The sequence below is a fragment of the Cylindrospermopsis curvispora GIHE-G1 genome, from assembly GCF_014489415.1.
In the GTDB taxonomy this organism is placed as follows: Bacteria; Cyanobacteriota; Cyanobacteriia; order Cyanobacteriales; family Nostocaceae; genus Raphidiopsis; species Raphidiopsis curvispora_A.
Window position 1 is genome coordinate 3,003,257 of record NZ_CP060822.1, and the last position, 56,669, is coordinate 3,059,925.

General features: G+C 41.3%; 60 protein-coding genes, 2 tRNA genes and 3 pseudogenes (1 of these 65 cut by a window edge). 29 read left to right on the plus strand and 36 right to left on the minus strand.

The window, feature by feature from the left end; genetic code table 11:
- The 4 genes from IAR63_RS13350 to psaA form a co-directional block, all read right to left on the minus strand.
- On the minus strand, positions 1-567 hold the 5' portion of the coding sequence (locus IAR63_RS13350; protein ID WP_187705600.1) for a Tab2/Atab2 family RNA-binding protein. The gene continues 303 nt to the left of window position 1, outside the view; 567 of the gene's 870 nt are visible here — the first part of the coding sequence; the start codon lies at positions 565-567; its stop codon lies beyond the left edge, outside the window.
- 59 nt (positions 568-626) lie between these two features.
- Positions 627-1,652, minus strand: coding sequence for an S-methyl-5-thioribose-1-phosphate isomerase (mtnA, locus tag IAR63_RS13355; RefSeq protein WP_187705601.1), 1,026 nt, complete (start codon positions 1,650-1,652; stop codon positions 627-629).
- A gap of 93 nt (positions 1,653-1,745) precedes the next feature.
- Positions 1,746-3,977: a photosystem I core protein PsaB gene (gene psaB, locus IAR63_RS13360; protein ID WP_187705602.1), complete on the minus strand. Its 2,232-nt coding sequence runs from the start codon at positions 3,975-3,977 to the stop codon at positions 1,746-1,748.
- Positions 3,978-4,080: 103 nt separating this feature from the next.
- Positions 4,081-6,336 (minus strand): photosystem I core protein PsaA, encoded by a 2,256-nt coding sequence (gene psaA / locus IAR63_RS13365; protein WP_096545508.1) that lies wholly within the window; start codon positions 6,334-6,336, stop codon positions 4,081-4,083.
- A 532-nt stretch (positions 6,337-6,868) separates the two neighbouring features.
- On the opposite strand from psaA, the gene IAR63_RS18500 reads away from it, so the two are divergent.
- On the plus strand, positions 6,869-8,377 hold the full coding sequence (locus IAR63_RS18500; RefSeq protein WP_235678269.1) for a hypothetical protein: 1,509 nt from the start codon (positions 6,869-6,871) through the stop codon (positions 8,375-8,377).
- Here IAR63_RS18500 and IAR63_RS13375 read toward each other — a convergent pair.
- Complete coding sequence (locus IAR63_RS13375; protein ID WP_187705603.1) at positions 8,366-9,238, minus strand: glutaminase; 873 nt, start codon at positions 9,236-9,238, stop codon at positions 8,366-8,368. The genes IAR63_RS18500 and IAR63_RS13375 overlap by 12 nt on opposite strands.
- A gap of 370 nt (positions 9,239-9,608) precedes the next feature.
- Here IAR63_RS13375 and IAR63_RS13380 point away from each other — a divergent pair, with 370 nt between their 5' ends.
- From IAR63_RS13380 to IAR63_RS13405, 6 genes are all read left to right on the plus strand, one after another.
- On the plus strand, positions 9,609-10,595 hold the full coding sequence (locus IAR63_RS13380; RefSeq protein ID WP_187705604.1) for a cytochrome c oxidase subunit II: 987 nt from the start codon (positions 9,609-9,611) through the stop codon (positions 10,593-10,595).
- Positions 10,596-10,620: 25 nt separating this feature from the next.
- On the plus strand, positions 10,621-12,288 hold the full coding sequence (ctaD, locus tag IAR63_RS13385) for a cytochrome c oxidase subunit I (RefSeq protein WP_187705605.1): 1,668 nt from the start codon (positions 10,621-10,623) through the stop codon (positions 12,286-12,288).
- Positions 12,289-12,319: 31 nt separating this feature from the next.
- Positions 12,320-12,916: a cytochrome c oxidase subunit 3 gene (locus tag IAR63_RS13390; protein WP_006278748.1), complete on the plus strand. Its 597-nt coding sequence runs from the start codon at positions 12,320-12,322 to the stop codon at positions 12,914-12,916.
- A 140-nt stretch (positions 12,917-13,056) separates the two neighbouring features.
- Entirely contained in the window at positions 13,057-13,548 is a 492-nt protein-coding gene (locus tag IAR63_RS13395) for a hypothetical protein (protein ID WP_006278747.1), read from the plus strand.
- A gap of 84 nt (positions 13,549-13,632) precedes the next feature.
- Positions 13,633-14,238 carry a cysteine dioxygenase family protein gene (locus tag IAR63_RS13400; protein ID WP_057178573.1) on the plus strand — a complete coding sequence of 202 codons (606 nt, stop codon included), beginning with the start codon at positions 13,633-13,635 and terminating at the stop codon, positions 14,236-14,238.
- A 279-nt stretch (positions 14,239-14,517) separates the two neighbouring features.
- Entirely contained in the window at positions 14,518-14,964 is a 447-nt protein-coding gene (locus tag IAR63_RS13405; RefSeq protein ID WP_187705606.1) for an ArsC/Spx/MgsR family protein, read from the plus strand.
- Here IAR63_RS13405 and recN read toward each other — a convergent pair.
- From recN to IAR63_RS13420, 3 genes are all read right to left on the minus strand, one after another.
- The gene (recN, locus tag IAR63_RS13410; protein WP_187705607.1) at positions 14,961-16,682 is read right to left on the minus strand and encodes a DNA repair protein RecN; all 1,722 of its coding nucleotides are present in this window, start codon (positions 16,680-16,682) and stop codon (positions 14,961-14,963) included. The genes IAR63_RS13405 and recN overlap by 4 nt on opposite strands.
- A 97-nt stretch (positions 16,683-16,779) precedes the next feature.
- The gene (locus IAR63_RS13415) at positions 16,780-17,748 is read right to left on the minus strand and encodes a DUF4145 domain-containing protein (RefSeq protein ID WP_187705608.1); all 969 of its coding nucleotides are present in this window, start codon (positions 17,746-17,748) and stop codon (positions 16,780-16,782) included.
- Between the two features lie 9 nt (positions 17,749-17,757).
- On the minus strand, positions 17,758-20,631 hold the full coding sequence (locus tag IAR63_RS13420; protein WP_187705609.1) for a CHAT domain-containing protein: 2,874 nt from the start codon (positions 20,629-20,631) through the stop codon (positions 17,758-17,760).
- A 457-nt stretch (positions 20,632-21,088) separates the two neighbouring features.
- Between IAR63_RS13420 and IAR63_RS13425 the strand changes: the two genes are divergently transcribed.
- Both IAR63_RS13425 and IAR63_RS13430 read left to right on the plus strand, forming a co-directional pair.
- Positions 21,089-22,111: a hypothetical protein gene (locus IAR63_RS13425; RefSeq protein ID WP_235678270.1), complete on the plus strand. Its 1,023-nt coding sequence runs from the start codon at positions 21,089-21,091 to the stop codon at positions 22,109-22,111.
- 69 nt (positions 22,112-22,180) lie between these two features.
- Positions 22,181-22,251, plus strand: a tRNA-Gly gene (locus IAR63_RS13430).
- On the opposite strand, the gene IAR63_RS13435 is transcribed toward IAR63_RS13430, so the two are convergent.
- The gene (locus IAR63_RS13435; RefSeq protein WP_407927139.1) at positions 22,222-24,117 is read right to left on the minus strand and encodes a peptidoglycan D,D-transpeptidase FtsI family protein; all 1,896 of its coding nucleotides are present in this window, start codon (positions 24,115-24,117) and stop codon (positions 22,222-22,224) included. The genes IAR63_RS13430 and IAR63_RS13435 overlap by 30 nt on opposite strands.
- Positions 24,118-24,122: 5 nt before the next feature.
- A complete protein-coding gene (locus IAR63_RS13440) occupies positions 24,123-24,686 on the minus strand; it encodes a hypothetical protein (protein WP_187705611.1) in 564 nt (187 codons plus the stop codon).
- Positions 24,687-24,920: 234 nt separating this feature from the next.
- Between IAR63_RS13440 and IAR63_RS13445 the strand changes: the two genes are divergently transcribed.
- The 3 genes from IAR63_RS13445 to glgB all read left to right on the plus strand — a co-directional run bounded on the left by IAR63_RS13445 (position 24,921) and on the right by glgB (position 28,046).
- Positions 24,921-25,124: a hypothetical protein gene (locus tag IAR63_RS13445; protein ID WP_187705612.1), complete on the plus strand. Its 204-nt coding sequence runs from the start codon at positions 24,921-24,923 to the stop codon at positions 25,122-25,124.
- A gap of 142 nt (positions 25,125-25,266) precedes the next feature.
- Positions 25,267-25,590, plus strand: a complete 324-nt coding sequence (locus tag IAR63_RS13450; protein ID WP_187705613.1) for a hypothetical protein — start codon at positions 25,267-25,269, stop codon at positions 25,588-25,590.
- A gap of 164 nt (positions 25,591-25,754) precedes the next feature.
- The gene (glgB, locus tag IAR63_RS13455; RefSeq protein ID WP_187705614.1) at positions 25,755-28,046 is read left to right on the plus strand and encodes a 1,4-alpha-glucan branching enzyme; all 2,292 of its coding nucleotides are present in this window, start codon (positions 25,755-25,757) and stop codon (positions 28,044-28,046) included.
- A 48-nt stretch (positions 28,047-28,094) separates the two neighbouring features.
- Here the strand turns inward: glgB and sfsA are convergent, their stop codons facing one another.
- The 4 genes from sfsA to IAR63_RS13475 form a co-directional block, all read right to left on the minus strand.
- Positions 28,095-28,823: a DNA/RNA nuclease SfsA gene (sfsA, locus tag IAR63_RS13460; protein WP_187705615.1), complete on the minus strand. Its 729-nt coding sequence runs from the start codon at positions 28,821-28,823 to the stop codon at positions 28,095-28,097.
- 39 nt (positions 28,824-28,862) lie between these two features.
- A complete protein-coding gene (locus tag IAR63_RS13465; protein WP_187707470.1) occupies positions 28,863-30,926 on the minus strand; it encodes a serine/threonine-protein kinase in 2,064 nt (687 codons plus the stop codon).
- A gap of 274 nt (positions 30,927-31,200) precedes the next feature.
- Positions 31,201-31,710, minus strand: coding sequence for a 2TM domain-containing protein (locus IAR63_RS13470; RefSeq protein ID WP_187705616.1), 510 nt, complete (start codon positions 31,708-31,710; stop codon positions 31,201-31,203).
- A gap of 80 nt (positions 31,711-31,790) precedes the next feature.
- Positions 31,791-32,627, minus strand: coding sequence for a prephenate/arogenate dehydrogenase (locus IAR63_RS13475; RefSeq protein WP_187705617.1), 837 nt, complete (start codon positions 32,625-32,627; stop codon positions 31,791-31,793).
- An 87-nt stretch (positions 32,628-32,714) separates the two neighbouring features.
- Between IAR63_RS13475 and dhaK the strand changes: the two genes are divergently transcribed.
- The 3 genes from dhaK to IAR63_RS13490 all read left to right on the plus strand — a co-directional run bounded on the left by dhaK (position 32,715) and on the right by IAR63_RS13490 (position 34,606).
- Complete coding sequence (gene dhaK, locus IAR63_RS13480) at positions 32,715-33,788, plus strand: dihydroxyacetone kinase subunit DhaK (RefSeq protein WP_187705618.1); 1,074 nt, start codon at positions 32,715-32,717, stop codon at positions 33,786-33,788.
- Position 33,789: 1 nt separating this feature from the next.
- Positions 33,790-34,434 (plus strand): dihydroxyacetone kinase subunit DhaL, encoded by a 645-nt coding sequence (gene dhaL / locus IAR63_RS13485; RefSeq protein WP_187705619.1) that lies wholly within the window; start codon positions 33,790-33,792, stop codon positions 34,432-34,434.
- A gap of 98 nt (positions 34,435-34,532) precedes the next feature.
- Positions 34,533-34,606: transfer RNA gene (locus tag IAR63_RS13490), tRNA-Val, on the plus strand.
- 3 nt (positions 34,607-34,609) lie between these two features.
- On the opposite strand, the pseudogene IAR63_RS13495 reads toward IAR63_RS13490, so the two are convergent.
- Both IAR63_RS13495 and IAR63_RS13500 read right to left on the minus strand, forming a co-directional pair.
- Positions 34,610-34,766: pseudogene (locus IAR63_RS13495) on the minus strand (pentapeptide repeat-containing protein); the annotation flags it as partial.
- A 139-nt stretch (positions 34,767-34,905) separates the two neighbouring features.
- Positions 34,906-35,061 (minus strand): annotated as a pseudogene (locus tag IAR63_RS13500) (pentapeptide repeat-containing protein); the annotation flags it as partial.
- A 342-nt stretch (positions 35,062-35,403) separates the two neighbouring features.
- Between IAR63_RS13500 and IAR63_RS13505 the strand changes: the two are divergent.
- Together IAR63_RS13505 and IAR63_RS13510 are read left to right on the plus strand one after the other, a co-directional pair.
- Positions 35,404-36,120 carry a C40 family peptidase gene (locus IAR63_RS13505; protein WP_235678271.1) on the plus strand — a complete coding sequence of 239 codons (717 nt, stop codon included), beginning with the start codon at positions 35,404-35,406 and terminating at the stop codon, positions 36,118-36,120.
- A 46-nt stretch (positions 36,121-36,166) separates the two neighbouring features.
- Complete coding sequence (locus tag IAR63_RS13510) at positions 36,167-37,189, plus strand: glycosyltransferase family 2 protein (protein WP_187705620.1); 1,023 nt, start codon at positions 36,167-36,169, stop codon at positions 37,187-37,189.
- A gap of 268 nt (positions 37,190-37,457) precedes the next feature.
- On the opposite strand, the gene IAR63_RS13515 is transcribed toward IAR63_RS13510, so the two are convergent.
- Both IAR63_RS13515 and IAR63_RS13520 read right to left on the minus strand, forming a co-directional pair.
- On the minus strand, positions 37,458-38,309 hold the full coding sequence (locus IAR63_RS13515) for a cytochrome c biogenesis CcdA family protein (RefSeq protein WP_187705621.1): 852 nt from the start codon (positions 38,307-38,309) through the stop codon (positions 37,458-37,460).
- A gap of 104 nt (positions 38,310-38,413) precedes the next feature.
- Positions 38,414-38,929 (minus strand): thioredoxin domain-containing protein, encoded by a 516-nt coding sequence (locus tag IAR63_RS13520; RefSeq protein WP_187705622.1) that lies wholly within the window; start codon positions 38,927-38,929, stop codon positions 38,414-38,416.
- Positions 38,930-39,272: 343 nt separating this feature from the next.
- Here IAR63_RS13520 and IAR63_RS13525 point away from each other — a divergent pair, with 343 nt between their 5' ends.
- The 5 genes from IAR63_RS13525 to IAR63_RS13545 all read left to right on the plus strand — a co-directional run bounded on the left by IAR63_RS13525 (position 39,273) and on the right by IAR63_RS13545 (position 43,001).
- The gene (locus tag IAR63_RS13525) at positions 39,273-39,641 is read left to right on the plus strand and encodes a helix-turn-helix domain-containing protein (protein WP_187705623.1); all 369 of its coding nucleotides are present in this window, start codon (positions 39,273-39,275) and stop codon (positions 39,639-39,641) included.
- Positions 39,616-40,221 carry an IS630 family transposase gene (locus IAR63_RS13530; protein WP_187707472.1) on the plus strand — a complete coding sequence of 202 codons (606 nt, stop codon included), beginning with the start codon at positions 39,616-39,618 and terminating at the stop codon, positions 40,219-40,221. Before IAR63_RS13525 ends, IAR63_RS13530 begins: the two co-directional genes overlap by 26 nt.
- Positions 40,222-40,493: 272 nt before the next feature.
- Positions 40,494-41,576: a photosystem II q(b) protein gene (gene psbA, locus IAR63_RS13535; protein ID WP_006277031.1), complete on the plus strand. Its 1,083-nt coding sequence runs from the start codon at positions 40,494-40,496 to the stop codon at positions 41,574-41,576.
- A 244-nt stretch (positions 41,577-41,820) separates the two neighbouring features.
- Complete coding sequence (locus IAR63_RS13540; protein WP_006278945.1) at positions 41,821-42,330, plus strand: hypothetical protein; 510 nt, start codon at positions 41,821-41,823, stop codon at positions 42,328-42,330.
- The gene (locus IAR63_RS13545) at positions 42,327-43,001 is read left to right on the plus strand and encodes a nucleotidyl transferase AbiEii/AbiGii toxin family protein (RefSeq protein ID WP_006278946.1); all 675 of its coding nucleotides are present in this window, start codon (positions 42,327-42,329) and stop codon (positions 42,999-43,001) included. The genes IAR63_RS13540 and IAR63_RS13545 overlap by 4 nt, the downstream gene beginning before the upstream one ends.
- A gap of 75 nt (positions 43,002-43,076) precedes the next feature.
- Here the strand turns inward: IAR63_RS13545 and IAR63_RS13550 are convergent, their stop codons facing one another.
- Positions 43,077-43,736 (minus strand): hypothetical protein, encoded by a 660-nt coding sequence (locus tag IAR63_RS13550; protein ID WP_187705624.1) that lies wholly within the window; start codon positions 43,734-43,736, stop codon positions 43,077-43,079.
- A 97-nt stretch (positions 43,737-43,833) separates the two neighbouring features.
- Here IAR63_RS13550 and IAR63_RS13555 point away from each other — a divergent pair, with 97 nt between their 5' ends.
- From IAR63_RS13555 to IAR63_RS13565, 3 genes are all read left to right on the plus strand, one after another.
- Positions 43,834-44,952 carry a GUN4 domain-containing protein gene (locus IAR63_RS13555; protein ID WP_187705625.1) on the plus strand — a complete coding sequence of 373 codons (1,119 nt, stop codon included), beginning with the start codon at positions 43,834-43,836 and terminating at the stop codon, positions 44,950-44,952.
- 668 nt (positions 44,953-45,620) lie between these two features.
- The gene (locus tag IAR63_RS13560; protein WP_057177680.1) at positions 45,621-45,860 is read left to right on the plus strand and encodes a hypothetical protein; all 240 of its coding nucleotides are present in this window, start codon (positions 45,621-45,623) and stop codon (positions 45,858-45,860) included.
- Entirely contained in the window at positions 45,847-46,272 is a 426-nt protein-coding gene (locus IAR63_RS13565; RefSeq protein ID WP_057177679.1) for a type II toxin-antitoxin system VapC family toxin, read from the plus strand. Before IAR63_RS13560 ends, IAR63_RS13565 begins: the two co-directional genes overlap by 14 nt.
- Positions 46,273-46,294: 22 nt before the next feature.
- On the opposite strand, the gene IAR63_RS13570 is transcribed toward IAR63_RS13565, so the two are convergent.
- Entirely contained in the window at positions 46,295-46,540 is a 246-nt protein-coding gene (locus tag IAR63_RS13570) for a hypothetical protein (RefSeq protein WP_235678272.1), read from the minus strand.
- Positions 46,541-46,789: 249 nt separating this feature from the next.
- Between IAR63_RS13570 and IAR63_RS13575 the strand changes: the two genes are divergently transcribed.
- On the plus strand, positions 46,790-47,317 hold the full coding sequence (locus tag IAR63_RS13575; protein WP_187705626.1) for a pentapeptide repeat-containing protein: 528 nt from the start codon (positions 46,790-46,792) through the stop codon (positions 47,315-47,317).
- A gap of 108 nt (positions 47,318-47,425) precedes the next feature.
- On the opposite strand, the gene IAR63_RS13580 is transcribed toward IAR63_RS13575, so the two are convergent.
- From IAR63_RS13580 to IAR63_RS13590, 3 genes are read right to left on the minus strand one after another with little or no spacing between them, the layout of a single operon-like run.
- Positions 47,426-47,728, minus strand: a complete 303-nt coding sequence (locus IAR63_RS13580) for a hypothetical protein (protein WP_187705627.1) — start codon at positions 47,726-47,728, stop codon at positions 47,426-47,428.
- Positions 47,728-47,925 carry a hypothetical protein gene (locus IAR63_RS13585; RefSeq protein ID WP_187705628.1) on the minus strand — a complete coding sequence of 66 codons (198 nt, stop codon included), beginning with the start codon at positions 47,923-47,925 and terminating at the stop codon, positions 47,728-47,730. Before IAR63_RS13585 ends, IAR63_RS13580 begins: the two co-directional genes overlap by 1 nt.
- A complete protein-coding gene (locus IAR63_RS13590) occupies positions 47,922-48,350 on the minus strand; it encodes a hypothetical protein (protein WP_187705629.1) in 429 nt (142 codons plus the stop codon). Before IAR63_RS13590 ends, IAR63_RS13585 begins: the two co-directional genes overlap by 4 nt.
- Before the next feature lie 162 nt (positions 48,351-48,512).
- Between IAR63_RS13590 and IAR63_RS13595 the strand changes: the two genes are divergently transcribed.
- Positions 48,513-48,824, plus strand: coding sequence for a pentapeptide repeat-containing protein (locus IAR63_RS13595; RefSeq protein ID WP_187705630.1), 312 nt, complete (start codon positions 48,513-48,515; stop codon positions 48,822-48,824).
- 190 nt (positions 48,825-49,014) lie between these two features.
- Here IAR63_RS13595 and IAR63_RS13600 read toward each other — a convergent pair whose 3' ends face one another.
- The 3 genes from IAR63_RS13600 to IAR63_RS13610 all read right to left on the minus strand — a co-directional run bounded on the left by IAR63_RS13600 (position 49,015) and on the right by IAR63_RS13610 (position 50,098).
- Entirely contained in the window at positions 49,015-49,323 is a 309-nt protein-coding gene (locus tag IAR63_RS13600; protein WP_187705631.1) for a hypothetical protein, read from the minus strand.
- Between the two features lie 303 nt (positions 49,324-49,626).
- A complete protein-coding gene (locus tag IAR63_RS13605; RefSeq protein WP_235678273.1) occupies positions 49,627-49,917 on the minus strand; it encodes a hypothetical protein in 291 nt (96 codons plus the stop codon).
- A 40-nt stretch (positions 49,918-49,957) separates the two neighbouring features.
- Positions 49,958-50,098: a hypothetical protein gene (locus IAR63_RS13610; protein ID WP_187705632.1), complete on the minus strand. Its 141-nt coding sequence runs from the start codon at positions 50,096-50,098 to the stop codon at positions 49,958-49,960.
- Positions 50,099-50,289: 191 nt separating this feature from the next.
- Here IAR63_RS13610 and IAR63_RS13615 point away from each other — a divergent pair, with 191 nt between their 5' ends.
- A complete protein-coding gene (locus tag IAR63_RS13615; protein WP_187705633.1) occupies positions 50,290-51,006 on the plus strand; it encodes a pentapeptide repeat-containing protein in 717 nt (238 codons plus the stop codon).
- Positions 51,007-51,317: 311 nt separating this feature from the next.
- Here the strand turns inward: IAR63_RS13615 and IAR63_RS13620 are convergent, their stop codons facing one another.
- The 8 genes from IAR63_RS13620 to IAR63_RS13655 form a co-directional block, all read right to left on the minus strand.
- Positions 51,318-51,515: a hypothetical protein gene (locus IAR63_RS13620; RefSeq protein WP_187707511.1), complete on the minus strand. Its 198-nt coding sequence runs from the start codon at positions 51,513-51,515 to the stop codon at positions 51,318-51,320.
- 104 nt (positions 51,516-51,619) lie between these two features.
- The gene (locus tag IAR63_RS18505) at positions 51,620-52,102 is read right to left on the minus strand and encodes a hypothetical protein (RefSeq protein WP_235678274.1); all 483 of its coding nucleotides are present in this window, start codon (positions 52,100-52,102) and stop codon (positions 51,620-51,622) included.
- Between the two features lie 172 nt (positions 52,103-52,274).
- Entirely contained in the window at positions 52,275-52,646 is a 372-nt protein-coding gene (locus tag IAR63_RS18510; RefSeq protein WP_235678275.1) for a hypothetical protein, read from the minus strand.
- Positions 52,647-52,958: 312 nt separating this feature from the next.
- Positions 52,959-53,102 carry a hypothetical protein gene (locus IAR63_RS13635; RefSeq protein ID WP_187705634.1) on the minus strand — a complete coding sequence of 48 codons (144 nt, stop codon included), beginning with the start codon at positions 53,100-53,102 and terminating at the stop codon, positions 52,959-52,961.
- 45 nt (positions 53,103-53,147) lie between these two features.
- The gene (locus IAR63_RS13640; protein ID WP_187705635.1) at positions 53,148-53,333 is read right to left on the minus strand and encodes a hypothetical protein; all 186 of its coding nucleotides are present in this window, start codon (positions 53,331-53,333) and stop codon (positions 53,148-53,150) included.
- 23 nt (positions 53,334-53,356) lie between these two features.
- Positions 53,357-53,509 carry a hypothetical protein gene (locus IAR63_RS13645; RefSeq protein ID WP_187705636.1) on the minus strand — a complete coding sequence of 51 codons (153 nt, stop codon included), beginning with the start codon at positions 53,507-53,509 and terminating at the stop codon, positions 53,357-53,359.
- Between the two features lie 222 nt (positions 53,510-53,731).
- Positions 53,732-54,337 carry a vWA domain-containing protein gene (locus tag IAR63_RS13650; RefSeq protein WP_187705637.1) on the minus strand — a complete coding sequence of 202 codons (606 nt, stop codon included), beginning with the start codon at positions 54,335-54,337 and terminating at the stop codon, positions 53,732-53,734.
- Between the two features lie 322 nt (positions 54,338-54,659).
- Positions 54,660-55,079 (minus strand): hypothetical protein, encoded by a 420-nt coding sequence (locus tag IAR63_RS13655; protein ID WP_187705638.1) that lies wholly within the window; start codon positions 55,077-55,079, stop codon positions 54,660-54,662.
- A 40-nt stretch (positions 55,080-55,119) separates the two neighbouring features.
- Between IAR63_RS13655 and IAR63_RS13660 the strand changes: the two genes are divergently transcribed.
- A complete protein-coding gene (locus IAR63_RS13660; protein ID WP_187705639.1) occupies positions 55,120-55,656 on the plus strand; it encodes a pentapeptide repeat-containing protein in 537 nt (178 codons plus the stop codon).
- A 202-nt stretch (positions 55,657-55,858) separates the two neighbouring features.
- Here the strand turns inward: IAR63_RS13660 and IAR63_RS13665 are convergent, their stop codons facing one another.
- Entirely contained in the window at positions 55,859-56,077 is a 219-nt protein-coding gene (locus IAR63_RS13665) for a hypothetical protein (RefSeq protein WP_187705640.1), read from the minus strand.
- Positions 56,074-56,569 (minus strand): annotated as a pseudogene (locus IAR63_RS13670) (transposase); the annotation flags it as partial. The pseudogene IAR63_RS13670 and the gene IAR63_RS13665, both read right to left, overlap by 4 nt.
- Positions 56,570-56,669: the final 100 nt, after the last annotated feature.

Sequence of the window (56,669 nt, forward strand, 5' to 3'; positions counted from 1 at the left end):
AATGGGGGTTTCCGGGGATAAACCAGCTAATTCTAGGGGAAAAGCCTCACCAAAAGCAATTTCCCATTCTGGCATATCAGTAAAATCACTAACTTCTAAACTAACAAATGTCCATTGTTTACCTTCTAGCGCATCCGGTAACCTTTGAGGTAGGGGTCTTTCCAATCGCACGGAAGAGTTGGTCACCTGTTGATATCCGGGTTCTTGAGGATAAACTTCCTCCATTCTTTGTTGTATCCATTGGTTGAGAACTAAAGTTTTGCGACTAGATAGGGCAGGTATTCCCATGTCTTGACAAGCTTTAGTAATCATATTATTCATCTGTCGGCGGAAAAAACGAATTTTTATGGGCGCTACACCTGCTTTTTCAATAGCTTCTTGTAATGCTTGGCGTAACCAGACCGAATTGACTTGGGTACTAGGGCAATATTGCGAGTAGCGAAATAGGGAATCCACTTTAGTAAGAACATCTGTAGGACTTTCACAGATCAAGACTTCCCAAACTTTTTTTTGATTTGCGTCCAGAATAGGACGAGAGTAAAAATCGAGTTCCCAAATATTGCCCATGTTATTAAGTAGACTTTTTGTTATCTTTTCGTTATATTGTTTATTGTAGTTTACTGTAATCATGGAGTTGGCAATTCATGGGGAGCAAAAGCACCATTCTCAGTAATGATAGCAGTTATTAATTCAGCTGGGGTCACATCAAAAGCAGGATTATAAAATTCCACCCCTAAAGGCGTGAGCATACTGTCACCAAGCTGGTAAATTTCCGATGGGTGACGCTCTTCTATGGGAATTTTATCCCCACTATCTAGAGTGAAATCAATAGTGGAAACGGGTGCGGCTACAAAAAATGGAACATTATGGGATTTAGCAACAATGGCTAGATTGTAAGTACCTATTTTATTTGCTGTGTCTCCATTAGCTGCTATTCTATCTGCACCAACAACTACAGCATCAATTAAACCTTGCTTCATACAGTGCGCTGCCATATTATCAGCAATCACGGTGACGGGAATACCTTCTTGTACACATTCCCATGCGGTGAGCTTTGCACCTTGTAAACGAGGACGAGTTTCATCGGCAAAAACCCTACTTAGTCTCCCCTCTTTCCAAGCTGAACGCACCACTCCCAATGCTGTACCATAACCAGCGGTTGCTAAAGCACCTGCATTACAATGAGTAAGAATAATTAGTTTTTCTGGTGTTTTGGGTAAAACTTTTAACCCGTTGTCACCTATAAGTTGACAAGTTTCTAGATCTTCAGCACGAATTTTTTCAGCAGTTTCTAGCAAATTTTGTTTAATTTCTTCTATATTCCCCAAGGTTTCGTAGGCAATTTGCATCATTCTCCCAATAGCCCAAAATAGATTGACCGCAGTGGGGCGTGTGGAGCGTAATAATTGGGCCACACCTTCTAAATCATGTAGAAACTCCAGGCGATTATTTGTTTTTATTTCCCTGGCGCCCAAATACATACCATAAGCAGCAGCAACACCAATAGCGGGCGCACCTCTAACAATCATAGTTCTAATTGCCTCAGCCATATCCTGACTGCGATGAACCTCAATCACAGCGTATTCATTGGGTAGACGAGTTTGATCAATTAGTACAACTGAGTCATTTTTCCAGATTACAGGATAAAGCATAATTACCGGAGAGGGGATATGAATGGTTTTAAAGATTTAACCCCACCCTGGGGGGGGTGGGGCTATGAACTTACTTGCTTCTAAATGTGAGCATCAACCAAATTTGCCAGCAGTGGAAGCAATAAGGAATGCAGCGTAGGTGAGGATGTAACCAACGGTGAAGTGAGCTAAACCAACCACACGAGCTTGCACGATGGAGAGAGCAACGGGTTTATCCTTCCAGCGAACTAGGTTAGCTAAAGGAGTGCGCTCGTGAGCCCAAACCAAGGTTTCGATTAATTCTTGCCAATATCCTCTCCAGGAGATCAAGAACATGAAACCAGTTGCCCACACCAGGTGTCCAAATAAGAACATCCAGGCCCAAACAGATAGGTTATTCATGCCATAGGCATTATAGCCGTTGATCAACTGAGCGGAGTTAGCCCAGAGGTAATCCCGGAACCATCCCATTAAATAGGTTGAGTTTTCGTTGAACTGGGCAACGTTACCCTGCCAAATACCCAGGTGTTTCCAGTGCCAATAGAAGGTTACCCAACCAATGGTGTTTAACATCCAGAACATTGCTAGGTAGAAAGCGTCCCAAGCTGAAATATCGCAAGTACCGCCCCGACCAGGACCGTCGCAAGGGAAGGCGTAACCAAAATCCTTTTTGTCAGGCATTAGCTTGGAACCACGAGCATCTAAAGCACCTTTAACCAGTACTAAGGTGGTGGTGTGAATAGCTAAAGCAAAGGCATGGTGAACCAAGAAGTCGCCAGGTCCAATGGTTAAGAACAGGGAGTTAGTACCAGAGTTAATGGCATCTAACCAACCAGGTAGCCAAACATTACCAGCGTTGGGGTAAGCTGTGTAGGCAATACTGTCGGGGTTAGACAACAATACGTTAAGCCCGTATAAAGCTTTACCTTGAGCAGCTTGAATAAATTGGGCAAACACTGGCTCAATGAGGATTTGCTTTTCAGGAGTACCGAAAGCAACTACTACATCATTATGAACGTACAGACCCAAGGTGTGGAAACCGAGGAACAGGGACACCCAGCTTAAGTGAGAGATAATCGCTTCTTTGTGCTGAAGAATCCGGTCCAGTACGTTGCCCTTGTTTTGTTCTGGATCGTAGTCACGAACCCAGAAAATGGCGGCGTGGGCAAAAGCACCAACCATCAAGAAACCAGCTATGTACTGGTGGTGAGTATATAATGCTGCCTGAGTAGTGTAGTCCTTAGCGATGAACGCGTAGGAAGGCAAAGAGTACATGTGTTGCGCCACCAGGGAAGTGACGGTTCCTAACGCTGCCAATGCCAAAGACAGTTGGAAGTGTAAGGAGTTGTTGATGGTGTCGTACAAACCTTGGTGAGGTAAGTTGAACTGACCTTCACTCTTGCTACCAGGAACTAAACCAGATTTGGAATTGAGCATTTCTTTGATGCTGTGACCAATTCCAAAGTTGGTGCGGTACATGTGACCAGCAATAATGAACAGAACTGCGATCGCCAGATGATGATGAGCTATATCAGTCAACCACAGAGATTCTGTTTGAGGATGGAAACCACCTAAGAAGGTCAAAATTGCTGTTCCCGCACCGGTGGAGGTGCCGAAGATCTGACCTGCGGTATCGGGGTTTTGAGCATACACACCCCAGTTACCAGTGAAGAAGGGGGTCAAACCTGCGGGGTGGGGAGCCACACTCAAGAAGTTATCCCAGCCTACGTGAATACCGCGAGACTCAGGGATAGCAACGTGAACCAAGTGACCAGTCCATGCTAGGGAGCTAACACCAAATAAACCAGCTAGGTGATGGTTTAAACGGGGTTCAGCACTCTTGAACCAGGAGAGACTAGGACGGAACTTGGGTTGCAAGTGCAACCAACCAGCAAACAGGAACAATGCAGCCAATAGCAACAAGCCTAGGGAACCGGTATACAGTTCTTGGTTTGTCCGCATCCCAATGGTGTACCACCAGTGATAAACACCTGAGTAAGCAATGTTGACAGGATTGCTCGCGCCAGCTTGGGTGAAAGCGTCAACTGCTGGTGCGCCGAAGTGAGGGTCCCAAATCGCGTGGGCGATGGGACGGACGTTGAGGGGATCTTTGATCCACTGTTCAAAGTTACCTTGCCAGGCTACGTGGAACAGGAGGCTGGATGCCCACAGAAAGATGATTGCCAGGTGACCGAAATGGGTAGCGAAAATCTTTTGGTAAAGATTTTCTTCCGTCATGCCGTCATGGCTCTCAAAATCGTTGCCTGTGGCGATCGCATACCAAATCCGACGAGTAGTCGGGTCCTGTGCGAGATCCTGGCTAAACTTGGGAAATTTTGTTGCCATAGGGTTGATGATTCCTCTGACCTTTAGCCATTGATTACTATCAGAGACATTTTGGGTCTTAGATTTTGGTAATTTCCAAAACCCAAAATATCGCCTGAAATTGTTAACCTACTGAAAGTATGTGTGCGTGGAAGAATGCCCAAGTAGTGGCAATTCCTCCCAGGAGGTAGTGAGCTACACCTACGGCCCGACCTTGAGTGATGCTCAAAGCGCGGGGTTGAATTGTGGGAGCTACTTTTAGTTTATTATGTGCCCAAACTATGGACTCAATTAATTCTTGCCAGTAGCCGCGACCACTGAACAGGAACATCAAACTGAATGCCCAAATGAAGTGAGCGCCCAAGAACATTAGTCCGTAAGCAGACAGTTCACTACCGTAGGAGTTGATTACTTGTGTAGCTTGTGCCCACAGGAAATCCCGTAACCAACCGTTGATGGTGATGGCACTTTGGGCAAAGTTATCACCTGTGATGTGACTAACCACCCCATCATCTACGGTACCCCATACATCGGACTGCATTTTCCAGCTAAAGTGGAAGATTACGATAGATAGGGAGTTATACATCCAGAACAGTCCTAGGAATACATGGTCCCAACCGGAAACTTGGCAGGTACCACCACGACCTGGACCGTCGCAAGGGAAGCGGAAACCTAAATTGGCTTTGTCTGGAATTAAACGGGAACTACGAGCATACAATACACCCTTCAGCAGGATTAGTACTGTTACATGAATGGTGAAGGCGTGAATGTGGTGAACCAAAAAGTCTGCTGTGCCCAAGGGAATAGCTGCAGCTGCCACTTTGCCACCCACTGCCAACACTCCACCCCCAAACACGTAGCTTACCGCTTCTAGAGCATTAGGTGCTGTTGTTCCAGGTGCTAAATGGTGTAGACCTTGTACCCACTGTGCAAACACTGGTTGCAATTGAATTGCTGTGTCTGAGAACATATCCTGGGGACGACCTAGAGCACGCATTGTGTCGTTGTGAATGTACAAACCAAAGCTATGGAAGCCTAAGAATATACAAACCCAGTTGAGGTGAGAGATGATAGCATCACGGTGACGAATCACACGATCCAACACGTTGTTTTGGTTCACTACTGGATCATAGTCGCGCACCATGAAGATTGCCGCGTGAGCAGCACCACCTACAATCAGGAACCCACCTATCCACATGTGGTGTGTAAATATACACAACTGTGTGGCGTAGTCGGTTGCCAAATATGGATAGGGAGGCATCGCGTACATGTGATGAGCGATGATGATTGTCAAGGAACCCAAGAAAGCCAGGTTGGTAGCCAGTTGGGCATGCCAAGAGGTGGTCAGGTTTTCGTAGAGACCTTTATGACCTTCACCTGTGAAAGGACCTTTGTGGTTTTCTAGGATATCTTTGATGCTGTGACCGATACCCCAGTTGGTGCGGTACATGTGACCAGCGATGATGAATAACACTGCGATCGCTAAGTGGTGATGAGCAATATCAGTCATCCACAGCCCGCCTGTTACTGGATTCAATCCACCTTTAAAGGTCAAAATGTCAGCGTAGGCTCCCCAGTTCAAGGTGAAGAAAGGAGTTAACCCACCAGCAAAGCTAGGATACAGGTGAGCAATCAGTTCTTTGTTCAAAATGAACTCATGAGGCAAGGGAATATCCTTAATAGCCACACCCGAATCCAACAGTTTATTAACTGGTGCGGAAACGTGAATGATGTGACCTGTCCATCCCAAGGAACCACAGCCTAGTAATACGGCTAAGTGGTGATTTAGCATCGACTCCACGTTTTGGAACCATTCCAATTTGGGAGCGCGTTTGTGGTAGTGGAACCAACCAGCAAACAGGAATAAACCTGCCAGCACCAAACCGCCAATGGCAGTCACATAAAGTTGGAATGAGCTAGTTATACCCCAGCCACGCCACACTTGGAATAAGCCAGAGGTGATTTGAATGCCGTGGAAACCGCCACCAACATCACCATTTAAAATGTCCTGTCCAACGATTGGCCATACAGTTTGTGCACTGGGTTTTACCCCCAGCGGATCTGCTAACCAAGCTTCATAATTAGAGAACTTAGCTCCATGGAAGATCATTCCGCTTAACCATATTGTCACTACGGCCAAATGGCCAAAGTGTGCGGAGAAGATTTTGCGGGAAATGTCTTCTAAGTCGCTTGTGTGCGTATCGAAATCGTGGGCGAGGGCGTGGAGGTCCCAAATCCACGTGGTGGTTTTTGGACCTTTAGCCAAGGATCTGTCGAAGTGACCGGGTTGGGCCCATTTCTCAAATGAGGTAGGCACGGGGTCATTATCAACTATGACTCTTGCTTTTTTCGCCTCTCGCTCCGGAGGACTAATAGTCATTCGACCTCCTCTGTCAATAGGGAATGAGGAATCATGGACACCACAGAGTTAATTTTACTCTTCGTTTCCAGTTGTTTTCTGGAACCGTGTGGATTTTTCGTTTCTGTTGAATTATAGAGTCTGTACTTGTACTTTGTTGGAGACATTTTAACAATAATTTAAAATTGCCAGATTCGTTGTTACATCTGCCTTTTATATTTAGGTCTATTGCTAAAAAGTCAATAGTTTTTTTATTTAATTTACAAACCATTACAATTCTTAAAACTAATAGTTTTTAGGATCCCGTGGCCACCCTATCCCTGGTCTCCCCACCTTGGTTGTACGGAAACTATTACTATCAGTATTAGTAATTAATATTACTTAATGTGGCGATTTGGTGGGAGAATGGCAATTTAGCTCAAACTACAGAATGATTATTTTTCCAAAGTTTAGGGGAAAATGTGTGAGTGGGACTTGCTGTCGTTTAATATGTGATCAATAGATTTTCTTGAGGAGAACTTTAGGTGAGGGTATGAACCATAAGTTAATACAAATGAAAAAAAGCATTTTTCAATTTTGCTTTTCCTTAACAAGACTGGCTATTATTCTAACAATAGCCTTTTATATTAGTGCTTGTACTGATAAGGCGGGAGGTCAAGATGTAGTTATTGAACCAGAAAAACCAGTAGTTGAAATTCCCCAAACACCACGACAGTTCTCTGAGGTGTCCCCACCACCAGTTATTCAAGAGCTAGAATCTGATTTAGAACCTTATCAACCACAGGTATTAATAGTTAATCCTATCTTTGATCAGGTTATAGAAGAGAACTCTGTAGCAGTGCGTTTCCAGGTGAGGGATTTACCAATTTTTAAGCATCCTCAACTTCAACTTGGTCCACATTTACACGTGATTCTTGATAATCAACCTTACATACCAGTTTACGATGTAAAGGTTCCATTAGTGCTTAAAGATTTATCTGCTGGTACACATACACTCAGAGTTTTTGCATCTCGTCCTTGGCACGAAAGTTTTAAGAATGAGGGAGCTTATGCACAGACAACTTTCCATGTATTAACAAAAAGTAGCGATAATAATCCTGACCCCAATCTACCTCTACTCACTTACAGTCGTCCCACTGGTAATTATGGTGCGGAGCCAATCATGTTAGATTTTTATCTTGAGAATGCACCTTTACATACGGATGCGCAAGAAAATCTTGAAGGTGAGGAAAGTAATGTAGGTAGTAATATAGGTAATTGGCGGATTCGTTGCACCATCAATGGTGAAAGTTTTGTTTTAGACAATTGGGAGACAATTTACCTCAAAGGATTTAAACCCGGTAAAAACTGGGTAGAACTGGAATTTTTGGACAATGAAGGTAATCCTGTTAAGAACGTATTTAACAGCACGGTAAGAATGATTGATTATCAACCCGGTGGTCAGGATACTCTATCGAAAATCGTGAGGGGAGAGGTTACTGCTCAACAAGTAAGAGGGATTGTAGACCAAAATTATGTGGTCGAGACTCCTGTTTCTCCCCCTCCATCAGTTGGGACGACTCCTGAAATCACACCGGAAGCGGTAGGGCCAAAACCAACTCCCGAACTTCCTGTTTCTCCCCCTCCATCAGTTGGGACGACTCCTGAAATCACACCGGAAGCGGTAGGGCCAAAACCAACTCCCGAACTTCCTGTTTCTCCCCCTCCATCAGTTGGGACGACTCCTGAGATCACACCAGAAGCGGTAGGGCCAAAACCAACTCCCGAACTTCCCGTTTCTCCCCCTTCATCAGTTGGGAAGACTCCTGAGATCACACCAGAAGCGGTAGGGCCAAAACCAACTCCCGAACTTCCCGTTTCTCCCCCTTCATCAGTTGGGAAGACTCCTGAGATCACACCGGAAGCGGTAGGGCCAAAACCAACTCCCGAACTTCCCGTTTCTCCCCCTCCATCAGTTGGGAAGACTCCTGAGATCACACCAGAAGCGGTAGGGCCAAAACCAACTCCCGAACTTCCCGTTTCTCCCCCTCCATTAATGGAAACATCACAATTAACCAAATAAGGTCTCAATAAACCTTAATCCTGCTATAGAATTACCAGTTAAATTTATAGCAGGACTATAAATAGCGATCGCACCTTGGTCAGGTATTACTGTCAAAAGTGCCCCACTAATACCTGATTTCATAGGTAAACCAATTTTTTGAGCATAGTGAGGAGAAGACTCATAAAGTCCACAACTTAACATGACGTGATTCACCAATAGACGATGCTGGGGAGCGATTAAACCGGTTTCGTGAGCCAATAATTTTCCCAACTTACCCACATCCATTACTGTTCCGGAAATACAGCATATTTCCTCATAGATATCCAGAGCAGATTCAATATTTTCAATATATCCATTTTCATACAGAATCCGTGCGATCGCCAAATTGAGAGGGGATCGGGTAGATCGGACAGAATTCAACATATCCACATCTAAATATAGTTGAGTATCTGCCAATATATTTAACCACTCAATAAAAGATTGGGATAGAAAAATTCCTGTATAATTACTACTATTACTTACCTGACTTATACTATTTAATTTATGAGCCACAGTAATGGCACCACTATTAATCATAGGGTTGCGGGGGTGTCCATTATCTGAAATTAGCTGTTCTAAGGAATTAAAAGCCATTGATGAAGGGGATGTACCCACAGATTGAAGAACCTGCTCCTCACCCAAATGTTCAAGGAGATATAAAAAGCTAAAAGGTTTAATAACACTCATTAAAGGGAAACGAATAGTATAATCTCCCAGACTATAATGAGTATTGGGTTTAGAATAGATATAAACAGCAAACAATAGAGGATTAATACTAGCCAATAGAGGTATACGCTGAAGAACTTGACCTTGAGAGATATTAGTTTGGGATTGTGCCATCCAGAGGGACAAGTCATCAACCGACAAATTATCAAAATTGATATGTTTCAAGGGACTAGATAATAACAGGTCACCAGAATTATACAAGGAGTAGAGATAAGAGTTGAAAGAAAAGTTCAGGATTAACACCACCTGCTAGAATAATCTGTTATTTATTGTCTTATTCCCCTAGCCTTCCAAGATAAATCTACAGGATAAATACACAAGAAAAATTGCTCAATTTGATAGAGAATTCAATTGACAGTCACCAGGGGATATGAAAAAAATCTGGAGTTTTAGCAACTTAGCAATAGAGCGAGGTAAAACTGTGGATAGGAACTGGTAATTGATAACTGATAATTGACAACACAACCACACAAATAAAGAAACTATGCAAAAAGTTCCCGTATCATTATGGACACTATTGGTGGGAATGATAATTTCTCCTATTAGTATATGGATAGGACAAAATCATCATTTGTTACCCATACAAGCTTCAGCCCAAGCGCCCTTGGTAGACAATTTTTTTAATGTCATGTTTACCATTGCAGTAGCTCTATTTTTAATAGTCGAAGGAACCATAGTAATCTTCTTATTTGTGTATCGTCGTCGTGGGGGAGATGCTAGTGATGGTATACCCATAGAAGGCAATTTAGCCTTAGAGATTTTTTGGACTGCCATACCCACAGTAATTGTAATTGGTTTAGGTATTTACAGCGTCAATATCTATAATCAAATGGGAGGTTTAGAACCAGGTACTCATCCCCATCATATGGCCCATGTTTCAGGTACAGCAATAGCAGCTACCATGGATAATGAAAGTAAATCTTCCAGTAATTCCCTTCACACACCCCCTGCTAATATTGGGATTGGTGCAAGTCCTGAAACTCAAAACAAACCAGCAGATTTGGTAGTTAATGTTCAAGGAATGCAATTTGCATGGTTATTTAACTATCCTGAAACTGACATAAATGCAGGAGAATTACATATTCCTGTGGGTGCAGACGTACAGTTAAACCTGTCCGCAACAGATGTAATTCACTCATTTTGGGTTCCCCAATTTCGTCTCAAGCAAGATGCGATTCCTGGTGTACCAACCGAACTAAGATTTGTAGCAACAAAACCGGGAACCTATCCTATAGTTTGCACGGAATTATGTGGTGGTTATCATGGTTCCATGCGCAGCCAAGTAATAGTTCACAGTCAGGAAGACTTTAATCATTGGTTAACAGAAAATCAGGTGGCGCAACAAAATTCCCCCCAAATATTAGCTGTTAACCCTGGTCATGTATCTCCCACGGAATTTCTAGCGCCCTATGTTCAGAATATGGGTATAAATTCCGCAATCATTCCTTCATTTAAGACCATCACCAAATAACCAAAACTCAAAACTTACAATTCCCATGACTTCCAGCGAATTTTTTCCCAAAATACCAACAAATCCACCAGATCAAAGTCAACAAAAAACTCTTCTGGTATCCCACACCTCACATCAAGAACCTTGGAAATTTAAAGACTATTTTACTTTTAATACTGATCATAAAGTCATCGGTATTCAATATTTAGTCACCGCCTTTTTCTTCTATTTAATAGGTGGGTTAATGGCAGTTGCCATCCGCACAGAATTAGCCACACCCGACGCTGATTTCATTGACCCCAATCTGTATAACGCCTTCATGACTAATCACGGAACAATCATGATATTTCTTTGGATTGTTCCCAGCGCCATTGGGGGATTTGGTAATTATTTAGTACCCTTAATGGTGGGTGCTAGAGACATGGCATTTCCTAAATTAAATGCCATTGCTTTTTGGTTAAATCCCCCCGCAGGTTTGCTATTATTAGCTAGTTTCCTTTTTGGTGGTTCTCAATCCGGTTGGACCGCCTATCCACCTCTAAGTTTAATTACCGCCCCCATCGCTCAAAGTCTCTGGATTTTAGCAATTGTTTTAGTAGGAACTTCCTCAATTTTGGGTTCAATTAACTTTGTCATCACAATTTTGATGATGAAAGTTCCCAGCATGAAATGGGATCAAGTGCCCCTATTTTGTTGGGCAATTTTAGCAACTTCTATTCTGGCACTTTTATCCACCCCCGTGTTAGCAGCAGGCTTAGTTTTGCTACTATTTGACATTAATTTCGGTACCTCATTTTTTAAACCTGATGCTGGTGGTAACGTGATTATTTACCAACATCTATTTTGGTTTTATTCCCATCCAGCAGTTTATTTAATGATTCTGCCAATTTTTGGCATTATGTCAGAAGTTATTCCTACCCATGCGCGCAAACCAATTTTTGGATATAAGGCGATCGCCTATTCTAGTGTTGCTATTTGTGTGGTAGGTTTATTTGTGTGGGTTCACCACATGTTTACCAGTGGTACTCCTGGTTGGATGCGCATGTTTTTCACTATTTCCACACTAATAGTTGCTGTTCCCACAGGGGTAAAAATATTTGGTTGGGTGGCAACTCTTTGGGGTGGTAAAATCCGATTTACCAGTGCAATGTTGTTTGCAATTGGTTTATTATCAATGTTTGTTATGGGTGGTTTAAGTGGCGTAACTATGGGAACTGCTCCCTTTGACGTTCACGTTCATGATACCTATTATGTGGTTGCCCATTTTCACTATGTTTTATTTGGTGGTTCTGTTTTTGGCATTTACTCTGGTATCTATCATTGGTTTCCCAAAATCACCGGTAAAATCATGAATGAAACTTGGGGTAAAATCCACTTTATTCTGACTTTTATTGGTACTAACCTAACATTTTTACCAATGCACGAACTGGGATTACAAGGGATGCCAAGACGAGTGGCTATGTATGACCCACAATTTATTAGTTTGAACCAGATTTGTACAGTGGGAGCATTCATTTTAGCCATTTCTGTTATTCCCTTTGCTTATAATGCGATTAATAGTTGGTTCAATGGTGAGTCAGCAGGTGATAATCCCTGGAAGAGTTTAACCCTAGAATGGACTACTAGTTCTCCCCCGATTATTGAAAATTGGGAAGTTTTACCTGTGGTTACCCATGGACCTTATGACTATGGACATCAACAAGATGAGGTCTAGCAAAAATTAACCCCTCAAAAAGAAAAACACCATGACAGCAATTACGACTGACAAACATCTCTCAGGTGACCATCACGAACATCCGGATTTGCGGGTTTGGGGATTATTAACTTTCTTGGTTTCTGAATCCTTAATGTTTGGTGGATTTTTTGCTACCTATTTATTTTTTAAAGGTACTACCCCAGTTTGGCCTCCAGAGGGGACAGATGTGGAATTGCTTATCCCTACCATTAACACCATAATTCTAGTATCTAGCAGTTTTGTTATTCATCTAGGTGATGCAGCAATTAAAAGAAATCGTGTGGGGTGGATGCGATTTTGGTATTTTATTACGGCCATCATGGGTGCTGTATTTTTAGTGGGACAGATTTATGAATACATGAATCTGGGGTATGGGTTAACTAGCAATGTTTTCGCCAATTGTTTTTATTTAATGACTGGTTTTCACGGATTGCATGTTTTTGTGGGATTGCTATTAATTTTGGGTGTTTTATGGCGTTCTCTCAAACGTAATCATTATTCTGCTATTAAACATACGGGAATCGAAATGGCAGAAATTTATTGGCACTTTGTCGATATCATTTGGATTATTTTGTTTACCTTGGTTTATCTCATGAATGCTTTTTGAGCTGCTAATTGATAAAAGGGAATAGGTAATTAGGTAACTAAGTGAGTGGGTGGAATTAAATATAAGATGAACAAATAATTGTGCATCTCTACTTACCTATTTCCTTTGAGTTTCAAGTCCAGTAGATTAAGTAATTAGATATGAATATCAATTGTGACCAGTTTTCCTGGTTTGACGCTTCTGCTGAAGTTAAAGAACTATTAGTCTTAGCTACTAAAACATGGGAAAATCCAGAAGAGTCTCTTAAATATATGGAGCAAGCTCTAGCTGAAACTAAGGAGAATAACCATATGGACGTTTTGGTAGCAGCTTATCGTTATTTTTATTATCAAAATAATTATGCTCTAGCGGAAAAAACAGCGAACACCATAATTGCTAGAATCAGAAAAACTCACCAATTACCTGATAACTGGGAAGAACTTCGATCAGTTTTACTTGCAAGAAAGGATGAATCTCAAATTAGAATTTTTTTAAATGCTTATACTGCTCTGGGAATGATTTCAGCCAAGCTGGGAAAATTAGACCAGGCTAAAGCAATAATCAAAGAGATACAGAACATAAATGATAAAGAAGATTTTGGTGCTAATATTCTTTGGCAGATTTTAAACCCTTCATTGGAGGAGGATGGGTAAGTAGGTGGAATTAAATATAAGATGAACAAATAATTGTGCATCCCTACTTAATTTTTGATGGACGTATTATGGAAGTATTAGGTTATGCAAGGAAAAGATTGGTTCATCCCTGAGAGTGGAAAGCATGAACTATGTAAAGCTGCAAGAGAATGGGACTTATTAAGAGAAAATTATCGTTTTTATCGGTTTCTCACGGAAGTAGAAGATGTTCTCAATGATGTAGAAGAAGAGTCTGATTTTCTTCCTCACCTGAGAATGCTGGTCAGAAGACTAATAGTTAATTCCTATTGGGTAAAAAGTCGAGTTTTAAAACCACATTCTCCAACCGGAACATCAGTTTTGTTACTATATGATGAGTTGGGATTTCCTTTAACAGTACAGACTGTCACTTTCGCACCAGGAATCACCTCCAATATCCATAACCATGGAACCTGGGGAATAGTCGCTATTTTACAAGGTCAGGAAAAAAACACATTTTGGCAACCTGATCCAGCAAATCCCGATCGTATTCAACAGGTAGGATCTTTAGATTTATTTCCCGGTGATTTAATTAGTTTTACTTCCCAAACCATACATCAGGTCTATTCTGTGGGACCAGAACCAACTGTTACTTTTAACATTTATGGAGAAACCAATTCTCAAAACAGACGAGAATTTGACATAGTTAACCATACCAGCAAGAATTTTTAAAAATATAGTTCTGCACAAGGTTAATGGGTGATGAGCAGTGGATATCTGGCTACTATTATCTTTGGTAAATACTGTAGCAGAATTATGAATCAGAGATTATCATATTAAATAAGTAGTGGATAATGAGTAAGTAAAACCACAGGTAAAGTCAATAGTGGGAATATTCTCAACTATTAGAAAATATAGCTCGTGTGATTCTTTGTGATTTTTAGATAGGTGAGTGCGTAGATCCGAGTAATAGTTATCAAGTAAACTCAGAATCAAGAGGAGAAAGTTGTTATGGCTAGAGTGATTTTCTATGAAAAACCTGGATGTAAAAATAATATCAGACAAAAGGTTTTACTAACAGCAGCAGGTCATCAGGTAATAGCATATAGCTTATTAACAGAACCATGGACGAAGGAAAGATTAAAATCCTTTTTCGGCGATCGCCCGGTAGTAGAATGGTTTAATAAAACAGCTCCTAGTGTGAGATCAGGAGAGGTAAATCCAGAAAATACTGATGGGGAAACTGCTCTGTTAATGATGCTGAAAGATCCTCTATTAATTCGCCGTCCCTTATTAGAAGTAGGTAATCAAAGAGAGGTAGGTTTTGATGTGGAAAAAATCCACGCCTGGATTGGTTTGAACTCCACGGACGAGTCCTTACAGGTAATGACTGAAAGTCTCATGCAACAGGATTTGCAAGGGTGTGCTCACGATAAAAACCACGAACATCATCATTAGTCCTGTACTCGTAATTTAGCAGCTTGAATTAGTAAAGATTCAGCAAAAGCGATCGCCTGATTAGCAGATTTACCACCAGCTAATTGGGCCAATTCATCCCTGCGAGTATTTAAGTTATCCAAAGAGGTAACTCTGACTACGGTGCGCTCCTCCGTATTACCGTTTTTTTCAATCACCTCTTTATAAACCCGGAAATGTCGATCAGCCATAGCTGCGACTAAGGGTTGATGAGTTACACATAATACTTGTTGAGCTTCGCTTAATTGACGTAATTTTTCGGCAATAACTTGAGCAACTCTCCCGGAAACACCCACATCAATTTCATCAAAAATCATAGTTTCTACACTATCATGCTGATTAAAACAAGCTTTGAGAGCCAATAAAAATCGACTCATTTCCCCACCAGAAGCAATTTCTGTCAGTGGTTGAATGGGTTCCCCCGCATTGGGACTGAACATAAAGGTGATTTTATCTGCACCGGTGGAGGTGGGTGGAATGGGGGTAATTTCTACTTGAAATTTTACTTTTTCCATGGCCAGTGGTTTTAGTTGAGCCAACAAATGAGATTCTAAATTAATCGCACTCTGTAAGCGTAATTGGGTCAACTGTTGACAGACCTGATTAAGATGTTGTAGACAAACCTGCTCCTGTTGTTCCAAACTTTCTAAGGAATCTTCCGTACTATTCAATTCCTCTAATTCATTTTGAATACGTTGATAATATTCTATTGCTTCTGAGAGACTAGGTCCATATTTACGACAGATTTGTTTTAGCTCTCTTACTCTTTCTTCTACTTCTTCTAGTCTTTGAGGATCAGCTTCTAATCCATCTCCATACATACTAATTTGTCTTCCTACTTCCATAACTGTTGCCAACGCATCCCTAACTAACTCCAAAATGGGTTGCAGTTGAGGGTCAAACTCCACAATGTGGTTTAATATGGTCTCACTAGCTCCTAATAAATCCACAGCAGTGGGAGTTTCAGCATCATTTTGATATAAGGACTGATGAATTTTATAACTCATTTGTTGCAAATCAACCAGATGATTTAGTCTTTCTCTTTCCTGGTTCAATAGTTCCATTTCTTGTGGATCATGGAGATTTGCTGTGGTCAATTCTTGAATTTGATAAGTTAGTAGGTCTAACTGTTGTAAACGTTCCTTTTCTGACCTACGTCGTTTTTCTAAATTTTTATATGCCTCCTGATATGCAGTGTAAGCATTACTCACCTTCTGTCTGTGTTGAATTATATCCTCACCACCATAGAGATCTAACCAATCTCTGACTTGAGCAGACTGTCCTACCTGTAGGGTCTGTCCTTGCGCAGTAATTTCCACCAGGCGATCGCGCAGATTAGTCATAATTTGGCGATTAACCAACACACCATTTACCCGTGAACGACTGCGGATATTAATTCCAGATGCAATAATTTCCCTGCTGATCACCAGAGAATTATCATCAATCAAATCAATTTCCTGTTCAGTTAACCAAGTAGCTAAAAACGGAGCAATACTGAAAGTTCCTTCCACCACAGCACGATTAGTTCCAGTGCGAATTACCCGACTAGAAACCCTTCCACCCAAAACTGCATCAATCGCATCCAGAATAATCGACTTTCCCGCACCAGTTTCCCCAGTTAAAACATTCAATCCTGGACCAAAATCTAACTCCAGTTGGTCGATTAGGGCAAAATTCTCAATTCTGAGGGACAGCAACATTAATCTATAGTCTCCGTGAGATTGTATGCCAAATATCTCTTAATTTTACCTTCATTTATGGCTTACTGAAAAGGGGTTTTAATAAACAGTTAACCGATTAATTTTTTCCTTCTGGTTTGCTCTTTTGTTTAAACTGTTCAAATTTTTTTCTGTATGTAAAAATATAATCAATAACGGTATATGTAAAATTAATCATATATTGGGCATCTATTGCACCAAAAGTTATGTTCTTATGCACAAAATCATTTTCTGTGACTCTCAACCTATCAGCCCAATCATAAAGATTCTGATCAATAATTTCTTGTTCTTTCATTTTCTTGAGTTTATTCTCAAGGGACCCTTCCTCAATTTTATAATCTTTACATACATAGTCTAAAGCTTTTACACACATAATTACGGATGCAATAAATGCTTTATTATTATAACACCGTATAGACTCTTCTAACACCGTCCTTATGTATGTAGGTACTTCAGAACTAATAGTTTTCTCAGATGTGGGATATAAGGTTTTTGGTTGACCATAGGTAGGATCATTGTAATGTTCAGGATTATCAGAATATTCCGTGCGAGTAATAAAAGGCTGAGAGCACTTAGTGCATTGTAAAAATGTAAACTTATATTTAGTGCCAATTTTATCCGGAGAATTAGCCATGAAATCTTTTTTCTGAATTGGTGTAAAGTAGCTATCTATTTCTTTGGCATTTACTAAGCCTTTACAAGTCACACAATTTAATACATGCACAACGTCACGCATTTTACTGAGCAGCATTTTTACTTTTTGTTTATGTAAAGCTTCCCCATCTGGGGAAGTGCTTTGTGATCTGGGTAAAAATTGCCTTTCTGTTTTCCGTTCATTTCTGAGTTGTATAAATATCTTATTATACTTCTTTCGGAGAGAAGGTTTATTCTCCAACCATTCATCTAGTAAAGCAGCAATTTCCTTTTCACTGGGATATCCGGATTTCTCAATTTGTTCAGCTAAAGATGAGAAATCCCCCGTATCTTTATTGAGAAAAATTTCCAGTGCAGTTAAAATTATATCTTCTGGATTAAGACTTGTGATCATGGTTCTCCTTTAAATTCCAACACAGGTAAAGGCGGCCCAATAGTAGGGTTCTTGGAAAGGGCGTTGAGACTCTGGCATTGTATCAAAATCAGCGAGTAATGTCAGCCTTGTCGCGGAAAATGGTAACTTTGCCGCCCAGGTTAACAACTTTCCTGCTGGAGCATCTCGTAACCATTGCTGGGCATGGTACAGTGCCAAGCGAGGACAACCATAGGTCAGAAGATTCTCTGTGTCCGTATAGAATTGGTAGAAACGAATCATTAACAAAGCAGTAGTATAATCACTCACAGCCCATAAACTGCTAATTATGGTAGAAGCTCCTGCTAATAGAAAACCCGTGGGCAAACTGATATAGTCATCATTTTTGGTATCAACCATATCGCCGATTCCCATTTCATAAGCGGAAAGAGAAACAAGATGGCATCGACGCATGTCCAACCCACAAATATCACCAAGGGTTAAACATTGAGAGAGATCCACTGCTGCACCATTTGGTAAGGGGAGGTATTCTACACCCTTGGGGGGAGCTGGTAGAATACAATTGGCCAAAAGTATGGCGGAATCTAGAGGTTTTTGAAAATTAGAGTACCCAGTGCAGGAAAAATGCAGGTAATTTTTCTCTGGAATGGATCGACTAAAAATATTTTCACGGGTGGCTTCTTTCTCCGTTATCACCTCCGTGCCAATCAGAAGTCGAGTAATAATTGTTTCCACTTCAAAGCTGGCATACTGTAGGTTTTGGGTAGGATTTTGAATGGCCAGGGATTGTACTACTTCTTCCCGCTCCTTAACTTCTACGGAACTGAGGAGCTGACAACTGGGGAAATAACTAAATCCCAGGGGAAATCGCTCCCAGGGAAATAGAGCGTGCAGGGGAAAGATATGTAAGCAACCATAAGGTATGAGTATCAGTTCTTCGCAAGGGGGGGATAACTTCCACAATTGAGTTAATAGGGTTTCAACTTGCAAAATCTCCTTCAGTTCGCCCAATAGTTCCGGTAGGGCCTGTTTCCAGTTACCTAAATTGTGGCGATCGCGGTAAATATCTAAGTATTTTTGGCTGAATTGCCGGATCACACTGGGCGATATAACCACTTTGTGAGGAAAAATGGGTACATTTGGATTAGCAGTGATAATAAAGGTATAGAGAACATCATCTGTAAAGTACCACTCCAGGATAACTCGGCGCGGATCCGCTCCCACCAGTTTGAGTATTTTAGATATGGTTATTGGTTCCACCCGCTGGGTAAGGGAGAAATGGGGATCAAGAGGTTTGACGTAGCCAGTAATAAATTGATCTAATTCCTCTACGAGCCCATTGAGTTGAGCATGGCTTCTTTTTTCTCCTTGGATTTCCAATAGCCTTACTTCATTGCGAATTGCTTGACGAAGACGATCTAATTCCCCATAAATACGAGAGGGAATATTTCCTTTTGGATATAGATGTTTATTCTCTAGTAGCTCCACTAAATTTCGTGATTTACTGCGCTCTATTAATTCCACTGCTTTACCATATTGATGCAACTCAATACAAGCACGCACTGCGGACTGATAAATATGGGGGTGTTGAGTCTCCCCAGGAGATTTACCCCGCCAAAATTGGATTGTCTCTAGTGTTTTGATTCCCTGTTCATAACCCTCTAGGGCGATATCCCACCAACCCTGCTGAAACCCCAGGTCTCCTAAGTGACTGGCAAATTTTAAATAGTCTGTTGGAGAAAGCTCCGGGGTAGCAATTGCCAGAGCTTCTCGATAATGAGCGATCGCCATTTCTAAGTTAGACTGGGGCTCGGTTCCCAGTTCAGCTTGGGTTTGGTAAGCTTTTCCTAGATTGTGAAGGGTTTGAGCCAAATCTGGTTCTAATCCTGGTTGACGGAGAATAGTTAAAGCTTTAGTAAAGACAATAATTGCTCTTTGTAGATTAGCCTCTGGGTCCTTTCCCCGTTCTACTTCGCTTAGGTAGGCACTTCCCAGTTGATTGAGAGTTTCGGCTAAGTCTCTTTCCAGTCCCAATTGGCGGAACATGGTAATAGCTTCTCTAAAAGGAGTAATTGCTCTTTCTAGTTTACCCTGGCTAATATAAACACTACCTACACTAGTCAAGGTTTTAGCCAAGTCCCTTTCTAAACCTAGTTCCCGTAGAATGGAAATGGCTTCTGTATAGGGTGGAATTGCCTTTTGTAGATTCGCTTGTGAGTCCTTACCTAATTGAGCTTGGGTTTGGTAGGCGCTCCCTAAATTGTAAAGAGTTTGAGCTAAATCCCTTTCTAAATCCAATTCCCGTAAAATTGAGATGGCTTCTGCATAAGCAGTAACTGCTTTTTCCAGATTAGCTTCCTTACTCATTTGAGCTTGGATTTGATAAGCAGCACCTAAATTATTTAGGACTTGGGCCAATTCCCTTTCTAACCCGGGTTGACGGCGGATAGTAATAGCCTCATTATAAGCTGCGATCGCCTTTTCTAGGTTAGACTGGGAGTCTGTACCCATTTGGGCCTGGGTTTGGTAAGCAGCACCCAAATGATTGAGAACTTGAGCCAATTCTTTTTCCAGTCCCAGTTGGCGTTCTATGGCGGCGCAAAATTCGTATCCACAGATGGCTATAGCGAGGTTAATTAGCGGATCGCCTCCGGGAAAATGATAGAAAATCCGAGCCAGGAGGTATAGTGATGCTCCCAGTTGAGCGTTTTGCTCAGGAGTTGCTTGTTTATTTACCTGATGACCGCCCCACGATTGTAGTTGGTCAATAAAGGTTGCATCTAAAAGATGGAGATTGTTTTCCAGCAGGGGGTAAATTACTTGGCTATCCCCCTTGCTCTCAAAAATGGTTCCTATCAGCAACTCAATTAAGTCAATATAATCGTAAGTGCGCCCTTGATTCATAAAATTAACCCTACCCTACACCCTAGTTACTGAAGTTTAGACTAAAATGAGGAGCGATAGGTAAATAGTCAGTAAATGGAGAGATAGCAAAAAATCAAGAGATACCTGTCAGAACAAACACCCCCATAGCGGAAAATGAAAAAAGCACAACCGATTTTCATGTAACCGCTATGGATGTTTCTATACAGTTGTGCAATTTCGTTTGGGTAGTTCTACCTTTGTTACTCGCATAGCTTCTCAAGTTTGCCGTCATAGAAGGTAATTTCCATTCATGTAACTATATTTTAGTTTACTATTTTGGTAAATATTTTGCTACTAGTTTGACGCTCCCCTGTTATTCTCGTAAAAATACAATTAGGCTAATTCTGTTATAGTTATCATGTAGGAGGTAAAGTTGTTGGACTCCCTAACAGTTAAAAACCCCTCGCCTACAAGCCAAAAGCAGTGCAGAAGGGTTATGGACTCCCCCAGTTTGTGGATATTAGCATTTTTGGGTTCTATTTCTCTACATATCTTAGTATTTTGGTGGTTAAGCTCTTCCAAACTATTCGGGTTTTGGATTCCTCTGTCCCAGTCTGGTCAAGACAATATGGTGGTGGAATTGGTGGATGTCCCTGCTGCGGTAGAACCACAAAAACAAGTTCCTAAGTCTGAACCCGCTCTAGCCAAACCAAATCCTTCTCCATCTACCCCAAAGCAAGCTAATTATAACACTACTAAGAAAGTGGCTGAACAGGTTGTTGTTGCTAAACCTATTAACTCCAATTTAAATAGATCCCCAGTTACCCCCCCCAGGCAAAATCAGCCCAATACTCCATTAATACCTAAACCTACACCTGGAAAATTTCTACTTCCACCTAAATCAAGTCCTCCACCAAATGATCTTCCTTGGAACTCTCCTCGAGAGGAAGTTAAAGTGGAATCGGAGAAATCAAAACCCTTACCGGAAATTGCACCCGATAAGTTGCCCAAACCCATCTCTTCCCCATCACTGAGTGAAAATCCTACCCCGGAAACCACTCCAGTGGGGGAAAATTCCCAACCTCAATTATTTCCTCAATTATTTACTCTCACTATTGAACCCCTCAACAGAGATGAGATACAGGAGCTAAGAAAACAAAATTTGATACCAGGGGATATTCCCCCCGATGTGTTACCCAAGTACCAAGGTAGTAGTACGAAGGAGCTAACAATTACTTTTTCTTCTGCTCAAACACAACCATCAAAACGGATAACGATACTGGTTAGCCTAATAGTTAATCAGCACGGCAAGTTAGAACAAGTTTTTATTATTGACCCCAACATATCTGAAAAAGATAAAAGTGTTTATGAGCCACCACTCCGGGAGCTTTTTCAGCAGGAGAAATTTGTAGGTGGTTATGACAAGAATGGTTCCCAACCAGAAAAGAGTAACTTATATCTGAGAGTAACCATCGTTCCCAGGGATTCTCCAACAAGTTCTCCAACAAATTCTCCCTAGGGACTTGCAATTTCCCACAGACTCTGTTATTATTATCAAAGTTGGAAAAAACAAGCCACAAAAAAACCTGCGGGCGTAGTTTAGTGGTAAAACTATAGCCTTCCAAGCTATTAATGCGGGTTCGATTCCCGCCGCCCGCTTTCTCCACCGTCTGCTGGCGGTATTTTCTCTATTGGTATAAGTACATCCAAGACAGACTTGACGATAGGAGCAGCAACAGTGCCACCATAGGCATTACCCCCCTTTGGTTCATCAACAACGGCCAAGATGACATAACGGGGAGCCTCAACAGGGAAAATACTCACAAAGCTGGTAATTCGGGCGCCGGGAATATATCCACCATTGGGACTAGCTTTTTGGGCTGTACCAGTTTTACCAGCTACAGCATACCCTTGAATGCGTGACGCCTTTCCACTACCCTCAGTAACTACGGTTTCCATCATATTTACAACTGTTTGGGCAGTACTAGGGGAAAAAATCTGTCGAGGGACTGGTATTTCGGGAGAAAAATGTACTTTTCCCTGACTATCTATTAATCCCTGAACCACATGGGGTGTGACCAATTTACCACCATTAGCTAAAGCACCGTGCATCTGTACTAATTGTAATGGTGTGAGGGAGAAACCCTGTCCAAAAGAAGCGGTTGCCATTTCCAGGGGAGATGACAAGAATTGATCTTGATTTTTCAGACTACCACGGGTGCTAAATGGTAAATCTGTATCCATTTTTTGACCAATGCCCAGTTTTTGTAACCAATTGTAGTAGATTTTTGGTTCGAGACGTTGGACAATTTGCACCATACCCACATTGCTGGATGTCTGTAGAATTTCGGCAATGTTAATTTGTCTAAAACTATTGATAACTGCATTTTTGATGACATGGTCGCTAACCTTGATAGTACCTGGATCATTAAATCTATCATCGGGACTGATCACACCACTTTCTAAAGCAGCGGCTACAATTAAGGGTTTAAAAGTAGATCCGGGCTCGTAAAGATCAGTCACGGTCCAATTTTTAAAAGATGCAATATTAGCTTTAAAATATTCATTGGGATTATAACTGGGTTGGGACACTAAAGACAATAGGGAACCGTCTTTAGCATCCATAACAATCACAGCACCGCGTTTAGCCTGAAACTTTTCCACCTGTTGTTTCAGGGCGCTACGAACAGCTCTTTGCAAGCGACTATCTATGGTTAACTGCAATTTAAAATCATCGGAATATAAAAACTCATCTGGTGCATAATCTGGCATAATGTCCCCTGCACCAGTTCGCGTTAGACGCACGGTTTCTCTGGAACGCTCCAACAGTTTGTCCTGACTATATTCTACCCCAGCTTGACCATGTCTTTCTAGATTTACATAACCTACCACATCTGCTACTAAATCTTCTTGAGGGTAGAAACGAGAGTATTTTTCAATAAATTCTAAACCATCTAGTCTAAATGATATCAAGCGGTCAGCAATATTTTCAGATACCTTATCAGCTAAAAGAATACCACTTTTCCTGGTTTTAAATAGCTTCACTAGGTTGGTAACATCTTTGTTTAGAATGGGTGCTATTTTTTCCGCTATTTGCTGACTAGATTTATTGAATAATTTAGGGTGAACATATAGTGTATAAACAGGACGGTCAATAGCCAATAAAGTTTTATTGCGATCTACTAATGGACGACGGGGCATAAAAGGACGTAAGACTGTTGTTTGTTGGTTTCTAGCCCTTTGGGTGAGTTTTGGTCCATCCACAACTTGTAGACGATACAAATTCACAACTAGACCCATGCCAGATAGAAATAGAACCCCCCAAACCACCAGGAGTCGGGAGTGAAAATTGGCCAGTCGAGTTGGAGTACCAGGGAAATTTTTATCCGGGAATGATGGAGCAAATCTGTTTCTACCTGTTAATTCTAAATACCGGCGGAGATTTTCTCGTAGGTTGGGTAAGTTTCTGAATCTGCTCCTAGTGGGTTTGCTTTTGCTGGGTAACTTCTGCATGGCAATGGTCAATAAGCTTAATATCCTAATGGTGGAATTGAGGTACGTTTACCCGGAGATGGGGGGATTTTAGCTCTCAATGGTGGTTGAGAATTATTTAATACTGCGGGCAGAAAGACCATCTTACCCGGAGCAGATAGTCCCAGTCCCATTGCTTCTGCTTCCCGAGCCATTTTACTAACCATAGTAGCATTAGCTGCAGTTAGCTGTCGTTCCTCGCGTTGTAAACTTTCCAGTTTGCGATAGGAATTACTCCAAATCTGTTGACAATAGACCGTTCCACCATACATTGCCAACATCACCACCACAAACAAAAATGCCGTCATGGAGGAATAGTGGTGAATGTTGTTAAGGCGGATAATCCACGAGTTTTCACTATTAGAAGAGATTGGTAACTGTTTACTAGTTTGACCAGTCGGTATGGCTTTTTGCACTGGAGCATTAGAAAACATAGCCTTGGAGTTATGTTCCTCTCTCGTGGGTGCTGGTTTGGTGGAGGACACAGGAGAGGTTACTGGGGTAGGAACCATAGTTTTCCAGGAGCTTTTCGTGGAAACAGCTGATTTGGGTAATGCTGACATAAATAGTGATGAATACTAAATTTGGTCCTGAACAGGTAGCATGCTAAATTATGGTTCAATTATGCTTGCTGGATTACCTATTGGCAATGTCCTATCTCCCTTGAGCTACCACCATAACAAAAAAACCGGGAAGAAATTTATTCTGTACAAATTGTTTCACAAAAAGGAACAAATGAGATATCTTATTCAACAGGAGCAATCCCTTGTATTGCACTTATTGGTGAAAGAGGAGTTATGAAAACAAAAATCTTTGGTTTGGCTATCGTTTTAAGTCTGGCTACCATGCTGGGCGCTTGTGAAGGTGGTACTGAACCCTCTGGTGATGCTACAACCACACCTGCTACTACTACTACACCTGCTGCTGAGCCCACTGATAGTGGTACTGCTACCCCTGCTGCTACTACAGAACCCACAGCAACCCCAACTACTACTCCCTAGGACTTTTTAGGAACGCCTAATTTTGTTCAATAAAGCTGTGACTACCCCATAGCTATCCTGCGGTAGCTAGTCCGATAAACAAACCCACGCTCTACCCCTTTGGGTGGGCGCTGGGGCTTTATACAAACCAACAAGACGGGAAATGAAAGGTCTACCTGTAAAATTCCAGTTTGTAGTTTTAGGAGTGATTATAGCTCTAATAGTGGGAATGATTAACCATGGAGTAACCATAGCAGTCCCACCACTAACAGAAGATATTCCGGAAGAAATACTACGCACAGAAATTATCACCATCGGGCGATCGCCCATTGATGGTAGGGTACTAACCGCATCGGAATATGCTGAACTAGAGGAGCAGCTGAGAACAATTCCCCCCAGAAAGCTAAGTCCCAGGGTGAGACACACGGTATTTTTGCTCAGGATGCGCAGGATTTTACTGCAAATTTTCCCGTTTTTAGATATTTAATTTCCTCTTTGGTACCAGAATTCATGTTTATTTCATACTTATAATGTAAAATACATCCTGATCTACGGGAACCATGAGGACAAAAATGCAAATAAATGTAAAGAATATATATAGTTATAAAAAACTGAATTTAGTTAGTCACCTTATTGAATGTAGGTAGCTCCATGACCACCAGCACCATTGCTCCTGAGCAGGTTAACCGCATAGTTTCCAATCAACACCATGATCCGTTTGAGGTACTAGGATCACATCTTGTAGAACAAGAGGGTAAAAACATTTGGGCTGTACGTGCTTACCTACCCAACGCCAGCGCAGTTTATGTAGTAGTTCCCCAAGAGCGTAAAGAATACGCCATGGAAAGGGTACATCATCCCCATTTTTTTGAATGCACCATTGAGGTCGAAGAACTTAATAACTACCAGTTAAGAATTCAAGAAGGGGAACACGAGCGGGTAATTTATGATCCCTATGCTTTTCGTTCTCCCCGACTAACAAATTTTGATTTACATTTGTTTGGTGAGGGTAACCACCATCGCATTTATGAGAAATTGGGAGCGCACTTAACCGAAATAGATGGTATTAAGGGAGTCTATTTTGCCGTGTGGGCACCCAGTGCTCGCAATGTTTCTCTACTGGGGGATTTTAACCACTGGGATGGACGTAAACACCAAATGCGCAAGGGGCACACGGGAGTATGGGAATTGTTTATTCCTGAATTGGGTCCTGGGGAAAATTATAAATATGAAATTAAGAATTTTGACGGTCATATTTACGAAAAATCTGACCCCTACGGTTTTCAACAGGAACCACGGCCTAAAACTGCATCTATTGTCACCGATTTGAATGCTTACCCCTGGGGTGATGAACAATGGATGGAGACAAGAAGAAACAGGGACCCCCTTGGGCAACCCATTTCCGTTTACGAAGTGCATTTAGGTTCTTGGTTACATGGTAACAGTGCCAAACCAGCTAAGTTACCAGATGGAACAGAGGAACCAGTAGTTATTGCTTCCGAACTGAATCCAGGAGCGCGATTCCTTACCTACCGGGAGTTAGCAGCTAAACTGATTCCCTATGTGAAGGACATGGGTTACACCCACATAGAGTTATTACCTATTGCTGAACATCCATTTGATGGTTCCTGGGGTTATCAGGTTACTGGTTACTATGCGCCCACGTCTCGCTTTGGCACTCCCGGGGATTTTATGTATTTTGTTGACCAATGTCACTTAAATGGCATTGGTGTGCTTGTGGACTGGGTACCAGGTCATTTCCCCAAGGATGGTCATGGTTTAGCCTTCTTTGATGGTACTCATCTTTATGAACATGCTGATCCCCGTAAAGGTGAACATAAGGAATGGGGAACCTTAGTATTTAATTATTCCCGCAACGAGGTGAGAAATTTCCTGGTTGCTAATGCCTTGTTTTGGTTTGATAAGTACCACATTGATGGTATTAGGGTAGATGCTGTTGCTTCCATGCTTTATCTTGACTACTGTCGTAAAGATGGAGAATGGGTAGCTAACGAATATGGCGGTCGAGAGAACTTGGAAGCTGCTGATTTTCTGCGCCAAGTAAATCATAACATCTTTAGTTACTTCCCGGGAGTCCTATCCATTGCGGAGGAATCCACCTCTTGGCCCATGGTATCTTGGCCCACATATACTGGAGGGTTAGGTTTTAACCTCAAGTGGAACATGGGTTGGATGCATGACATGCTGGACTACTTTAGCATGGATCCCTGGTTCCGTCAATTCCACCAAAACAATGTCACTTTTAGCATGTGGTACAACCACAGTGAAAACTTCATGTTAGCACTGTCCCATGATGAAGTTGTCCATGGTAAGAGCAATATTATCGGTAAAATGCCTGGTGATAGATGGCAAAAGCTGGCCAATGTGCGGGCTTTATTTACTTATATGTTTGCCCACCCTGGTAAGAAAACCATGTTTATGAGCATGGAGTTTGGTCAATGGAGTGAGTGGAATGTGTGGGCCGATTTGGAGTGGGGTTTATTACAGCATGAACCCCATGAGCAGTTAAGAGTGTTCTTTAGGGAAATTAACAGTGTTTACCGTTCTGAACCTGCTTTATATAGTCAGGACTTTGCACGAGAGGGCTTTGAGTGGATTGACTGTAGTGATAATCGCCACAGTGTGGTTTCTTTTGTCCGTCGAGCTAAGGACTCCGATGAATTTGTAGTAGTGGTTTGCAACTTTACCCCCCAACCCCATTCCCACTATCGTATTGGTGTGCCAGAGAAGGGATTCTATACGGAGTTATTTAATAGTGACGCACGTGAGTATGGTGGTAGCAATATGGGCAATTTAGGGGGTAAATGGACTGATGACTGGTCTTTACATAATCGTCCTTATTCTTTGGATTTGTGTTTACCACCTTTAGGGGTTTTAATTCTCAAGTTAGATAGGATCAAGACTGCTCAGTCCCTGGGTTAGAAGCGGTGGATGCTATGGGGGAACCTTTCCCCCACTTCCATTCAATAATCAAATTTTTAATTCAGCTAAACCCAAATAATTAACTCCTTGAGGAGAAACATCAAATCTACACGGCAAAACTTCTAAGCCTACTTTTATTGCTTGTCTTAGTAACTGACCATAGACTGGATCCGCACTATCTCCAGGAGCAAATTCCACACAGTCCCCTCGATTGATAAAGTATAACATCACCGCACGATTTTTGGGTAAAACTTCCATTAATTCTCTTAGATGCTTTTGTCCTCTGGTGGTTTCTGTGTCAGGAAATAATGCTAAACTACCCTGACTCCAAGTAGTGTTTTTTATTTCTAAGTAAATTGGCATCTCATTTCCTGTCAGGTAAAAGTCCACTCGGCTTCTTTTCTCTTTTCCATAAACTACCTCCCCTTTAATTTGCTTGTACTCTCCTAATTGGGGAAAAAGATGTTTTTCTAAAGCTAGTTTAATTATGTTATTGGGTAAGTTGGTGTTTACACCAACCCATGTTGGCCCTGAATTATCCATATTATCCACTTGAATCAATTCCAAGGTATAGGCTAATTTGCGCTGGGGATTATCAGTTTTGGACAACTGCACAGCACTGCCAATTTGAGAAACCCCAGTCATGGGTCCGGTATTGGCACAGTGCGCTGTGACCATTTCTCCAGATTCTAGTTCCACATCAACAAGAAATCGCTTGTACCTTTTTAGTAATTTTCCAGAATATAATTGGTTGTATTGATAAAGATAATTGTTCATTGCAATATGTAGTTTATGATTTGTGAGGTTTTTGCCATATTAGGGAGAAATCTCCCAAATATTAATCTTATTATCTTCTGTTCCACCCACTAAAGTTTTACCATCAGCACTTAAAACTAAGGATGTAACAATTTTGGTGGTTCCCGGTAGAGCGTAAATTTCTTCCTTTGTGCTTACATCCCATAATTTAATCACAGAGGAAATTTTCTCAGAACAACCTGGGCAACTTTTGGCTCCACTAATCAGGGTTTTACCATCGGGACTGAAGATCACAGATGTAACATTTTGTTTTTTACTGGCAAAAATTATCTCCTTATTCTTAGTATCCCAAAACTTAATTTGGCGATCGCGACTGGTACTGACAAGTGTACTACTGTCCGGACTAAAAGCTAAAGATGTGACTGTTTGCGAAGTAGTATCTAATAGTGTGGTTGGTTTTTGCCCAGTGGTTTGATTAATATTCCATATTTTAATAGTCTTGTCAAAACTTCCACTTGCTAGAGTGAACCCATCGGGACTAAGAGCTAAAGACCTAACCCAATAATTATGACCTAGGAGAGTTTTTAAAAACTTTCCTGTTAATAGACTCCAAACTTTAATAGTTTTATCATCTCCCGCACTAACTAGGGTTTTGCTATCTTGACTAATAGCTAGTGCTTGAACTGAGTCCTGATGACCAACTAGATTAAAAGTAAGTTTTTTTGTTTGTAAATTCCAAACTTTAATAGTTTTATCATCTCCAGCGCTGACTAGGTTATTTCCATCTGGACTAATGGCAAGAGCGTTGATATTTTGTGTATGTCCTGGTAGGGATATGATTTGTTTGCCTGTTTTGCTATTCCATAATTTAATTGCTCCGTAACCTGCGCTGACAATGGTATTACCATCTGGAGTAATAGCCACCACTGCCAGGGATTTATCCACTTGTGTTATGGTTTTGAATAAACTAACTTTGTTAGCTCTAATGGAGGAGGTTGTCCTAGATATTTGCCCATATTCGGGACTGGTAGGAGATTTATTACTTGGCATTACTAGAGGATTAAATTGAGAGAAAATTGCCGTTTGTATTTGACCTAGGTTCCTATATCCCAATCCCCCCAAAACCGAAATCGTTACCAAAATCAAAAATGTATTTCGGAAAATAATATGTTTATGTTTTTCATGTTTACCCTTTTTAAGATATATACCAGATTTTTTTGAACCGTAAACATTCTCTTTACTAAGATCTTTTATAACTTCATCAGCAGATTGATAGCGATTTTTCAGTTCTAGTTTTAATAGCTTATCTAAAATAATAATTAGCTCAGCACTCCTAGAATTGTGGAGGCAATCCTGCCAATTTTTGACCCAACTATAACCATGTTCTATCCATAACTGAAGGGGAGATACACCAGTTAAGAGATGAAAACAAGTAGCACCCAAGCTAAATAAATCACTAGCTGGATAGGCTTTGCCATCTCTAATTTGCTCTATGGCAGAATAACCATGGGATCCTATAGAAGTACCATATTTTTTTTGAACTGCAGCTGTTAATTGTTTGGCAGAACCAAAGTCAATTAATATTAATCTTCCATCCCTTTTACGTCGGATAATATTCTCCGGTTTTATATCTCGATGAATTACTCCCCGACTGTGAATAAATTTAAGAATGGGCAATAAATCTAGTAGCACAGATTGAATATCACTGTCTTTATAGTGCTTTCTTAATTGTAACTCCTGTAATAGGTTATTACCATCTATAAATTGCTGTACTAGATATAAACATTTATCTTGCTCAAAATAAGCCAATAAGGTGGGAATTTGTGGATGCTCTCCTAATTCTTGCAGTCTCTTTGCTTCTTGACTGAATAACTCCATTGCTTTTTTTTGTGCCCAAGTACCCTGAAACTTAGGTGCTAATTGTTTGACCACACAACTATCATTTAATTTATCTGTGTCTTCCGCTAGATATGTTCTGCCAAATCCTCCTTCATCTGAAAGCACACGAATAATACGAAAACGATTTCTTAACAGTGGTACTAAAGGAGTGTCACAACTTTGACAAAACTTCCTACCATCGGGATTCTGAGGATTTTGACAATCGGGATTTAAACAACATATCATGACGTTGAAATTAAATTTCACAGCATAAAAATCCACAGAATCTATAATTAGGTTAAATAAGACTAGGTGGATGGAATTAATATAAGATGAACCTAGGTTGGGTTGAAGTATGAAACCCAACGCCCCCATGGGTTTCGTTCCTCAACCCATCCTACAAATAATTGTGCCTCCCTACTTACTTCTTTCTGGTTATACAATATCATAAACCAAAAATCAGGTCTATCTGTTAACAAGTTGTTAAAGCTATATGATGTTTCTGCAAATAGTTTTTAATCTATCCTCTCGGTTTAAACCATTTATTAATCACTGTACTGATCACCGTATTCACGGTTTGCTTGATTTGGTGCTGACGATTCCATTTTTGAAAAGCAGCTTCATATTCTTCACCTTGATTACGAAAGGTGTTCCAAACCTCAACTAGAATAACTAATCCCGAAAACATCAAAATATATAGAGACCAGGTTAGACTAGCACTGCTAATTAAATTTGCCAGCACGAAAAAAGCGTTAATAATTATATAGTTTCCTATACGTTTCTTCAGTTTATTTTGACGATAATTATTAAAAGCCTTTCGCTGCTGTGTTTCGCTTCGTTGAACTAACCATTCAGTCTTAGCGTGCAAAACAGCTTCCGGTTCAATTTGTAGCTCCTTAGCAATCTCTAAAATCTGCTGATAGGAAAACTCTTGACTAATATCTTTACTCTGACGGGCGATCGCCAGGTTTAAAATTTCCTGTACCTCTTCCTGGGTGTAAAAACGCAGTTTGTTGGATTCTGATGTCATGTTTTCTTTCCTGATCATCATTATTTTAAAAGGTAGCAACGGTGGAATCCAGACTCCACCAATTCCACATTAGCATTTTCCTATAGGAATCTGGGACGGTTATGTTGATTGAACAGGAGTTTCTCCCCCAAAACCTCCCAGTTTTCCTCTTCGATCAATTTGATAAATGAATCCAGGTGGTCACGATATTTATGTAATGAATTGATGAGTGCTTGACCATTATATTGTGCCATCATTACCCCCAGTTCGGGATTGCCACCACCTACCCGACTGGTATCCCGAAAACCAGAACTAGCAAGTTTTTGAGCTAGTTCTAAAATTTCTAAATCTGTTTCATTTAAACAAGCATCAATTAGAGCAGCGCTAACCATCACCGGTAAATGAGATATCCAACTCACAGCTCGATCATGTTGCTCTGGTGAACAGTAGTAAACATTACATCCAAGCGATCGCACAATTTCTTCCAGTAGTGTTAAATTGTTTTTGATTGTTTTATCAATTGGAGTGATTACGTAAGGACAATTCACAAACAAGTTAAACTGGGCAGCTTCTATTCCCATACTAGTATTTCCGGCCATGGGGTGACCACCAATAAAATTCTCCCATAAGGGAGAAATAGAATGGACAATGGGCCCTTTCACAGAACCAACATCAGTAATAATAGTAGTCTTATGTAGATAGGGTAGTAACTCTTTTATCTGAGGTACAATTAATCCTATAGGGGTACAGACAAATATTAATTCTGCACTTACCAATAAACTCAAATCAACACTAGCTTGGTCTACACTGCCAATTTCCATGGCTTTTTGACAGGTTGATTCTCGACGACTAACTCCTAAAACATAATGTCCTTGGGAGCGTAAGTCAAAACCCAAAGAACCACCAATCAATCCTAAACCCAGAATACCAATTTTCATTTTCAACTTGACAGATAAACTTGAGAGTTGTGCGCACCACCTTAATCGTAGAATTAAACCTTATATTTATCCTTAATAACATCAATTATGAAAAAGCTGATTAATCAACCAGAAAACTTCGTCAAAGAAAGTCTCCTTGGCCTGGCTAGGGCACACAGTGGTTTAATTAAAGTAAACTTCGACCCTACCTTTGTTTATCGTGCAGAAACTCCCGACAAAAGTAAAGTAGCAATTATTTCTGGTGGTGGTAGTGGACATGAACCAATGCACACGGGTTTTGTAGGCACAGGAATGTTAGATGCTGCTTGTCCGGGAGAAATTTTTACCTCACCAACCCCCGATCAAATGTTAGCAGCAGCAGAAAAAGTTGATAGGGGTTTAGGAACTCTGTATATTGTAAAAAATTATAGCGGCGATATAATGAACTTTGAAATGGCCACCGAACTAGCTAGAAGTCAAGGAATTCGTACCTTAAATATGATAATTGATGATGACGTGGCCGTGAAAGATAGTTCTTACACCCAAGGAAGAAGAGGAGTGGGAACAACCGTACTAGCGGAAAAAATTTGTGGAGCAGCAGCAGAGCAAGGTTACGATTTACTTCAGGTTGCCAATTTGTGCAAAAAGGTAAATCTTCTAGGAAGAAGCATAGGAGTAGCCTTGAGTTCTTGTACAGTACCAGCTAGGGGAACACCAACCTTTGACCTGGGAGATGACCAAATAGAGTTGGGTATTGGCATTCATGGAGAACCAGGAAGAGAAAGAGTTCCCCTGATGCGTAGTGATGAGATTACCGAGGTCCTAGCCCGATCGCTCTTTGATGATACTGATTATTGTCGAACAATGCGGGAATGGGATGAAAACCGGGAGGAGTGGAAAGAAGTAGAACTGTTAAATAAACCCTGGGAAAAAGGCGATCGCCTTTTAGCATTTGTTAATAGTATGGGTGGTACTCCTATTTCGGAACTTTATCTCGTCTACCGTAAACTAGTAGAACTTTGCGAGCAGGAGGGGTTAGAAATTGTGAGAAATCTGATTGGACCTTACATGACATCCCTAGAGATGCAAGGTTGTTCTATTACGTTACTCAAACTAGATGAGGAAATGTTAGACCTATGGGATGCACCAGTTAAAACTGCGAGTTTACGCTGGGGAGTTTAAAATGATTACTCAGGTGCAAATTGTTGAATGGTTGCAAGTGTTTAGTTCCGTCATTGAACATCACAAGCAAGAATTAACTGAACTAGATGCTGCCATTGGTGATGCAGACCATGGAATTAACATGGATAGGGGTTTCAAAAGAGTAAGTAGCATTCTACCAAGCATTGAGGGGAAAGATATTGGCAGCATTTTGAAAACAGTGAGCATGACCCTCATATCCAGTGTAGGAGGTGCTAGTGGTCCGTTATACGGAACCTGGTTTTTAAGAGGTAGTGACATCACCATGGGGAAGAACCAGCTAACTACAAGGGATATATTAGCTTTTCTGAAAGCTGGTTTAGATGGAGTAGTAGAAAGAGGTAAGGCTCAGTTAGGGGATAAAACAATGGTAGACGTCATACATCCTGCTGTGTTGGCCTTTGAAAAGGCTGTGACAGAAGATAAAGACACAATTTCGGCCCTGAGAATGGCTGTGGATGCAGCAGAGCAGGGACTAAGACATACCATACCTATGATAGCAAAAAAAGGTAGAGCCAGTTATTTAGGAGAGCGTAGTATGGGACATCAAGATCCTGGAGGTACATCTGCCTATTTAATGCTCAGGAGTTTATTAGAAGTGGTAGAGGGAGCCAGGAAATGGAAATAATCTGCCAACCAATCTCTTGTGCTGATTTGAATTTTGCCTATAGATGAGGAACTTGACACAGAAAATATGTATGATATAGTGGGGTGGGTTGGAGTTAAGGACGTATAGCTCAGTTGGTTAGAGCGCTACGTTGACATCGTAGAGGTCACTGGTTCGAATCCAGTTACGTCCACTCCTAACATCTCACACCTTGCACCTTGCGCATGCCATGATTGAGTGGGTCAAAACCCCTTGGTAGTCTAGTGCTCATGTCATACATAGCACCATTCAAGTTAGCACCATAGAACTTGGTGTAGTTTAGCCCCTCTAAGATTGGCATTAGAAAGATTCACAAGAAAATCGCCGAAAGGCACGGAAGCCACTTGGCTTTAGACAGGAAGTGCCAACGGCGAATTTATTCGCCTTGATATTTAACCGTGATGCGGTTCTTCAATATTCCAGTGTTGTCTTTATGTTATTTTGTGGCTGCTAAAGTTTGGCCCTAGCCAAATTAGTTCTACTTAGATCTGCCCCCCAGAAATTGATTCCGGGCAAATAGGCATCAATAAGTCTGATCCCAATCAAATCAGCAGATACAAAGTACCTCTCGCCTGTGGCATAAAGCCGTTTTACATCTTCTGCTTCCATTTATTCACGCTTACCCAAAAAAGAGATTAAGAAATAGGCTAACTTTAGTGTACCGCAGTAGTTTAAGTATATAGCTTTAGCCATAAGCAGTCAAAAAAAAGCACCTGAGTTTCTTTAAGGCACTCAGGTACTCCCCCGTATAAGTTTCACCAACTTACTCCAGACTTGGTATGGAGAACTTCAAACATTTCCATTAGACGGAGCAGAGCGAAGTCAATAACAAACCTGAGTAAAGAGGTATCACTCCTTGCATGTAATTTAGAATATTCCCTACAAAGTGAGTAACCAACCTGGATGGTGACAGTTTATTAACTGACACGTAAAATACTGGGAATTTTTTGTATGGACCATGAACTTGCCCAAGAAAACATTATGGAAATGATTGAATATCAATGTATAAGCAACCTAAACATTTATGATTCTCCTGAATGTGTCCGATTAGCAACCCAAGCTGCTAGGGGAAGGAATTTAAGAATTCCCCAGGAAGGACAAATTCAAGATACTTGTGTTGAAGTTTATTTGTGTGAAGATCAGTACCGAGGATGGATTGATCCCAATGATTTGCGCTTATTAAAACTTGCCACAAAACCCTATCAACCAGCTAATTTTACCGCCTTAGAAATCGAGAAACTTGTACCAGAAGTAATTGAATTTACTCAAAAAGCCATGAGACAAACCAATTATTATCTATGGGGCGGAACCGTAGGGCCCAATTATGATTGTTCCGGTTTAGTGCAAGCTGCTTTTCTATCCGTTGGTGTGTGGATACCAAGGGACGCTTATCAACAAGAAGCATTTACTCAAACTATAGATATTAATGAGATACAGCTAGGAGATTTAGTATTTTTTGGTACTAACCAAAAAGCCACCCATGTGGGTTTATATTTAGGAAATGGATATTATATTCACAGCTCGGGAAAAGACCAGGGACGCAACGGAATCGGAATTGATCAATTATCACCAGATGGCGATCGCATTAGTCAGTTATACTATGAACAACTGCGTGGATCTGGCAGAGTTGTAAGAAGTTACACCCCTATTCCCCAACACCCACATTAACCACTACCAATTCCAACCCTACTTATTTCCACACTTGGTAATACTTATGACTAATTATCCACTGCCAGCCACCAATGAAAAATTATCTAGTAGTCAATATAAAGCACTTGACGTTTCAGTAGTTTTGCCGATTAAAGATGAACTAGAAAGTTTGCCATTATTGTTAGAAGGAATTTGTCAAGCTTTACAAGTGAATAAATTAAATTATGAAATTATTTGCGTAGATGATGGATCTAAGGATGGTTCAGCAGAGTTTCTCAAAACTCAGGCTCAAATGCGCAATGATCTAAAAGTAATAATTTTGCGACGGAATTATGGACAAACAGCTGCTATGTCTGCTGGTTTTAATTATGCTACTGGTAAAACCATAGTTACCTTAGATGCGGATTTACAAAATGACCCCACTGATATACCCAACTTATTGAGTAAATTAGATGAAGGTTATGATTTAGTGACTGGTTGGCGGCAAAATCGCCAGGATGGAGCCATAAATCGTCTCATACCCTCGAAAATTGCTAACTGGTTAATTCGTCGCGCTACCGGTGTTTATGTTCATGACTATGGTTGTTCTCTCAAAGCTTACCGTGCAGAATTAGTAGCAGATATGAACCTATACGGAGAACTACATCGCTTCCTACCTGCATTAGCATATATTGAAGGAGCCAGGATTGCAGAAATTCCCGTACGTCATCATGCAAGACGTTTTGGTAAAAGCAAGTATGGCATATACCGGACTTTTCGGGTATTAATGGATTTAATAACTATTCTTTTTATGAAAAAGTTTCTTACTAGTCCAATGCACGTTTTTGGATTATTAGGTTTAGGGTCAATGATTATTGGAGGGGGACTAAGTATTTACCTCACCATCCTCAAGTTGTTTTTTTATCTGGAAATTGGTAGTCGTCCCTTACTGATTTTAGCAGTATTACTGCTTGTCACGGGAGTACAGTTATTTTGTTTTGGACTATTAGCGGAAATGCTAATGCGTACCTATCATGAGTCCCAGGGGAAGCCAATATATCGAGTGAGGGAAGTTGTGATTGACTCTCCTCATAAGGGAATTCACTAGGAAGTTCTGCTGTATTTCCTAGTTTTTCGGTTGTCAGCAGACTGGTAGGGTTCTAAATCAAACAATTTTAAGTAATGGTTAGTCTCCATAAAAGTCCTCATCCAGAATTTCCTCTATTTGAAAAGGACAAATTATGGGATAAGTGGTCGTGCAAAATAAATTTCGCAGTTCAGGGAGGGAACTGATAACTGAAAAGACCTAACAGATAACCCTTACAGAAATTATTTCTTCAATGAATATGTAAAATTAAATTTGCCTGGGTACTTACTCACCCACCAAAAAACCATACTGTACCTGTGTACAAATAATAAATGCCTGTAAGCATTAAAGCTACACTGCCTAGTTGAATAATAGTTTCTGAATGTTGTAACAAGTTCCTACTCTGTTTAACTAACCCTGTGAATAGACTGGCTAGAAAAATCAAAATTGTATATCCTAAAGCATAACTGACCATGGTAAGTGTACCTAAAACTTGAGAACCAGTAGCAGCAGCTGCTGCTAACACTGCAAATAACACCGGACTAGCACAGGGAGAACTAACCAGAGCAAAGGTTAGACCCACACTGTATGGACCGCTGTTAGGAAGTTTTAAGTCTATCTGGGGGAGGTAAATTTTAATTACTCCTATTAACCATAGTCCCATTATGGACATAATCAAACCAACTACTATGTTGATATAACCTCGGTATTCTATGATTACCATTCCAGCAAAGGATGAAACCAAACCAAATAGACTTAAAATGGTAACACTACCTAGCACAAATAAACCGGACTGACTAAAAGCATCCCAACGGGATGTTATTTTTAGGGTACCAATATAACTTAGATTAACCGGAAGTAGGGCAAGAATACAGGGAGAAATGCTGGCTAATAATCCACCAATAAATGCCAGAGGTAGTAAAACCAGTGGATTGGCTGTGTTCTGTTTTTCAAACCACTTTTCATAAAGGTTTTCTACAACAGAAATTAGTCTTTCTAAGGGTTGGCTAATGACTGTACCCAGGGTAATAACAATAATTAAAGCTACTAGTCCTAATGCTATATATAATAGCATCTTTCGCGATATTTTAATGCTGTATATAGGCTTTTTTTCCCCTGGCACTTTTTCTATTTCGCTCATAATAATGTCCTCAAATTATTTAATTGCTTGCAAGCATCTCCCTTTAAATGGCCATTTAGCTTATTATCGGAAGATGTTTGCCATCAAATCCTTAATCCTTGCCCTTATCTCTGGGAAATTGCAGAGTTTAATACGGAGGTGTAATCACTTAAATTGGTGTTATTGCGATACTGACCTAGAATGTTACCATTGCCAGGGGAAATAATAGTAACACTACCTGTTTGTGATTTATTCTTATCTAGGAAGTCACCCAAACCTAATTTTTTCGCCTTAACTTCTGACTCACGAACCTTGGTTTTATTAGTTACATCAAAGACAATGAAATGTGCTTTTCCTTGATATTGTTGTTTTAATTGAGAGAGGGTAGGGGCAATATTTTTACACTTAGAGCACCAACTGGCATAAATGTCAACTACCACTGGTTTGCCCTGTAATTCCTTGGCTAAGGCTCCCCCAACATTTCTTGCGATATAAGCATTAGCTCTATAGGGACTAGTCTGTTCCCCTGCAATTAACATACCAGCGGAAACATTAAAGGTACTGGGAATGACCAGGGTAACAGGAATAGCAAAGCTGAGTACGTATAGCCTAGCAGAAAATGAGGTTGATTTCTGAAACATGGTTAAACTTCCTTTAGTTAAGGTGGAAAGTTATGTAGTAATTCATAGCAACTCATAGTAAATAGTAACTCATGGAATTCTATTACCCAGTCCCCTTAATATTTCTTAATACAGAGTAGCGGTAATAGTATAACTAATTACGTGAATAACACTCCATTGCAACAAGTCTAATATCATTGTAGTATGGGTCGAGGAACGAGACCCATGCGGGCGTTCGGTTTCATATATTGGTATGATTACTCAGATTTTGTTTACAGCAATTTTCATGTAGTTAAACTCCAAAATAAGATAAGCTATAATAAGGGTAATAAACTAAAATAGAGTAGAAGTGCTGTCAAATTATATGCCAAAACCTTATTCAATAGATTTGCGTAATCGCGTGATTGTAGCATGGGTTGCTCGAGAGGGATCTCAACGCCAGTTGGCCGAAAGATTCAAGGTCAGCTTATCATTTGTGAGAAATTTAGTACGTCATTATCGTGAAACTGGGCAAGTTGAGCCAAAGCAATGTGGAGGATATGAAAAGCCTATAATTGCAGGCCAATATTTAAACATGATCAAGTCTTGGCTGGATGAGAAAAATGATTTACTACTTTCAGAATTGTGCGATCGCCTGAGAGAAACGACGGGCACTAGTGTTAGTATCACAACCATGCATCGAGCCTTAGAAAAGTTGGGTCTACGTCATAAAAAAAAGTCTAAATGCCAGTGAACAGGAGACTCCACGTGTTCAAGAATTAAGGCATGATTATCGTCGTTGGGTAGATACAGTTGATATTAGAAATTTAGTGTTTTTAGATGAATCGGGGATAAATTTAGGGATGTCAAGGTTGTTTGCCAGAAGCCAAGATGGACAAAGAGCAATTGGTAGCGTACCAGGAAACAAGGGCAAAAATATTTCTCTGATTGGTGCTTTAAATATGGATGGAATTCTGGCAGCAATGACTGTAGAGGGAAGCACAAATACAGAAGTATTTGTCACTTATGTAAATCAGGTTTTAGTACCTCAATTATGGAAAGGGGCTATTGTTGTTATGGATAATTTAAAGGTTCATTATGCCGAGCGCGTGAGATTGTCAATTGAATCAGTCGGTGCAAAAGTTAAGTTTTTACCCCCCTATTCTCCAGACTTATCTCCGATAGAATTGTGTTGGTCAAAATTAAAGCAATTTCTCCGTAGTCGGGAGGCACGAACATTAGAAGCCCTAAATGAGGCCATGACAAGTGCAGTAAATTATATTACAGCAGAGGATGCGCTTAATTGGTTCAATCATTGTGGTTTATTTACATGAAAACCGCTGTAAATAAAAGCTAACTTAATCAAATTAAATTACATAGGAGTTAACATAAAATAATCATTACAAGTGAAACTGAGGGTCAAAACTAGTAACTTAATAATCGGAAACCCCTACCACATATAGGAAAATCCCTAATTGGCAAAATTATTAAAAATTTTGTAAAAACCTCTTTACAAAACTAAATATTTGTCTTAATATAAGTTCATAAGGTAGAAACACCTACCAGAACATACATAAATCTCTCGTAAAACCGCAATTATAAAACCATGACCACTGCCATTCAACAGCGCCAAAGCGCCAACGTATGGGATCGCTTCTGTGAATTTATCACCAGCACCAACAACCGCCTCTATATTGGCTGGTTCGGGGTGTTAATGATCCCCACCCTTCTCGCAGCTACTACTTGCTTCATCATTGCTTTTATTGCTGCTCCCCCCGTGGACATCGACGGTATCCGCGAACCCGTAGCTGGTTCCCTAATGTACGGTAACAACATCATCTCCGGTGCTGTAGTTCCTTCCTCCAACGCCATTGGCTTGCACTTCTACCCCATTTGGGAAGCTGCATCCTTAGATGAATGGTTATACAACGGTGGTCCTTACCAACTAGTAATTTTCCACTTCTTGATTGGTGTAGCCTGCTACCTAGGTCGTGAATGGGAACTATCCTTCCGGTTAGGCATGCGTCCTTGGATTTGCGTAGCATTCTCCGCTCCTTTGGCAGCAGCTACCGCAGTATTCTTAATCTACCCCATCGGACAAGGTTCATTCTCTGATGGTATGCCCTTAGGTATCTCTGGAACCTTCAACTTCATGATTGTGTTCCAAGCAGAGCATAACATTCTCATGCACCCCTTCCACATGTTAGGAGTAGCAGGTGTATTCGGTGGTAGCTTGTTCAGCGCTATGCACGGTTCCTTGGTAACATCTTCCTTAGTAAGAGAAACAACCGAAACCGAGTCTCAGAACTATGGTTACAAGTTCGGACAAGAGGAAGAAACCTACAACATCGTAGCAGCACACGGTTACTTCGGACGCTTGATATTCCAATATGCTTCATTCAACAACAGCCGTTCACTGCACTTCTTCTTGGCAGCATGGCCAGTAGTAGGAATCTGGTTTACAGCACTGGGTGTAAGCACCATGGCATTCAACCTGAATGGATTCAACTTCAACCAATCCATCATTGATTCTCAAGGACGCGTAATCGGTACATGGGCTGACGTAATCAACCGTGCTAACCTAGGTATGGAAGTAATGCACGAGCGTAACGCCCACAACTTCCCCTTAGACCTAGCTGCTGGTGAAGTAGCACCTGTAGCATTAACCGCCCCCGCAATCAACGGTTAATAATCAATACTGGTAAATGAAAAGCTCCTCACCTAGTGTGGGGCTTTTTTTATGGGGAGTGCTTCGCGATCTCCCGTAGGGAGTGCTTTGCAATCGCCTCTTTAACTTCGGTGGGTCCCAACTGGTTAATATTCCAATTAGCTCCTCACGTAGTGGGAGACTTTTTTCATAACTGGCAATTATGGCAAATAAATTTGCGATTTGCGAATATAGAATAAAATGTAGATTCATCGAAAATCTCGTCATGCTAAAACCTCAAGATATCGTTGTCTTGCTGAAAGTACACAACTTAAAAAACTCAGAATGGACTTATAACCAGCTTGGCACTGCATTACACATTAGTCCTTCGGAAGTTTATGCTGGTCTCAAAAGATGTCAGTCCAGTGGGTTGTATGATTGGTCTACTAGAAAAGTGAAAAACCATTCTTTGCTTGAATTCCTCATTCACGGACTGAAATACGTATTTCCTGAAAAACCTGGTCCTTTAACGAGGGGAATTGCTACTGCACATTCAGCAGAACCATTAAAAAATTTACTGAATGTCAATTCTACCGATATCTACGTATGGAGTGATCCACAGGGAACTGTGAGAGGACAAAGTATTACCCCATTATATAAATCTGTTCCTGCTGCAGTAAAAAATGACCCAGAACTCTATGAGTTGTTGAGTTTGGTGGATGCAATTCGGGTTGGTCGTGCGCGAGAACAAAATCTCGCTAGTCAAGAGCTAGAAAAGAAACTGACAATCAGATGAATGAACAAGTACAAATGCTTGAAAAGGCGGCAAAATTACTTGCCGCATTAAATAAAAAAATAGTTTTTATAGGTGGGGCAACAATATCACTATATCTTGACGAAATTTCTGCTATTGATGCCCGTCCTACGAATGATGTAGATTGCGTTATCAATATTACTCCTCGTAATAAATACTATCTTTTTGAAGAAGAGCTACGTCAAATTGGACTTGAACAGGATAAAGGTAAAGTTATATGTCGTTGGCGGTATCAGGAATTAATATTAGATATAATGCCAGACGATACTTCTATCCTTGGTTTTAGCAATTCTTGGTACAAGCCAGGAATAAAAAAATCAATTATTTATACTTTTCCAAGTAGTCAAAAAATAAATATTTTCCCGGTAACTTATCTTTTAGCTTCAAAAATTGAGGCATTTAATAGTCGAGGAAATCGCAATTTCTATACTAGTCATGATTTAGAGGATATTGTTTTACTCCTGGATGGCTGTCCTAATTTAGAACAAGAAATAGAACAGGGAGATATAAAAGTCAAGAAGTTTATAAAAACATGGATTAAAACTGAATTTGAAAACCTTTTAGAAATAGCTCCTAGTCAACTTTCATTTGCATCAAAAAATGCTGGTCGTGACCAATTAATTTTGAATCTAATTCAAAGGTTAGCACAATAATTAATGCTCCCGCAATCAACGGTTAATAACAAATACTGGTAAATGAAAAGCTCCTCACCTAGTGGGGGGCTTTTTTTATGGGGAGACATCAGGGATAGTTTCATCCCCAACTGTTGCGCCTTTTTGACTTAATAGAGTTCCTCTGAACTTATTGGGTTTCCCGCACTGGGAACAAAATACAAGTAAATTTTCCATTCCTACAAGCACAGACACTTCGTCTTCATATCCACAAGAGCATTCCCACTTAATTAAATTTATATCGCCCTTTAGAGTAAATTTGTAGGGGCGTTTAAAGATATAGAATTTCTCTTTCTTTTTGTATTGTGTCTTTTCATCAGGCAATGATTCTACATTTGGTTCTCCTACCTCCTGGTCTTTTAGCAGAGTAGTTTCGACCGGTTGTGTAACATCTGGTTGAGTTGATGGAATCATTTCAATAGGTAATGCTACCTCCCTGTCTTTTGGGGGAGTCATAACCACTGAGGGTATTTCAACTGGGGGTGTAACATCCCGAGGTGGTGGTGGAGCTAGAACCACAGGTGATGCTTTTTGAGATTTTTTTCTTGCAGCTTTTTGGGGGGTAGCCTTTTTATTTTCCTCAGCAGGTGGAATAATCTCATCAGGATTAGATTCCACTGGAGGGGGAGCAGCAGTTTTCCTAACCACAGATATTATTTGCAGTTTTGTTTCCTGCTTTGGCTCTTCTTTCTTTGGTACTTGCTGTTTACGTGGCATAGTCACTCCTTTGGCATACCCCTATTATACATTAGCCCTAGTTTCTTGGTTTGGGAGACAATAGCTATACTGATAAAAAACTCACCCATCCCATGAGATGAACCGCAAAAAACTTACCCAACTAATCACTATTGCAATTCTTGTCACCTTTATTACCATATTCTATCCATTTATTACTATTGCCCTAACTACCAAAGAAATCGGCGCGATCGCTGAAAGGGTGACTGTTCGCCTTAGCGGTCCCGACCAAGGTTCAGGTGTAATTATCAATAAAAATGGTAACACTTACACAGTATTAACCAATTCCCATGTTTTTCAGTATAAAGGCGCATTTGAAATTATCACCTACGATGGGAGAAAATACCAATCAAATAACGTAACAGAAATACCTAATCTTGATTTAGCCACCCTTCAATTTAACAGTGACCAAAAATATCAAGTAGTGGCATTGGGTGACTCTAATACTGTAACCATAGGGCAGGTAGTTTATATTAGTGGGTTTCCTTCTAAACAAGACTTTACCTTTAGATTTGATGGAATCTCCCGGATTTTAAAAAAACCAAGAGACGGGGGATATAGCTTGGTATATAGAATAGGAGCATTAAAAGGAATGAGTGGAGGTCCCATCCTAGATGAGAATGGTAAATTAGTAGGTATTCATGGGCTAACCCACAGTCAAAGCCTAGGAGATGGACGCGGTACACCAGAAGAATATGGAATTCCACTTCAGACCTTTTTAAATGCACCACCCCCCACCCCGAGCAGGTACAAAAGATTAGAAACCTTGTTGAAAGCTCAAGACTTTAGAGAAGCAGATTTAGAAACAGACGAAGTAATGTTAGCAGTAGCTAACAGACAAAGCAAAGGTTGGTTGAGAATAGAAGATGCAGAAAATTTTCCCTGTAAGGAATTGCGCACCATTGACAATCTGTGGTTAAAATATAGTCAGGGTAAATTTGGTATATCTGTCCAACAAGAAATATACAAAAACCTGGGAGGAACAAAACAATATGATGAGAATGTATGGAGATCCTTCGGAGACAGGGTGGGATGGAGAAAACAAGGTTCATGGCTCTATTACTTCGATTTAAACTTTTCATCATTTTCATTATCCGCACCCACGGGTCAACTCCCGGTTGGGTGGGGGTTAGCGGCTGATGCTGCATATAATTCGTCTCCTTCCCTCCTGTCAAGACATGCAGAGTGTAACCCATAAAGGTTTGATAGTATTGTTAACTTTTGTAAATAACAAGAAATTAACGAAACCTTGCTAGTTCCAGGGTTTCGGATACCTGGTACTATTTATTTTTAGGATTAGGTGTATAACAATTTGCCTTGACAAATATTGTTGCTGCCTTTATTATTTCCTTATTAGTTATGTCTAACTCATCCCAAAAAAGCTTTAGCTGTCCTGGTGATGTTCCCTTCTTTTTTTGATTTGGTTTCATCCCGGCTAAAAGTTTACTCCCCCATCGGTTTTTTTCTACCTTTTTCGGTTGAGGACGATATTTTTGACAAAATCCTTTATAAATGTTTGCACACTCATCTAAAGTTTTTCCTAACGCTAAAAAGGCTGGATGCCATGTTGTTACCCCATCACTACTGATTCATCCTTTGACGGAAAACGTTTACCGTCAATCTTTTATCAAACGGGAACCGAACATGAAACGTCCCTAGAGGAGAGCGATCTCCCATAGGGAGTGCTGCGCAATCGCCCATAGGGAGTGTGATGCGATCGCCAGTTTACAATCCAGATGAAGTAAGAGCTTAAAGTGCGACCTGAAGGTGAACTAAGTGAATTATCGATAAACTGCGTTACATTTCATTAACTCACCTTATCTGATTCTCCCTAAAGTATAATCAAAGAAACAGCAAAATCAGATTATGAACTTAGATACAATTAAACAAGATATTGCGTCTCTTCCTCCCTATGCACAACAAATCATAATCGAACTTGTAGAAGTTCTGAAAAAACGCTATCCTCTTAATCAACAACGAACTTCAGAAAATTCCTTGCAAGACTGGTCAGACTTTATCGGTTGTATAGAAGCTGAAACAGACCTCTCAAAAAACTATAAAAACTATTTAGATACTGAACTTAATCAAAAATATGATCATAGTTGATACAGGCTTTTGGTTAGCTCTTGCTAATAAACAAGATGCAGTTCATATAGCCGCCAAAAAAAGATTTCAAGATTTAGCTAATCAGCAATTTATTACAACCTGGTGCGTCGTTACGGAGACTTGCTATTTATTACAAAAAAGAGTAGGAGTGGATGCTCCAAAAATCTTTATTAATAAAATTTCCACAGGAAAACTACAAATCTTTGATCTGAAACAAAATCATTGCCAGCGTATTGAAGAACTGATAGAAAAATATCAAGATTTGCCGATGGATTTGGCCGATGCTTCTCTCGTTATTCTGGCAGAACAACTAGGTCATGGGCGAATTTTGTCAGTTGATTATCGAGATTTTAACACCTATCGCTGGAAAAATACAGAACCATTTGATAACCTCTTTCAGGAATTTTTATGATGTAGTGCAGTCACCATAAATGCTATCTTGCAATTGCGATCTCCCAAAGGGAGTGCTGCGCGATCGCCCATAGAGAATGCTTAGCAATCGCCCTCCAAATATCCCCACCCCCTTGAAATAACTGATTTATCCTTTGACGAAAAACGTTTACCGTCAATGTTTTCCCAAATGGGAACCGAATATGAAATGCACCTAGATGAGAGCGATCGCCCATTGAGAATGTAATGCGATCTCCCAAAGGGAGTGCTGCGCAATCGCCCCTCAACACATTCAGGTTTTTCCCTTGAGAAGAAGGTGCGGAGAATTATTAAATGCGATCTCGCGAGTGCGAGTGCTTCGCAATCGCACGTTGCAAGATCTCACTACTAACTTATGAATGGAACTTGAATAAAGATAAAACTTGTTGAACTTAAATATCTTACTCATTACCCTGAGGTTATTTTTATTATTTGCTCCTTCGTGGATAAGAAAAGTCATGTATAATTTACCTCGATAATTTGGTTACGGATTTAAGACAATGAAAAAATTTCTCACATTAGCGCTGATACTGATTTTGTTTCTTGTTTCCTCTTTTAGCCTTGGCACTAGTCCTAGTTATGCTTATAGCCAGTCTGATTTGGACAGACTTTTAGAAACTCGTAAGTGTCCAGAATGTGACCTTTTTGGTGCTGACCTTAGAAAGGCTAACCTTTCTGGTGCTGACCTGTCTAGTGCTAAACTGTTTAGTGCTGACCTCTCTAATGCTGACCTCTCTGATGCTGACATAAAAGGTGCTAAACTCAAAGATGCTTACCTCAGACGTGCTGACCTCACAGGTGCTAACCTCAGAGGTGCTGACCTAAAAGGTGCTGACCTAAAAGGTGCTGACCTAAAAGGTGCTGACCTCACAAATGCTGACCTAAAAGGTGCTGACCTCACAAATGCTGACCTAAAAGGTGCTGACCTCACAAATGCTGACCTCTCTCGTGCTGAGGTGGCAGGTAGTAGTTTCAAGAATGCTAAGCTGGACCGTAAATGGCAATTTCTCCAACTATACGATAGATAAATAGAAAAAACCGGTTGTGCTGTACCTACCTTGAATTGATTCCCGGTCTCCCCCACGGACAGTCTCCAGGCGTGGGTTAACTCAAACAAATCACGGGTGATTCCATAGTTATCGCTTAGTTTCCTGCGAACAAAACTGGCGAGATACCACAGAGAGTGCTTCGCAATCGCCGCTCAACACATTCAGGTTTTTCCCTTGAGAAGAAACACGGGGAACCCTGAATGCGAGATCCCGTCGGGAATGCTTCGCAATCCCCCTCCAAATATCCCAAAACCCTTGAAATAACTGATTCATCCTTTGACGGAAAACGTTTACCGTCAATCTTCTACCAAACGGGAACCGAACATGAAACGTGCCTAGGGAAGAGCGATCGCCCGCAGGGAGTGCTGCGCAATCGCCCTGAAATCCCATCACCTCTTACCAATAACAGGTTGACAGTTTTCCCTTGAGAAGATGTAGGGAGGCGATCGCCCGCAGGGAGTGCTTCGCAATCGCCCTGAAATCCCATCACCTCTTAGTAATAACACGTTCACGTTTTTCCCTTGAGAAGATGCGGGAAGATGATCGCCCATAGGGAATACTTTGCGATCGCCCGCAAATCCTATCACCTTTTACCAATAACACCTTCAAAATTTTCCCTTGAGAAGAAACACGGGGAACCCTGAATGCGATCTCCCAAAGGGAGTGCTGCGCAATCGCCCTCCAAATATCCCCACCCCCTTGAAATAACTGATTTATCCTTTGACGAAAAACGTTTACCGTCAATGTTTTCCCAAATGGGAACCGAATATGAAATGCACCTAGATGAGAGCGATCGCCCATTGAGAATGTAATGCGATCTCGCGTAGCGAGTGCTGCGCAATCGCCCGTAGGGAATGCTTCGCGATCTCCCAAAGGGAGTGCTGCGCAATCGTTTATCAACACGTTCAGGTTTTTCCCTTGAGAAGGAACCGGGGGGAACACTGAATGCGAGATCCCTTAGGGAGTGCTTCGCGATCGCCCATTGGGAGTGTGATGCGATCTCCCGTAGCAAGATCTCACTACTAACTTATGAATGGAACTTGAATAAAGATAAAACTTGTTGACGTTAAATATCTTACTCATTACCCTGAGGTTATTTCTATTATTTGCTCTTTTGTGGATAAGAAAGGTCATGTATAATTTACCTCGATAATTTGGTTACGGATTTAAGACAATGAAAAAATTTCTCACATTAGCGCTGATACTGACTTTGTTTCTTGTTTCCTCTTTTAGCCTTGGTACTAGTCCTAGTTATGCTTATAGCCAGTCTGACCTAGACAGACTTTTAGCAACCCGTAAGTGTCCAGAATGTGACCTCTCTGGTGCTGACCTCTCTTATGCTAACCTAAAAAATACTAAGCTTTCTGATGCTAACCTCAAAGGTGCTAACCTCAAAGGTGCTAACCTCTCTGGTGCTGACCTAAGAGATGCTGACCTAGAAGATGCTAACCTCAGAAACGTTAACCTAACAAATACTATCCGGTAATCACATTCTCTGAGTTACATATTTACGGGATGAAAATATCTGAAAACATTGAAAAATTTTTGGTAAATCATCCCGAAAAACCACCCCTAGGTCACCCCGTTCAACTCGTCAATGTCGAACCAACTAGGCCAAGTGCGTTCCTCATCCTCCAAAGGATTCCCCTTGCTATCGGTCAATCCCCATCTAATAACTACTCTGGGTAATGGTGTTTCATTATTAGTCCTATATCCATGATCTCGTAGGGAGTGTAATGCGATCTCCCAAAGGGAGTGCTGCGCAATCGCCCTTCAACACCTTCAAAATTTTCCCTTGAGAAGAAACACGGGGAACCCTGAATGCGATCGCCCACGAGGAGTGTAATGCAATCGCCCCTCAACACATTCAGATTTTTCCCTTGAGAAGAAGCTGGGGGAGATTTCCTGAATACGATCTCGCGAGTGCGAGTGCTTCGCAATCGCCCATTGGGAGTGCTGCGCAATCGCCCTCCAAATATCCCCAAAACTTTGAAATAACTGATTTATCCTTTGACGGAAAACGTTTACCGTCAATCTTTTACGAAACATGAACCGAAAATGAAACGTGCCTAGATATAAATTCTCCTTCCTGGAGGAGAGCGATCGCCCGTAGGAAATGCTTCGCGGTCACCCCTCAACACATTCAAACTTTTCCCTTGAGAAGAAGGTGAGAAGAATTATTAAATGAGATCTCGCGTAGCGAGTGCTTTGCGATCTCCCAAAGGGAGTGCTTTGCAATCGCATTTATATCCCGTTTTCTCAACCCAATCGACAAAACCAGTCGGTTTTCAACCGACTTGCGCTTTGAGACCGGGAATTGATTCCCGGTCTCCCCCACGGACAGTCTCCAGGTTGCTAGTCCTTCGCGATCTCCCATAGGGAGTGCTGCGCAATCGCCCACAGGGAATGCTTCGCAATCCCCCTCCAAATATCCCTACCCCTTGAAATAACTGATTTATCCTTTGACGGAAAACGTTTACCGTCAATCTTCTACCAAACAGGAACCGAACATGAAATGAGCCTAGATATAAATTCTCCTTCCTGGAGGAGAGCGATCTCCCGTAGGGAGTGCTTCGCAATCGCCTGTGTCCATGTTCAAATTTTTCCCTTGAGAAGGAACTAGGGGATAATGTCTAAGAGCGATCGCCCGTAGGGAATGCTTCGCGATCTCCCAAAGGGAGTGCTGCGCAATCGTTTATCAACACCTTCAAAATTTTCCCTTGAGAAGAAACACGGGGAACCCTGAATGCGATCTCCCAAAGGGAGTGCTGCGCAATCGCCCGTAGCAAGATCTCACTACTAACTTATGAATGGAACTTGAATAAAGATAAAACTTGTTGACGTTAAATATCTTACTCATTACCCTGCGGTTATTTCTATTATTTGCTCTTTTGTGGATAAGAAAGGTCATGTATAATTTACCTCGATAATTTGGTTACGGATTTAAGACAATGAAAAAATTTCTCACATTAGCGCTGATACTGACTTTATTTCTTGTTTCCTCTTTTAGCATTGGCACTAGTCCTAGTTATGCTTATAGCCAGTCTGACCTAGACAGACTTTTAGCAACCCGTAAGTGTCCAGAATGTGACCTCTCTGGTGCTGACCTCGAAGGTGCTGACCTCTCTGAGGCTAACCTCAAAGGTGCTATCCTCTCTGATGCTATCCTCTCTGATGCTATCCTCTCTGATGCTGACCTCTCTTTTGCTGACCTCTCTTTTGCTGACCTAAAAAATACTAAGCTTTCTGATGCTAACCTCAAAGGTGCTAACCTCAAAGGTGCTTTCCTCTCTGAGGCTAACCTCAAAGGTGCTATCCTCTCTGATGCTGACCTCTCTTATGCTGTCCTCTCTTTTGCTGACCTAAAAAATACTAAGCTTTCTAATGCTAACCTCTCTTATGCTGTCCTCTCTTTTGCTGACCTAAAAAATACTAAGCTTTCTGATGCTAACCTCAAAGGTGCTAACCTCTCTTATGCTGACCTAAGAGATGCTAACCTCTCTGGTGCTGACCTTACTAATAATAGGCTCTCTGGTGCTAACCTCAGAAACGCTAGTCTAAAAGGTGCTGATCTAAGAGATGCTGACCTCTCTGGTGCTAACCTCTCTGATGCTGACCTAGAAGGTGCTAACCTCAGAAACGTTAACCTAACAAATACTATCCGGTAATCACATTCTCTGAGTTACATATTTACGGGATGAAAATATCTGAAAACATTGAAAAATTTTTGGTAAATCATCCCGAAAAACCACCTTTGGGAATTCATTCTCTAAGTCACCTCCTTCAACTCGTCAATGTTGAACTAACTAGGCCAAGTGCGTTCCTCATCCTCCAAAGGATTCCCCTTGCTATCGGTCAATCCCCACCTAATCACCACCCTGGGTAATGGCGTTTCATTATTAGTCCTATATCCATGATCTCGTAGGGAGTGTAATGCGGTCGCCCGCAGGGAGTGCTGCGCAATCGCCCTGAAATCCCATCACCTCTTACCAATAACAGGTTGACAGTTTTCCCTTGAGAAGATGGTCAGACGCGATCGCCCGCAGGGAGTGCTTCGCAATCGCCCTGAAATCCCATCACCTCTTAGTAATAACACGTTCACGTTTTTCCCTTGAGAAGATGCGGGAAGATGATCGCCCATAGGGAATACTTTGCGATCGCCCGCAAATCCTATCACCTTTTACCAATAACACCTTCAAAATTTTCCCTTGAGAAGAAACACGGGGAACCCTGAATGCGATCTCCCAAAGGGAGTGCTGCGCAATCGCCCATAGAGAATGCTTAGCAATCGCCCTCCAAATATCCCCACCCCCTTGAAATAACTGATTTATCCTTTGACGAAAAACGTTTACCGTCAATGTTTTCCCAAATGGGAACCGAATATGAAATGCACCTAGATGAGAGCGATCGCCCATTGAGAATGTAATGCGATCTCGCGTAGCGAGTGCTGCGCAATCGCCCGTAGGGAATGCTTCGCGATCTCCCAAAGGGAGTGCTGCGCAATCGTTTATCAACACGTTCAGGTTTTTCCCTTGAGAAGGAACCGGGGGGAACACTGAATGCGATCTCCCGCAGGGAGTGCTTAGCAATCGCCCTCCAAATATCCCCACCCCCTTGAAATAACTGATTTATCCTTTGACGGAAAACGTTTACCGTCAATGTTTTCCCAAATGGGAACCGAATATGAAATGCACCTAGATGAGAGCGATCACCCATTGGGAGTGTAATGCGATCTCCCGTAGGGAGTGCTTCGCAATCGCCCATCTCCAGTTTTAGGTTTTTCCATTCAGAAGGGAGGTGGGGGAATTTCTAATTGCGATCTCCCGTAAGGAGTGCTTCGCAATCGCCTGTGTCCATGTTCAAATTTTTCCCTTGAGAAGGAACTAGGGGATAATGTCTAAGAGCGATCGCCCTTCAACACCTTCAAAATTTTCCCTTAAGAAGGAACTAGGGGGATAATCTCTAAGAGCGATCTCGCGTAGCGAGTGCTTCGCAATCGCCCATTGAGAATGTGCTGTCTCCCGTATGGAGTGCTTCGCGATCGCCTCTCAATACATTCAGAATTTTCCCTTGAGAAGGAATCGGGGGGAACACTGAATGCGAGATCCCTTAGGGAGTGCTTCGCGATCGCCCTCCAAATATCCCCACCCCCTTGAAATAACTGATTTATCCTTTGACGGAAAACGTTTACCGTCAATGTTTTCCCAAATGGGAACCGAATATGAAATGCACCTAGATGAGAGCGATCACCCATTGGGAGTGTAATGCGATCTCCCGTAGGGAGTGCTTCGCAATCGCCTGTGTCCATGTTCAAATTTTTCCCTTGAGAAGAATCCCAGGGAAAGTTCCTAAATGCGCGCCCTTCAACATGTTCAAATTTTTCCCTTGAGAAGGAACCGGGGGATAACCTTTAAGAGTGATCTCCCGTAGGGAGTGCAATGCGATCTCCCTTCAACACATTCAGATTTTCCCTTGAGAAGAAACACCGGGAACCCTGAATGTGATGACTCGTAGGGAATGCAATGCGATCTCCCCTCAACACATTCAGAATTTTCCCTTGAGAAGAAACACGGGGAACCCTGAATGCGATCTCCCAAAGGGAGTGCTGCGCAATCGCCCTTTAAATATCCAAAAACCCTTGAAATAACTGATTCATCCTTTGACGGTAAACGTTTTCCGTCAATCTTTTACCAGACGGGAACTGAAGATAAAATGTGCCTAGATGAGAGCGGTCTCGCGTAGCGAGTGCTTCGCGATCGCCCATCTCCAGTTTTAGGTTTTTCCATTCAGAAGGGAGGTGGGGGAATTTCTAATTGCGATCTCCCGTAGGGAGTGCTTCGCGATCGCCTCTCAACACATTCAGAATTTTCCCTTGAGAAGAAACATGGGGGACCCTAAATGCGATCTCCCAAAGGGAGTGCTGCGCAATCGCCCGTAGGGAGTGTAATGCGATCCCCCTCCAAATATCCGAAACCCCTTTAAATAACTGATTCATCCTTTGACGGAAAACGTTTACCGTCAATCTTTTACCGAACGGGAAGTGAAGATAAAATGAGCCTGGATATGAATTCTCCTTACTGGAGGAAAGCGATCTCCCACGGGGAGTGCTTCGCAATCGCCCGTAGGGAATGCAATGCAATCGCCCGTAGGGAGTGCTTCGTGATCGCTCATAGGGGGAAGACTAACCCTAGGAAATTCGCAAGGGAAATGCTTCCGAACCAGGGTGCGAGGGCAGAATCCAACCCAGTATCTACCAGGTCGCAATACTTATTCCTTCTTACGAAGGTCAAGATGTAGCTGTAAAACAATCAAATACCTGTTTAGTTGTACAAGCAGTCGCAATACCTATTCCTTCTTACGAAGGTGATCTTTTGTCAACCTCCTACAATTCTACTAATCAGTAATCGCATTCATTAAAACTTCTGTTAAACTCATTTCTTCTAACTCATCTAAAGTCACAGTGTCACAAATATCAAATTTAGCTCCTACACTTTGCAACTGGTCATCGAGAGCTTTGAGAAATTTTGTAGCTTGCGGATCCCTACCTACTTGAATTAGAGAAATTGCTAATTCCTCATCTTTATCCATTTTGCGAGAGGCCTTAATAACTACTTCAAAAACTGCTTTCCGATCATCCGGTTCGCCATCAGTAATCACTAGAATGGTTTCACCATTCGGTTTGGCTTGACCAGATGCTTTACGTTGAAAATATTGATTAGTAGCATCTAAAAGCACTCCAGCTAAATTGGTTGCACCAACAGGATCATTTTCTTGAAATATTTGGGCAACCTTTGCTGCTGTCACATTTTCGTACCGTTTAAATCTACCGGAAAATACATAAACAGTAATACCATCTGGGTCAAATTCCTCACACTTTCTGGCTAGGGCTATGGTAGATTCTTGGGCTATTTCCCATCTGGTTTTTCCACCCCGTTGATCTCGAGTTGACATGCTCCCACTTTTATCAATGATTAGCGTATAGTCGCGATCGTTCAACATATTTTACTCTAAATATTAGGTTACTCTTATTTTATCTTTTACCTAGCATTTTTGCGCAAGGTGAGGGTATCCTAATTCCCAGTTAGAAAAATGAGATAAATTTAAACAGTACATAGATATCCTTCGATGACAAAACAGGATGGAGGCATAACGGATATTAGCTATCTTATAATAGTATTATGAGTATTTATTATGATGATTTATGGTCACTTTACGCATCAAAGGGTCAACTACCATTACTGGGAGGTTGGGAACAATGGGGTTGTCAAGTGGGGATGTTTTTCCCTCCCTTGCATAGTTTACCTAGTCTTACCTCGCGTATTTAGCCCAACTCTCCTTTCTCATGGTATTTCAGGTAGTAAGTGGTGCCTCGCGAGATCCCGTAGGGAGTGCTTCGCGATCTCCCAAAGGGAGTGCTGCGCAATCGCCCATTGAGAATGTAATGCGATCTCGCGTAGCGAGTGCTGCGCAATCGCCTGTAGGGAGTGCTGCGCGATCGTTTATCAACACGTTCAGGTTTTTCCCTTGAGAAGGAACCGGGGGGAACACTGAATGCGATCTCGCGAGTGCGAGTGCTTCGCAATCGCCCATTGGGAGTGTGATGCGATCTCCCGTAGCAAGATCTCACTACTAACTTATGAATGGAACTTGAATAAAGATAAAACTTGTTGACGTTAAATATCTTACTCATTACCCTGCGGTTATTTCTATTATTTGCTCTTTTGTGGATAAGAAAGGTCATGTATAATTTACCTCGATAATTTGGTTACGGATTTAAGACAATGAAAAAATTTCTCACATTAGCGCTGATACTGACTTTGTTTCTTGTTTCCTCCTTTAGCCTTGGTACTAGTCCTAGTTATGCTTATAACCAGTTTGATTTGGACAGAGTTTTAAGAACTCGTCAGTGTCCACAATGTGACCTCTCTGGTGCTGACCTCGAAGGTTTTGACCTCTCTGAGGCTAACCTCAAAGGTGCTAACCTCAAAGGTGCTAACCTCAAAGGTGCTAACCTCCAAAGTGCTGACCTCTATGCTGCTACGCTCTATAAGGCTAACCTCGAAGGTGCTAGACTCTATGCTGCTACGCTCTATAGGGCTAACCTCGAAGGTGCTAACCTCTACGATGCTAGGCTCCCTGGTGCTAACCTCCAAAGTGCTAACCTCAGACGTGCTAACCTCTCTAGTGCTAGACTTGTAGTTGCTAATCTCTCTGCTGCTAACCTCGAAGGTGCTGACCTCTCTGATGCTAACCTCAAAGGTGCTAACATCCAAAGTGCTAACCTCTCTGGTGCTGACCTCAGTGGTGCCATCCAGTAATCACATTCTCTGAGTTACATATTTACGGGATGAAAATATCTGAAAACATTGAAAAATTTTTGGTAAATCATCCCGAAAAACCACCTTTGGGAATTCATTCTCTAAGTCACCTCCTTCAACTCGTCAATGTTGAACTAACTAGGCCAAGTGCGTTCCTCATCCTCCAAAGGATTCCCCTTGCTATCGGTCAATCCCCACCTAATCAACACCCTGGGTAATGGCGTTTCATTATTAGTCCTATATCCATGATCTCGTAGGGAGTGTAATGCGATCTCCCACGGGGAGTGCTTCGCAATCGCCCGCAGGGAGTGCTGCGCAATCGCCCTGAAATCCCATCACCTCTTACCAATAACAGGTTGACAGTTTTCCCTTGAGAAGATGTAGGGAGGCGATCGCCCTTACCGGGTGACAAAGTGGTCAAACAGCTTGTTTCATAAGGGATAGAGCCTGAAAGCCACGCTGGAAAAAGAGGCGTTTATGAGGTTTGAGACCGATTAAGGTCAGAGCTAAATCAGCCCATAATTCCATGCCATAAATCCATAATTGTCCGTAAACAGCAAAGCTAAAATCACTCTGACGTGGGTAATTGTCCTGATGTTGTTGAATCCATCCGGCATAAGTCTCTATCCCTAATTTTTTCATCCGTTGACCGTACGGCTAAACTATAAGCAATCACAATTAATAAAACTAAGGCTAAAAAACGAGTTTCATTTACTTTAGTATCCTCTAGATTATAACCACCTGTTTTACAATCTTTGAAGAATTGTTCAATTCCCCATCGACATCTATAGAGGCATAAAGTTTGTTTGAGATTTGGTAGATTCGTTAAGATATACCAAGGTTCTTTTGGTCCTTTATGACAATATTTTCTCTTCCAATAAACAGCGATATTAAATAACCCTAATTCATCTCCTTAGAGTATTTTTGCTGGGAAGAACAGCAGTTGGACAAGCATGAGCTAATCGATGGTCGCGTATATACAATGAGTGGTGGTACACAAAATCACAGTGCCA

Coding starts and splice junctions, on each gene's coding strand:
- mtnA (WP_187705601.1), bottom strand. CDS start 1,652: ATGCTTTATCCTGTAATCTGGAAAAATGACTCAGTTGTACTAATTGAT.
- psaB (WP_187705602.1), bottom strand. CDS start 3,977: ATGGCAACAAAATTTCCCAAGTTTAGCCAGGATCTCGCACAGGACCCG.
- psaA (WP_096545508.1), bottom strand. CDS start 6,336: ATGACTATTAGTCCTCCGGAGCGAGAGGCGAAAAAAGCAAGAGTCATA.
- IAR63_RS18500 (WP_235678269.1), top strand. CDS start 6,869: ATGAAAAAAAGCATTTTTCAATTTTGCTTTTCCTTAACAAGACTGGCT.
- IAR63_RS13375 (WP_187705603.1), bottom strand. CDS start 9,238: ATGGCACAATCCCAAACTAATATCTCTCAAGGTCAAGTTCTTCAGCGT.
- IAR63_RS13380 (WP_187705604.1), top strand. CDS start 9,609: ATGCAAAAAGTTCCCGTATCATTATGGACACTATTGGTGGGAATGATA.
- ctaD (WP_187705605.1), top strand. CDS start 10,621: ATGACTTCCAGCGAATTTTTTCCCAAAATACCAACAAATCCACCAGAT.
- IAR63_RS13390 (WP_006278748.1), top strand. CDS start 12,320: ATGACAGCAATTACGACTGACAAACATCTCTCAGGTGACCATCACGAA.
- IAR63_RS13395 (WP_006278747.1), top strand. CDS start 13,057: ATGAATATCAATTGTGACCAGTTTTCCTGGTTTGACGCTTCTGCTGAA.
- IAR63_RS13400 (WP_057178573.1), top strand. CDS start 13,633: ATGCAAGGAAAAGATTGGTTCATCCCTGAGAGTGGAAAGCATGAACTA.
- IAR63_RS13405 (WP_187705606.1), top strand. CDS start 14,518: ATGGCTAGAGTGATTTTCTATGAAAAACCTGGATGTAAAAATAATATC.
- recN (WP_187705607.1), bottom strand. CDS start 16,682: ATGTTGCTGTCCCTCAGAATTGAGAATTTTGCCCTAATCGACCAACTG.
- IAR63_RS13415 (WP_187705608.1), bottom strand. CDS start 17,748: ATGATCACAAGTCTTAATCCAGAAGATATAATTTTAACTGCACTGGAA.
- IAR63_RS13420 (WP_187705609.1), bottom strand. CDS start 20,631: ATGAATCAAGGGCGCACTTACGATTATATTGACTTAATTGAGTTGCTG.
- IAR63_RS13425 (WP_235678270.1), top strand. CDS start 21,089: ATGGACTCCCCCAGTTTGTGGATATTAGCATTTTTGGGTTCTATTTCT.
- IAR63_RS13440 (WP_187705611.1), bottom strand. CDS start 24,686: ATGTCAGCATTACCCAAATCAGCTGTTTCCACGAAAAGCTCCTGGAAA.
- IAR63_RS13445 (WP_187705612.1), top strand. CDS start 24,921: ATGAAAACAAAAATCTTTGGTTTGGCTATCGTTTTAAGTCTGGCTACC.
- IAR63_RS13450 (WP_187705613.1), top strand. CDS start 25,267: ATGAAAGGTCTACCTGTAAAATTCCAGTTTGTAGTTTTAGGAGTGATT.
- glgB (WP_187705614.1), top strand. CDS start 25,755: ATGACCACCAGCACCATTGCTCCTGAGCAGGTTAACCGCATAGTTTCC.
- sfsA (WP_187705615.1), bottom strand. CDS start 28,823: ATGAACAATTATCTTTATCAATACAACCAATTATATTCTGGAAAATTA.
- IAR63_RS13465 (WP_187707470.1), bottom strand. CDS start 30,926: ATGATATGTTGTTTAAATCCCGATTGTCAAAATCCTCAGAATCCCGAT.
- IAR63_RS13470 (WP_187705616.1), bottom strand. CDS start 31,710: ATGACATCAGAATCCAACAAACTGCGTTTTTACACCCAGGAAGAGGTA.
- IAR63_RS13475 (WP_187705617.1), bottom strand. CDS start 32,627: ATGAAAATTGGTATTCTGGGTTTAGGATTGATTGGTGGTTCTTTGGGT.
- dhaK (WP_187705618.1), top strand. CDS start 32,715: ATGAAAAAGCTGATTAATCAACCAGAAAACTTCGTCAAAGAAAGTCTC.
- dhaL (WP_187705619.1), top strand. CDS start 33,790: ATGATTACTCAGGTGCAAATTGTTGAATGGTTGCAAGTGTTTAGTTCC.
- IAR63_RS13505 (WP_235678271.1), top strand. CDS start 35,404: ATGGACCATGAACTTGCCCAAGAAAACATTATGGAAATGATTGAATAT.
- IAR63_RS13510 (WP_187705620.1), top strand. CDS start 36,167: ATGACTAATTATCCACTGCCAGCCACCAATGAAAAATTATCTAGTAGT.
- IAR63_RS13515 (WP_187705621.1), bottom strand. CDS start 38,309: ATGAGCGAAATAGAAAAAGTGCCAGGGGAAAAAAAGCCTATATACAGC.
- IAR63_RS13520 (WP_187705622.1), bottom strand. CDS start 38,929: ATGTTTCAGAAATCAACCTCATTTTCTGCTAGGCTATACGTACTCAGC.
- IAR63_RS13525 (WP_187705623.1), top strand. CDS start 39,273: ATGCCAAAACCTTATTCAATAGATTTGCGTAATCGCGTGATTGTAGCA.
- psbA (WP_006277031.1), top strand. CDS start 40,494: ATGACCACTGCCATTCAACAGCGCCAAAGCGCCAACGTATGGGATCGC.
- IAR63_RS13540 (WP_006278945.1), top strand. CDS start 41,821: ATGCTAAAACCTCAAGATATCGTTGTCTTGCTGAAAGTACACAACTTA.
- IAR63_RS13545 (WP_006278946.1), top strand. CDS start 42,327: ATGAATGAACAAGTACAAATGCTTGAAAAGGCGGCAAAATTACTTGCC.
- IAR63_RS13550 (WP_187705624.1), bottom strand. CDS start 43,736: ATGCCACGTAAACAGCAAGTACCAAAGAAAGAAGAGCCAAAGCAGGAA.
- IAR63_RS13555 (WP_187705625.1), top strand. CDS start 43,834: ATGAACCGCAAAAAACTTACCCAACTAATCACTATTGCAATTCTTGTC.
- IAR63_RS13560 (WP_057177680.1), top strand. CDS start 45,621: ATGAACTTAGATACAATTAAACAAGATATTGCGTCTCTTCCTCCCTAT.
- IAR63_RS13565 (WP_057177679.1), top strand. CDS start 45,847: ATGATCATAGTTGATACAGGCTTTTGGTTAGCTCTTGCTAATAAACAA.
- IAR63_RS13575 (WP_187705626.1), top strand. CDS start 46,790: ATGAAAAAATTTCTCACATTAGCGCTGATACTGATTTTGTTTCTTGTT.
- IAR63_RS13580 (WP_187705627.1), bottom strand. CDS start 47,728: ATGGGATTTCAGGGCGATTGCGCAGCACTCCCTGCGGGCGATCGCTCT.
- IAR63_RS13595 (WP_187705630.1), top strand. CDS start 48,513: ATGAAAAAATTTCTCACATTAGCGCTGATACTGACTTTGTTTCTTGTT.
- IAR63_RS13615 (WP_187705633.1), top strand. CDS start 50,290: ATGAAAAAATTTCTCACATTAGCGCTGATACTGACTTTATTTCTTGTT.
- IAR63_RS18505 (WP_235678274.1), bottom strand. CDS start 52,102: ATGGGCGATTGCGAAGCACTCCCTACGGGAGATCGCATTACACTCCCA.
- IAR63_RS18510 (WP_235678275.1), bottom strand. CDS start 52,646: ATGGACACAGGCGATTGCGAAGCACTCCCTACGGGAGATCGCATTACA.
- IAR63_RS13635 (WP_187705634.1), bottom strand. CDS start 53,102: ATGGGCGATCGCGAAGCACTCGCTACGCGAGACCGCTCTCATCTAGGC.
- IAR63_RS13640 (WP_187705635.1), bottom strand. CDS start 53,333: ATGAATCAGTTATTTAAAGGGGTTTCGGATATTTGGAGGGGGATCGCA.
- IAR63_RS13645 (WP_187705636.1), bottom strand. CDS start 53,509: ATGAGCGATCACGAAGCACTCCCTACGGGCGATTGCATTGCATTCCCT.
- IAR63_RS13650 (WP_187705637.1), bottom strand. CDS start 54,337: ATGTTGAACGATCGCGACTATACGCTAATCATTGATAAAAGTGGGAGC.
- IAR63_RS13655 (WP_187705638.1), bottom strand. CDS start 55,079: ATGACCTTTCTTATCCACAAAAGAGCAAATAATAGAAATAACCGCAGG.
- IAR63_RS13660 (WP_187705639.1), top strand. CDS start 55,120: ATGAAAAAATTTCTCACATTAGCGCTGATACTGACTTTGTTTCTTGTT.